Origin of the sequence: Aeromonas popoffii (genome assembly GCF_000820025.1) — a bacterium.
Lineage (GTDB): Bacteria > Pseudomonadota > Gammaproteobacteria > Enterobacterales > Aeromonadaceae > Aeromonas > Aeromonas popoffii.
In genome coordinates this window covers 55,009-112,007 of the sequence record NZ_CDBI01000006.1, presented here as the reverse complement: position 1 = coordinate 112,007, position 56,999 = coordinate 55,009, and the positions used below count along the sequence as shown (strand labels likewise).

The following is a 56,999-nucleotide window of genomic DNA, read 5'->3' as shown; positions in this document are numbered from 1 at the left end:
GCCTGTACTGGCTGGTTTTTTGTTTCAAATGAGCCTCTTCTGGTGTAGCCTGTCAACTGAATTAGACCCGTTCAGACGTGGTCTTTTTTCTTCTTCTTGCTAAAGGGCTGATAATAATGAAAGGCACGGTAATTAACTTTAATGAAACAGATCGCACTGGTTTGATTTCCGGGGATGACAGCAATAGATATCAGTTTGACATTATTGAATGGAAAGGCAGTCAACTGCCGAAAAATGGCTTGAAAGTGGATTTCTCTATTGAAGGTGAGCAGGCACAGGCTATTTACGCCATCGCCTCCACGGTTGGCGCATCCAAAAAAGTGGCAGCAGCGTTGTTTGCGTTTTTCCTGGGCGCCTTCGGTGCACACAAGTTTTATCTTGGTTACACCAAGCAGGGTGTGTTCATGCTGCTGATTTTCTTGTTTGGTTTTATTCTGCTTGGTTTGCCCTCTGTCATTATCGGGCTTATTGCTTTCATCGAGTTTGTTATTTACATCTCTAAGTCCGATGAAGAGTTTGAGCAAACTTACATCATCAATAAAAAGGCATGGTTCTAGCCAAAAACTGGCTCTGCTCATGCACACTGGGCTAAGACGTCTCGCCCATTATGAAATAACCCGCTCTTTGCAACAGAGCGGGTTATTTCTATTGGGTTAGTCGGCCTGGCGGGTATCAGTACACTGGGGCCCGCCAGAAGGGGCTTGCCGGTAGCAAGGAGATCACTCCCGCTCCTTGACGTAAGGGGTACCGAGCGCCTTGGGGGCCACCGCCTTGCCGATGAAGCCGGCCAGCAGGAATACCGTCAGTATGTAGGGCAAGGCCTCGATGGCCTGCACCGGAATGGCGAAGCTACCTATGCTGACACCTTGCAGGCGGATGGCGACAGCATCGAGGAAGCCGAACAGCAGACATGCCGCCAGCGCATTCCAAGGGCGCCACTTGCCGAACACCAGCGCTGCCAGTGCCATAAAGCCCTTGCCTGCACTCATGTTGGGGATGAACTGAGCCGTCTGGGCCACCGCCAGATAGGTGCCACCGATGCCAGCCAGCAGACCACCTATGATGAGCGCGGTATAACGCATCCGCACCACGGAAATACCGGCGGTATCGACCGCCGCTGGTGCCTCGCCCACGGCACGCAGACGCAGACCGAAGCGGGTGCGAAACATCACCCACCAGGCCAGGGGCACGGCGGCAAACGCCACGTATTCCAGCAGGGAGTGGCCGCTGAGCAGCTCGCTGTAGAGCTGGCCGATCACCGGCACATCCCACAGCTCCCTGGCGTAGGGCAGATCGATGGGGGCGAAGCGGGCCGCACCGGAGAGTGCCGGGGTCTGGCCACCCTGATCGAACCAGTAACGGCCCAGGGTGACGGTCAGACCGGCCGCCAGAATGTTGATGGCCATGCCGCTTACCACCTGATCACCCCTGTGGGTGATGGTGGCAAAGCCGTGCATCAGGGCGAACAGTATGGAGACGCCCATACCCGCACCCAGCCCAATCCAGGCAGAACCGGAGACAGCCGCCGCCGCGCCGCTGGCGAACGCCGCCGCCAGCAATTTGCCTTCCAGCGCTATGTTGACCACACCGGAGCGTTCACAAAACATGCCCGCCATGGCGGCCAGGATCAGCGGTGGTGCGGTTCGTATGGTGGCATCCAGCATCAGGATCAGAGTTTCAAACATGATCAGGCTCCCTTGGCTTGCGCGGATGAGCGGTTGGCAAACGCCAGATAGAGCTGCTCGACGCGCGGACGCATCATGTGCTCAAGGGCGCCACAGAACAGGATCACCAGACCCTGCAGCACCACCACTATGTTGCGGTCGACCCCGAACTCGAAGCTGAGCTCGGCGCCCCCCTGATAGAGGAAGCCAAACAGCAGGCTGGCGATGATGACGCCGACCGGGTGGTTGCGCCCCATCAGCGCCACCGCGATACCGGTGAAGCCGAAGCCTTCCACGAAGTTGAGCTTGATCTGGTGCAGTTCACCCTGCAGCACGTTGAGGGCGAAGAAGCCCGACAGCATGCCGGAGATCACCATGGCCAGGATCACCACCTTGGGATAGGAGATGCCTGCGTAGGCGGAGGCGCTTTGGCTGGCTCCGACCGAGCGGATCTCGTAGCCCCAGCGGGTATGCCAGATAAAAACCCACACCAGGGCCGCACAGATCAGCGCCCAGAAGAAGCTGATGTTGAGCGGGCTGTTGGGTATATCCATGCCGACACCGCTCGCCAGCTCGCTGACCTTGGGCAACCAGCTCGCCTCGGCAAACACCTTGCTCTCGGTCGCCATGGAGCCCGCCGGTTTGAACACTTCGACCAGCAGGTAGGCCATCAGGGAGGCGGCGATGAAGTTGAACATGATGGTGGTGATGACGATGTGGCTGCCGCGTTTGGCTTGCAGCCAGGCCGGAATAAAGGCCCAGGCCGCACCGAACAGGCCGCCGGCGATGATGGCCAGCGGCAACAGCAGCGCAAACGGCAGCGAGTCGCCGAGCAGCAGGCAGACCAGGCCGACGCCGAGGCCGCCGATATAGGCCTGACCTTCACCACCGATGTTGAACAGACCGGCGTGGAAGGCGACCGCCACCGACAGACCGGTGAAGATGAAACCGGTCGCGTAGTAGAGGGTGAAACCGACCCCTTCACCGGTGCCGAAGGCGCCGTACCACATGATCTGGGCGGCATCGATCGGGTTGATGTCGAGGTAGTAGAACAGGATGGCCGACACCAGGAAGGCCAGCAGTATGTTGAGCGCGGGCAGCACGCCCACGGAGATCCAGGCAGGGATACGTGTTTGGCTCATGAGCGAGCCTCCTTGGCTACGCCAGACAGAGCAGCAACGTCGTCCGGCACTATGTTCGCCATCATCAGTCCTATGGTGCGTTCATCCGCCTTGGCAGCATCCAGCTCGCCAACGATGCGGCCATCGGCAATCACCAGGATCCGGTCAGACAGACTCATGATCTCATCCAGCTCCACCGACACCAGCAGCACGGCCTTGCCCTTGTCGCGCATGGCGATGATCTGCTGGTGGATGTACTCGATGGCGCCGATATCGACCCCGCGGGTCGGCTGGCCGATCAGCAGCACATCCGGGTTCTGCTCCACTTCCCGGGCGATTACCAGCTTCTGCTGGTTGCCACCGGAGAAGTTGGCCGTCTTGTGGTCGGGATGGGGCGGGCGCACGTCCCACTTGTCCATCTTGGCCTGACAATCCTGCAGGATCGCCTCCCTGTTCTGCAGCCAGCCCTTGTTGTACTGGGGACGGCGGTGATAACCCAGGATGAAGGCCTCTTGCGCCTCGAAGCGGTTGATCAGCCCCATCTTGTGCCTGTCTTCCGGCACATGGCCGAGGCCGTAGTTGCGCACCCGCTCGGGATCAGCCGGATGCGCCACGCTCACCTCGTGCGTCTGACCATTGCCTGTGATGGTAAAGCTGCCCTTGCTGGGCTTGATGATGCCGCCAAGCAGGCTGAGCAGCTCGGACTGGCCGTTGCCTGAGACGCCAGCGATGCCGACCACTTCCCCGGCCCGCACCTCGAAGCTGACGGATTTGACCCGCTCCACCTTGGCATCGTCGAAGTAACTGAGCCCGTTGACCTTGAGCTTGGCCTCGCCCGGCTGGGTCGGGCCCTTGTCGACCTTGAGGCGCACCTTGCGGCCCACCATGAGTTCGGCCAGCTGCTCCTTGTCGGTATCCTTGGTGGCGACGTGGGCCACCATCTCGCCCCGGCGCATGATGGAGACCTGATCGGTAATGGCCAGGATCTCCCGCAGCTTGTGGGTGATGAGGATGATGGTCGCGCCTTGATCCCGCAGCTTTTTCAGCACCTCGAACAGGTGATCCGCCTCTTGCGGGGTCAGTACCCCGGTCGGCTCATCGAGGATCAGGATGCGGGCACCGCGATAGAGCGCCTTGAGGATCTCGACCCGCTGTTGCAGGCCCACCGGCAGGTCTTCGACTTTCTCGTGCAGCGGCACATCGAGACCATAGTCCCGCGCCAGCTCGCCGAGCAGCTTCTCGGCCGCTGCCAGGCTCTGGCCCAAGTGCCAGCCGTTTTCCGCGCCAAGGATGACGTTCTCCAGCACGGTGAAATTGTTCACCAGCATAAAGTGCTGGTGCACCATGCCCACGCCTGCGGCAATCGCATCTTGTGAGCCATGGGGTTTGAACGGTTTCCCGTCGATGAACATCTCGCCGCTGTCGGCGTGGTAGAAACCATAAATGATGCTCATCAGCGTCGACTTGCCGGCACCATTCTCGCCGACGATACCGTGAATACTGCCTTTTTGAACCTTAAGGTCGATCTGCTTGTTGGCGTACACGTCGCCGAACCGCTTATCGATACCCCTTAATTCGATGGCATAGCGATCTGTCTGGTCCATGATGCAGTCCTTGCGGGTCATGAAGAGAGACTAAAAACCGGCCCCTACGGGCCGGTCGTTGGGCTGAGAGTCGTAGCGGTTAATCAGTATTTGCAGCTGTTGTCGCTCATGTAGTCATGAACGTTGATCTTGCCGGAGATGATGTCGGCCTTGATGGCATCCACCTTGGCTTTCATCTCGGGAGTGATCAGCTTCTCGTTGTCTTTGTCGAGAGCCCAATCCACACCGCCCTCGGCCAGGCCCAGGTTCCTGATACCCGGTTGCCAGGTGCCCTTGGCGGCGTCATCCCAGGTCTGATAAGCGGCCAGACCCACGGATTTGACCATGGAGGTCAGCATGGTGCCCGGTTGCAGGTGGTTCTGGTTGGAATCCACGCCGATGGCGAACTTGCCTTCATCCTTGGCTGCCTGGTAAACACCGATACCGGTACCGCCGGCAGCGGCGTAAACCACGTCGACGCCCTTGGCGAACTGGGACTTGGCCAGCTCTGCCCCCTTGGCCGGGTCAGCAAACGCCGACGGGGTGGAGCCGGTCATGTTCTGGAACACTTCGATCTTCGGATTGACGTACTTGGCACCTTGCTCGTAGCCGCACTGGAACTTGCGGATCAGCGGGATATCCATGCCACCCACGAAGCCGACCTTGTCGCTCTTGGAGGCGATGGCTGCCAGCGCACCCACCAGGAAAGAGCCTTCATGCTCCTTGAAGATGAGGGACTGCACGTTTGGCTTGTCGACCACCATGTCGATGATGGTGAACTGGGTGTTCGGGAATTCGGTCGCGACTTTCTCGACGGCCGAGCCCATGTTGAAGCCGACGGCGACGATCGGGCCGTTGCCACGGCTGGCCAGACGACGCAAACCCTGCTCACGCTGTGCTTCGTTCTGGGGTTCGAACTCCTTGACCTTGACCCCTTTGTCCTTGTTATAGATTTCGACGCCGTTACGGAACACGGCTTCGTTGAATGACTTGTCGAATTTGCCAGCGGTGTCGTAGATGACGGCGGGCTGGGAAGCAGCCTGAGCAGAGAGAGCTGCGAGAGTGAGGGTGGCAACGGTGGCCAGCTTGAGCACTTTAGTCACGATCGTATCCTTGATTGTTATTAAGTGAGGGAACTTGCCTACTTTGGCAGGCTATCTAGCACGCAGGGTTACTCTAAGTCAGCCCCGATGCGGGTCAAGCAAATGATAAGGGAAAAACGTTTGCGGTAACGGTTTGAAAGATAAGCGGATAAATTTATAAGTGGTTGTTTTAATACCTATTTTCAGATTTAAATTCTGAAATAACTGGGTGTCAAATGACATTTGTGTTTATATTCATATGGTTATAAGCAATCGTTTTCGTCATGCCGGCCAAGGGGTGGCTTCTATAGGGGCTATTTTGTGTTCTGCGTCCATGTTGGCCCCTCCCGACGCAGGCCTGACATCCAGAGCCGCGCTGCTCGTTCACGCCGATTTGGTCTGTGGCGCCACAGGCCGTATAATCCCCGCCTGTATAAATAAACAGGAGTGGTGATGGACGTTTCAACCCTGCTCGACGGGCTCAACGACAAGCAAAGAGATGCCGTTGCGGCGCCCCGTAGCAATCTGCTGGTGCTGGCCGGTGCCGGTTCGGGCAAGACCCGGGTGCTGGTGCACCGCATTGCCTGGCTGATGCAGGTGGAACGCTGTTCACCCTTCTCCATCATCGCGGTCACCTTTACCAACAAGGCGGCGGCCGAGATGCGCGGCCGGGTCGAGAAGGTGTTAGGCAGCATGCAGCGCGGCATGTGGATTGGCACCTTCCACGGCATCGCCCACCGCCTGCTGCGGGCCCACCATCTGGATGCCGGGCTGCCGCAGGATTTCCAGATCCTCGACTCCGATGACCAGTACCGCCTCATCCGCCGCGTCATCAAGGCGCTCAACCTCGACGAGAAGCACTGGGCCCCGCGCGCCGTGATGGGCTACATCAACGGCAAGAAGGACGAGGGCTTGCGCCCCGGCGACATCGACCTCTACGGCGACCCCGTCACCCGCACCTATCAGCAGATCTACAAGACCTATCAGGAGACCTGCGATCGCTCCGGTCTGGTGGACTTCGCCGAGCTCTTGCTGCGCGCCCACGAACTGTGGCTGAACAAGCCGCATATCCTCGAGCACTACCGCGACCGCTTCCAGAACATACTGGTGGACGAGTTTCAGGATACCAACGGCATCCAGTACGCCTGGCTGCGGATGCTGGCGGGCAACAGCGGCAAGGTGATGATCGTCGGCGACGATGATCAGTCCATCTACGGCTGGCGCGGCGCCAAGATTGAGAACATCCAGCGCTTCCTGACCGACTATGAGGGGGCGCAGACCATTCGCCTGGAGCAGAACTACCGCTCCACCGCCAATATCCTCAAAGCCGCCAACAGCGTCATCGCCAACAACGCCGAGCGCCTTGGCAAGGAGCTGTGGACCGAAGGGGCCGAAGGTGACCCGATTTCGCTGTATGCCGCCTTCAACGAGGTGGACGAAGCGCGCTTCGTGGTCGGCCGCCTCAAGGATTGGAAGGAAAAGGGCGGCCTGCTGGCCGACTGCGCCATCCTCTATCGATCCAACGCCCAATCGCGGGTGCTGGAAGAGGCGCTGATGCAGGACGCCATGCCATATCGCATCTACGGCGGCCTGCGCTTCTTCGAACGGCAAGAGATCAAAGATGCCATGGCCTACCTGCGGCTTATCAACAACCGTGGCGACGACGCCAGCTTCGAGCGGGTGGTCAACACCCCGACCCGTGGCATCGGCGATCGCACCCTCGAGATCCTGCGCGCCAACGCCCGGGATCAAGGGCAGAACCTGTGGCAATCGGCCAAGGGGCTGCTAAACGACAAGGTGCTGACCGGTCGCGCCGGTAACGCGGTGCGCGGCTTTGTCGATCTCATCGATGCGCTAGAGAGCCAAGTTGGCATGCTGCCGCTGCACCAGCAGGCCGATATCGCCATCCAGAATTCCGGCCTCAAGGCGATGTATCTGGCGGAAAAAGGTGAGAAATCCCAGGCGCGGGTAGAAAACCTGGACGAACTGGTCACCGCCTGCCGTCAATACAAGCGCCCGGACGAGCTGGAAGAGATGAGCGATCTCTCCGCCTTCCTCGCCCACGCGGCGCTGGAATCCGGCGAGAGTCAGGCGGACGAATATGCCGATGCTGTGCAGCTGATGACATTGCACAGCGCCAAGGGGCTGGAGTTCCCGCTGGTGCTGCTGGTCGGTGTCGAGGAAGGGATGTTCCCCAGCCCGCAATCCGCCGAGGAGTCGGGCCGGTTGCAGGAAGAGCGGCGCCTCTGTTACGTCGGCATGACCCGCGCCATGGAGAAGCTCTACATCTGTTATGCCGAGAGCCGCCGCATCTATGGCCGCGAAATGCAGCACAGCGTGAGCCGCTTTATCCGCGAGATCCCCGCCGAGTGTCTGGAAGAGATCCGGCTGCGCACTCAGGTGAGCAGACCCACCCAGTACGGCCGCTTTAGCCAGAACGAGGTGCGCGCGATCTTCGACGCTAGCGGCATCAAGCTCGGCCAGCGGGTGCTCCATCCGAAATTCGGCGAAGGGATAGTGCTCAACTTCGAAGGGGTGGGCCAGCAGAGCCGGGTGCAGATCCAGTTCGACGACGTCGGCGCCAAGTGGCTGGTGACGGCGTATGCCAGATTGGAAGCGCTCTGATTTCTTCCGCTTTTTGATGTGACCAACCCGGCTTTAGGCCGGGTTGATTTTTATCTCTGTGATCAAGGCAGCATTAATTACGCGATCGTCCGAATACGCTTCGCTATTCGAACCTACAGCTCTTATTTCTCGGATACATAATGGACAGTACAACTAAACTGATAGATAACATGAAAGAAGATAGTGATCTTAATACAAAAAGAAAGCTATTGGTTATTGTCAGCATTTTATTAATGGCAATGAGTGTGAGTGGAGCCACTTTGCTTGAGGCGAATACATTTATATTTAAAGTTGGCTTTGCAAACTCAAAGGGTCTTGGTTATTTGTTGTTCCTTGGAGTTATTACGCTAACAATCAGGTATTATTCTGCAGCTTATCAATACCATGCGCAACTCTATGAGATGTGGGCCAATGACATGGTTCGTGATTATGATGTTTTTGGTTATTTATATGATGAACACTGGTTTAGTCCATGTGGATTGCTAAGTAATATCAGCATGTTTTCAAAGGGATTCGCTGAATCTCATGATGAGGACGAGAACATGCGCAATAAGTTTGTTTTTAAGTATGAAGTATCGGGAGTTTTTAGACGCGCAGTGTCGTATACATGTGATTATGGTGAACATCTCTCGATCGAGAGAGTATCTCTTAACACCTTTAAGAATGGGTGGAAATTCGCGCATTTAGTGCAATTACTAAAAGTTGAATTAAGATTTCAATCTGCTGCCTTTTTCAGAAGGACTGAGCACTTGGAAATCATATTGCCTTATATAATTTCCGTGTTATCCCTACTTTCATTTATTTTTAAATCGAGAAAATCTGGGACATCCACCTTTCTGGGTAAGCTGTAGCCAGATTGGGGATGTGGTGACGGATGGTTAGCTCGGGAGCCGGATCGGGAGCAACAAGGTGATGGTTCTGGCCTTTAAAGCCCCTTGTTCAGGCAACATCATGCCCGGCATCGGATGACATGCCGGGGTGTGATATGAAGTGGGGACTCGTGATTTAAAGAGGCGGCTGATGACATCGCCGCTGGCCGCAGTGCTGTGCGAACAGTTGGCAATGCTCCTTGTCACCCACAGCTCTGATGCCTTGCCGCCGAAACATCGTCACTTGTCGCAACCATTGCGCGGTATCAAGGCCAAGTCGTTGCAGGATGGGGGCAAGATGAGCCGCAATATGGCCCCGTTTGTCGGTTCTGATGGCTCGCCCTGTCCAGTCGACCAGCGCCAGATAGTCGGTAAAGAGGTAGGGCAGGCCATCTGATGCACTTCTGCTGGAGAACGGCAGCAACAGGGGTGGTAATGGCGCTGCGGGTTTTGTGTCGGTGAGGCGCTGTTTAATGCTGGTGTAATCGCTCTCTTCCGGTCTGTCGGCAATCGCTGCCCGTATCGGATTGAGGTCAACGTAAGCCATGCAGGCCAGCAGAGCTGACTCGGTGAGCAAGGCCTGACTTTTGAAGCGCCCTTCCCAGAAATGGCCCTTGCAACCATCTTCCTGATTGGCCTGGCGGGCCAGGTTTTCATTGAGTAGCCGAACAAACCAGCTGATGGAATGCAGCCGCTCACGCCATTGTGCTATCAGCTGTTGTACGACCATCAGTTCCGGTTCAATCAGGGATTCCCCCTGATACCAGCGCCGCACCAGCAGGGGCCACTGAAACAGTGCCGCCCAACGCTCGGCTATTTCCCGATCGCCCCAGTTGACGGCCGTATCGGGCTCAACCTTGAGCACTAGGTGGTAGTGATTGTTCATCACCGTATAGGCGCAGACGCTGATGGCAAACAGTCGCGATAGTTGGCTCAGTTTGTCGACCACCCACTGGCGCCTGTGTTCGTAACTCTGGCCGGAATGGGCATCTTCACCGCATAAGAAGGCCCGCCGTACGCAGCGACTGACTACATGGTAATAAGGCGTATCTTGCAGACTGATTTGACGGGAACGGGCAATGGTCATGGGCACCTCCTGCGATATCCCTTTCAGTCAAGAACAGAGGTAAGGCGCTGTCAAAAAGGTGGGTGTCCCAATATGACTGTGACTTATATGACTGGCAACCGCCTCGACCTGGCAGCCTCACGAGATCATCTGGTCATTTATCCTGCCCCATACCCACTGGTTACTGCTTACGCTGCTGCCGCCTCTGCTGCTGATCCGGCATCTCGGCAGACAGCTATTTGCTGCCACACCAACAGCACAGCCAGAGATGACTCTCCTTGCTAACAGGCCATCAGGAAATCTGCGACACCTACCTTTCTGAGCAAGGCGTCGCGGGCGATGGCAACATTGAGGCAACAAGCAGTGATCCAATCTCGCCGAACAGCCATATCTCCTTGGCCACCGAACAAAAGGAGATAGAACAGATGAAATGGAATCAGAGTTTGGCCGCCATTGCCATGGGGTTCGCCCTGGCAGCCTGCGGGAGTAGTGATAATGACAACAGCACGAGCAATACCAATACCGCCATCAGGATCAGCCATCTGGCCCCTGATGCCCCCAAGGTCGATGTGACGGTTGACGGCGCCGCTTTCCTGACGGCCGTTGATTATGGCTCCAGCAGCGGGCTAAAACCGCTCAAGGCTGGTAGCTACCGCGTCGCGGTAGATGGCATTTTGCCGGGCGGTACGACAACTGTCATCGGTCCGGTATCGCTTGAGTTGAAACCCGACACTCAATATGACGTGCTGGCCATCGGCAAACTGGCTGGTAGTGGTGATACCGCGTTTGGCCCGCTGGTGATTGAGCGGCCGAGCCAGACGCCAACGGGAGGCGATATTCGTGTGCAGGTGGTGCATGCCGCACCCGGTGCACCGGCAGTCGACATCCATGTCACGGCTCCGGGGGCTGCACTGACCAGCCCGACGCTGGCCAATATTCCCTTCAAGACCTACAGCGACCCCCTTTCCCTGCCCGCAGGTGAATATCAGGTCAGGCTGACCTTGCCTGGCAGTGTTACCGTTGTGTATGACTCCGGCCCACTGACCCTCAGCGCGGGCAGCGACCTGCTGATTGCGGCCATCGATAACCTCGGGGCGGGGCCAAGTCCGGTACAACTGCTCGCTATCGGTAGTGATGGCGCCACGCCCATCTTGTCTGCAGATGAGCAGGCACAGCTGAGAGTGGTTCATGCCGTTGCGGATGCACCTGCCGTCGATATCTGGGTAAATGGCGCGGCGCCGACAGCAGCCCCGCTGCAAGGATTGGCCTATAAGAGCAACACCTCATACCTGGGCCTGGCCGCCGCCGCGTATGACTTTGTGGTCACGCCAACCGGCTCAGCCACCCCGGAGGTGATCAATGCCAGCGATGTATCGCTCAAGGCGGGCGCTCGTTACTCCCTGTTTGCCGTGGGCCAGTTGCTGACCCCATCCGGCGAAACGATAGAGCCTCTGTTACTGACTGATACCGGGCGTTCGGTTGCTACCGAGGCTCAACTGCGGGTGCTTCATGCTGCCCCCACAGCACCGGCCGTCGATATATACCTGACCGCAGGTTCGGATATCACAGGTGCTTCGCCAGCGCTCACCGCAGTGCCTTTCAAGGCATCCAGTGAGTACCTTGCCATTGCTGCCGGGGATTACTATGTGACCATCACGGCGACAGGTGACAAGACGCCGGTCATTGGCCCCTTGCCGGTCACCCTGGCTAATGGTCAGGTGTTAACAGCCGCAGCGCTGTCTGACAGTGTCGGTGGTGTGGAGCCTGAGTTGCTGATCCTGGATGACACCAGTAGCAATTGATGACCCCCAGTCATGCAATGGATTGATAATCAGACCCAAACCGATGCCTTCAGTTTGGGTCTTTTTATGGCTGGAAATCGGCATCCGCACGCTTGAGCGAGCTGAGCCAACAGGAAGGCAACACCGGAAGGGGAGTCAGAAACCCGGCCGCCAGACGGAGCCGGGTGAATTGTAAAGAGTAGGGTGACAGGGGTAGAAGTCAGCCTAGTCTAATCAACTCGATGGGCGCATAACGCTCTTGAGTGTTTGCCAGCAGCACGCACTTCTCATGCTCCGCCTGATAGGGGGTCATGTTGTCGGTGCGGGCCTCTTTCAGGCAATCGACGGCGCCAGTGGCGGCAATCATGACGCGCTGACCCAGGTTCAACACATTTCGGTTCCGGTCATAGATCTTCATTACATTCTCCTTTGCTTGGGTCATGGTGGATACACTGGCTGGTGTCCAGGACAACGTCTTTCAGACTACGCCCCTGAAAAAGGTGATTTATGTCACAGATCAAAAAAGGGGCAAAGAGGGATTCATGGTATGCAAAAGCGGGCATGGCGGGCTGGTCACCTTCTGCCGGTCACCCACTCCCCGGCATGTCTATGACTGGCTTGGGCTACGTTTTCCCCCATTGCTACGGCGCAGTTGCGGTAATAAAGCCTCAAGTAAACAACTCACCACAGTTACAGGATGACAAAAAAGCCCGCAAGAATATCGCAGGCTCCCGATATAAAATAGGTGCTGGATTAATTGAAGTAATATCCAAGATATATGAATTTGCCTTTGGCGTCTTCATTCAGATCCTGAGCAAGTACCACTGCGCTACGGCCAAAATCGCAGAATGCACTCTCTACCGAATCACCATATCCAGATTGCAAGGTTGCGATATAGTCAGCATCAGCATTTTTCTGATAGCACAGATAGATATATTGACCGCCAGCACCGTCGTTAAGATCAACATCCACTTTTTGCCAGCCAGTAGGAGCAGTCGCATCTTTGCCGGTAATAAAGCGCATGGCTGCGACCCCCTTGCCGCTGGTGCCAGTCTGATAATAGATATAAATATATTTACCTTCCGCTCCCTGATTGAAATCCTGGGGGTCATTGTTTTTATTACTGACGACTTGCCAACCACTTCCTGCCGGCATTCCGTGAGTCCAGTCAGCGTTATCAAGTGCCCGTGCTGTCATTTCCACGATATAAGACATGCTTAACCCTCATTGGTATCAACAGGCGCATATAAAAAACTATCTCGCTACTGAATCAGGCAGCTAGATATGGTTGGTTACAAATATATTCTGCGCCTTACTCCTTAAATATATCCGTAGCAAACCCAATAAAACCATATCAGATGGCAAAAAACGCATCGGTCAAATTTAGGCGTAGATCTGACAGGGGCACGCACAATGAAAAGCATGAGACACTCGATCTTTTATGTCGGCCAACTCCTGTCGCAGCAAGATCCAGACTTTATGGGGGAATGAGGGTTATCCGATGGGAAGTTGCGTTATATTGGTGGCCGATTAGCCAGTCTCATTCACTGTGGCCGCGCATCCGGGCCGCTGTTTCAACAAGATGGAGAGTGCTCATGAATCGCGACATTACCGCCCAGTTTATCAAGATGCTGACCAACCTTGACCAGTGCCTGGCCAAGGCCGTAGCGCATGCCGAGGTGAAGCTGTTCAGTGTGGAGAACTTCTTCGGCGATCGGCTGATCGTCGATATGCTGCCCTTCAGCAAGCAGGTGTTGATCTGCTGCGATTCGGCACGGGCCGTGGTGGCCACCGCCAGCCACAGCGAGTTGCCGGTGATGAGGGATGATCCCAAGACCATGGCGGATCTGCGCGCCCATATAGCCAGGACCATCGTCTATCTGCAGAGCAAGCTGGACGCGGACTACAGCCAGTATGCCAGCGCCCGCTACGTGCCCCACTGGGCCGGTGGCAAGGTGATGGATGGCCATACCTGCATTCATGAATACGGCATCCCCAACTTCTACTTCCACCTCACCATGGCCTACGCCCTGCTGCGCCGCGCCGGGGTCGATCTCGGCAAGCGGGACTATCTGGGCGGGTTGAACCTGCAATAAGGCTCAGGGCTGCCGGAATGAAGAGAGCCTGCCATGTGGCAGGCTCTCTTGTTTGGGCGGGCGGACCCGCGCAACCCGCTCGGGCCCGTGCCCGGCTACTCAGCCGAGATCTCGGGTTCGACCAGGGCGGCCAGCTGGGTCAGGGACTCCTGCCAGCCGAGATAGCACATCTCCACCGGGATAAGCTCGGGGATCCCGGCTTGCTCGATGGCAAGCTCGGTACCGCAGAGCACTCCGGTCAGGCTGACGGTGACTCGCATCTCTCCCGGCAGCCGGGGGTCGTCGAAGCTGTCGGTGTAGCGGATGCGCTTACCGGGTTCGAGCTCGAGATACTCGCCGCCGAAGGCGTGGCTGTGACCTGTACCGAAGTTGGTAAACGCCATCCGGAAGTGGCCGCCGACCCTGGCCTCCAACTGCGCCACCCGGCAGGTGAAGCCGTGTGGCGGCAGCCACTTGGCCAGCGCATCAGCCTCGATAAAGGCCCGATAGACCCGCATCGGCGGTGCCTTTAGCACCCGGTGCAGTCGTACTGTTCCCGTCGTCATGGTCAACGCCTCCTGGTTGAGATCCGCATCAAGGATAGTCGTCAGCGCGGGGCCATTCCGGTATGACCGCCAGATCAGAAGGGGCCGTTACTCTCGCGCAGCTTGTCTGGCAAGCCATCGTGATCACCCAGTTCGCGCCCGGGCACATCATTCCAGTGCAGCTTGCCGAGGGTGATATTGCGTTCGGGATGGACAGCGTAGTGGATGCGGTTATCCTCCCGAATCGTGTCGCCGATGCAGAGCAGCCGCACTGGTTGGTCGGTGTTGTTGATAAAGGTATGGGCCAGCCCGTCACCGGCCTTGAAGCCCACCGAGTCACCCGGTTGCAGCCGATGGAGCACGCCATCGAGCCAGACATCGGGCGTGCCTTCCAGGACGTGGACGAACTCATCCTCGGTTTTTTCGGCGTGGGGCCAGCTGGTGCGATGGCCGGGCTCGACGATCTCGTGGTGAATGCCGATGCGGGCAAAACCGAAGTGTTTGCCAAGCGCGCAGCCGCGCGACATCCTCTCCTCGCTGCCGGGGTAACATCCCGGTTCCGCTTCTTGCAGCTCGCGCCAGTGTTTGATGCTGGGGTGACGGTTCATCGTGGGTTTCCTTGTCGCTATGGGGGGCAGTAACGCGAAAGGCCCATCCTACCTGTGCCACCGGAAGCGGGGAAAGGGTAAATCGGGATCTGTGGGGGCATACCTAGTGACGCGTCTCTGTGCCGACAGGTGACGGGGCCATGGAACCCGGCGCTGCCGTCACTTCTGTTCGCTAACACTGTGCTTTTTCAATGTATCGGCAAGGATTTGATCAAGGTTGCGGTTATTTCGGCCATTCGCTCATATAATCGCCGCCATGAAAATGATTCGGAAGGATTCGATGGTCACGCTGATGGCGGCCCTGTGCGGGCTGCTCTGGACCTGCCTGGTATGGGCGGCGCCCACCCCCTTTGTCGCCATCCCGACCGGCCCGTCAGCGGCCAGGGCGACAACGGAACAGGTCAGCATGGAACCGCTGCTATCCTGGTTCTCCGGCGAGTTATCCAGCTGGGAGCAGGCCACTTATGACACCCGTTTCACCAGTGCCGAGCTGCGGTTGGTGGAGATCTGGCCCGGCTACAAGGGCTTTCGCTGGGTCTATGCCGAGCAGTTCCTGACCGAGCGGGCGGTGCGCCCGTTTCGCCAGCGTATCTACCGCTTTTCTCCCGTCCCTGATGGTCGCATCCTGATGGCCGAACTGACCATGCCCAGAGCCGTCGACTTCGCCGGGGCCTGGCGCGATCCCAGTCTGCTGAACTCCCTCACCCCGCAACAGCTCTCCCTGCGTCAGGGCTGCGAGATCTGGCTGACCCGCCAACCCTCGGGGGAGTACGCAGGTCACAGCAAGGTCGGCAGCTGCGCCACCAATTTTGGCGGCGCCAGCACCCTGGTGCAGTACCTCTGGATCGGCCCCGACAGCGTCAGGCTGCTGGACCGGGCTTATGACAACGAGGCCCATCAGCGTTGGGGCAGCCCGGGCGAGGGCTATGTCTATCTGCGCAAGGCGACGCTGCGCGGGGAGTAATCCCGGTCTGGCCTGCCTCTCATACGGGCAGATCCAGCTCATGACAGTGGTTGCTGGGGTAATCGATCAGCAACCGAGGCGCAGCGGCATGGACTCCCTGGCCGGAGAGCGCAGGTTGATCGGGCGCGGCGCGTGCAGGGCATCTACCACCGGGACTTTGGTTGTCCCCTGGTGCGATTGCATCGCCACCGCATCGAGACCATGGCGCCGGACTGACTCCGTATGCAAGGAGGGCAAAATGGCATTATTCCTGTCTTGGGCAGGGGTCGCGAGCCTTTTGCCAACAGTGAAGGGGTCTGAGCGGGGGTTGCCAAGACACGAACGGGGGGCCAGGCCCCCCGTTGTGTATGCGATGCAGGATCAGAGCTTGAACAGCGGCCGCAGGCGAATGCCGATCAGGCTGCCGGCCAGGGCCATCAGCATCCAGACCCAGCCGTGCAGGCTGCCTGACGCCGTACCATCGAAGAAGCCACCCAGGTTGCAGGCGCTGTACATGGCGCCCATCCCCATCAGCAGGCCACCGATGATAGATGCCAGGCTGTTGCCGAGCCGCATCGGGGCGAAGTTGCCGCCCCCGCTGATGCAGCGCGCCAGCATGGCCCCCAGGATGCCGAGCCAGAACATGCCGACCATGGGATTGATAAAGAGCGGTTGGGCCAGTTTCGGGTTTCCCTCGAACAGGCCGAACAGGGAGGCGCCGCGCAGCGCCATGTCATAGACGGCGCCCGTGATGGTCCATGCCGAGCCGTGCAGGGCCACCACGCTGGAGTTGAGCAGGGCGATGAGAATGCCGCCGGTCAGCACGGTGAAGCGGCTGTCGCGCCAAAACAGGTTGCCACCGCTGAAGAGGGGCTTGAGCTCGCCGGTGCGTTTGAGTTCGCTGTTGCGAAACAGCAGGAAGAGCACGGCGACCAGCGCCAGGTTGAGCAGCATGCCGCTCCAGAGATTGCCGGTGAGGTCTTTGGCCAATACCACATGGCTTGTGAAGGTGGCATCCAGCGTGGGGCGGAACTGGTTGCTGATGAGGGTGCCGATGCCGTAGCAGAGCAGCACCAGCCAGAAGCGGGGCTGCCCCTCGCCACAGCCGTAAAGGGTGCCGGTGGCGCAGACGCCCGCCAGCTGCATACCGATGCCGAACAGGAAGGCGCCGACGATAAAGGGAATGCCGATGGCCATCACGTTGCCCACCATGGCATTGCCAAACAGGGCGTGACTAAAGGAGAGGAGGCCGGTGAACAGCAGGATCTCGATGGCGATGGTGAGCAGGTGAACCCGCACATAGTAACTGTTGCGCTTGGTCAGCATTTCGCGCCAACCGAACACGATGCCGAAGCGGCTGAAGGAGAGGGTGAAGCCGAAGCCGAATCCGATCAGGGCCATCAGGGCCCATTTCATACCAAAGGTGTTGCCGAGCCAGAGTAACGCTCCCCCCGCGAGTGCCACGATGGGGAGCGACCATTTTCGATTCATGTTGTTTCCTGTGCGTCATGAGTGAATGGAAGCCGTGCATCCTATTCCCACATTGAGTCCAATGCTATCGGTTTGGTTGATGGTAAGGATTGCGGGACACGGGGGCTAGCCGTGTCCCAGATGGTCAATTGCGGAGGTTGGCGGGGGTATCGAGGTGAAAATGCTGGGTCTGTTGGGTCAGGATTCGTGAATGTCGGGCCACGGTATCGGCTTCTTCCGCAGCCTGACGTGCGTTGTCGTTGACCTTGGTTGCAAGCTGTGACATTTCAATGATGCTGCCGCTGATCCCGTAGATCCGTGTTTTCTCTTCTCCCATCAGGGTGCTGACCTGGGTGATCCGCAGGCAGATTTCGCCACAGCTCTGCTCGATGCGGGTAATGCTCTGTTTGGCATCTGCAACATGCCCTACCGTCTGCTCGACCCGAGTCAGTTCGGTATCCATTTCACTCACAGCTCTCTGGCTGACATCCTGTATCTTGCCGATGATGGTGGTGATTTCAGTCGTTGCCTCGCCGGTGCGATTGGCCAATGAACGTACCTCATCGGCAACCACGGCGAAGCCACGCCCCTGTTCGCCGGCGCGGGCCGCTTCGATGGCCGCGTTGAGCGCCAGCAGGTTGGTCTGTTCGGCGATGCCGTGGATTACCCCCGCCAAGCCGGATATCTGCTGGGATAACCCGGCCAGGTCTGCAATGGTGCCAGAGACCTGTTTCACTCCGTGAGCCTGGGCCTGGATCACTTGCTCCACCCCTTGTATGACCAGCCGGGTGGCACTGGCGTGAGCTTCTGACTGGGAAGTCAGGTTGCTGACCTGCTGCAGCTGTGCATCTCCCTCCTGGATCAGGGCATATAGCTGCTCGATGACCTGCTCAACCTGCTTGGCCGCCCCCACTTGGGTTTGGCTATCATCGACATGCTGGCGAGAGAGGGTGGTCAGGCTGGTGGCCTGGTCGTTCAGCGAGCCGGCGCTCTGCTGCAGTGACGCCACCAGCGTTGAAAGCTGATCCCGCATGCTGCCAATCCGTTGGATCAGATCACCGATCGCATCGTTGCCAGGGTTTGGCATGGGGCAGTTCAGCGCACCGGCGGCAATGGCGGCGGTGGCCTTGCCTGCCTCCAGCAGGCGTTGCTGGGTTGGCCGTCCCAACCAGAAGACCAGAGTACATCCCATCAGGGCGGCGAGCAGCAGTAACCAATAGCTCATCCGGGTGGTCTGGGTGAGTTGTTCCAACTGTGCGGTCGCAAATTGGTTGCCATGGGTGACGGTGGCATCCACCCCGACCCGGTGGGCCCTGTATATAGTGTGCAGTTCAGCCGCTATGGCGGTGGCGCGCTCGAGATTGCCCTGCTTGATGGCCGGAATGAACTGACCATTGAGGAGTTGCCAGAAGTGCTCGCCCTGTGTGCGCTGTTCACCAAGAAGGCTCCGCTTGAGATCTTCATCCAGTGCGCTTTCCTGCCAGAAGCGGTTGCGGGTGTTGAAATCCAGCTCCAGGCGGGCGAGGGATTGCAGCAGATTCTCCTGTTCATCTGCCGTGGCATGCAGCAGGGTGTAGACCAGCAGCTGGGACTCAATAAGATAGAGTGGGGGAGGCAATATGTCGGCGACGACATCTTTCCCTTCCCCCATCTTGTCTGCTGCGTTTTTTACCGAGTGCATTCCAAAAAAACTGATTGATATCAATACGATGAATATCAATATGCCCAGCGCTTGACTGAAAAAAAGCGAGCGGTTGTGAATTGCCTTCAACATGTAACCTCCATTCGAATCCCTATCATGGATAGCATAGCCCTATCCTGAGCCAACGCCCTGAAACCTCAGAGACGGCCCGGTCCGCAGTATTTGATGGCTTTTTCGGTAGTGGGGAAGGGCATGGATGGGAGACCTGGCTCAGTGAGAGGGAGCGTATATGGGGAAAGGAACTGACTGGTTGACCAGCCTGATATTGCAGCCGGTCAGCGGCATCGTAATATTATTACATTGCTATTTTTAATTGATTTTTAAAAAAACGAATTTAAATTTTGCGCCCTCGAATGCTTTTGGGTAGAATCTCGGCGTGTTATCAACAGATGGAAGGATATTATGGAAAGCGACAGTTGTAGCCGATTGCAAATCGCGATGTGGGCTTGCCAGAGCTGAGGTTGATATCCTTTCTTCCCCCTCACTCTGATTGCTCAGAGTGCAGCATAGAGTGCAGCATCTATATGAGTCACCTTCGACTCTCACAACCGCTTAATCCCGGCCTTCATGAGGGATTGTCGTTGTAAATCTGGATTGTTCCGCTCACCTGCGAGCCATGCCGCCTCGCGACCCCTGCAATTGAACGCTTCATCATGCGCCCCTGGCGCTGCCCGTCAGGGCCGCCACAGCGTCGGTTCCGTGCATCGGCGCCGTGGCCGGGAAGTGATCGAGCGTAAAATAACAAGATGGACAATACCATATTGAAAACAGATTCGTTTTCGATAGGACAGGTTGTGAAATTAAATAATTAATGTGATTGCTCAATATATTTCGGTCGTAGCAAGGGTTGCGCCGTAATATTTCCATGGGGTGCGGTTTTATCAGTTGTCTTCCCCCTCCCTGCATCGCTGACATTATTCCCTGCCCGGCATCCAGTTATTTCAAGCTGTCGTTATCCCTATTTCCTTTATGGGTGTATGCCGCCTTGGTGGCGGGATCACCGGACTCGTCCGCCGATAATACAGACCCGCGGGTTGTGCCCGCCTGCGACAGTGTATCTGGCTGTCAGTGGCCGTGCCCTGCTCTCTTTCCACCCCACTCGGAGGATATCGTATGACCGAAGAGCCCAAGCCTCGACCCTCGGGGTCCACGCCTCCCCACGCCTGATCCCCCTGCGGGTAACAGGATGCGGAGTCCTGATCCCTGATAGCCCCTACCTGCTGGCAAGCTTGCCCGACAGACATGCCGTCTGGCGGCGCCATGCTGCGCCTGCGCCAACCGGGGGCCCATTGCCTGTCTCATATTAGAACTGACGCCTGGCCTGGCCCGCGACAGGGCCTTGCTACAAGCGAAAATCAGGATAAAGAGTTATGAAGCAACAACATACCGCCAGCCGGCACAAGCAAAAGGGATTCGTCTCCCCTGGCCGTGCCAATGAGAAGCTCTCCTCACGGGTGCTCGACGAGGCCGACAAGTCCCTCGAATACACCCTCACTGCCGTGCGCGGCAATATCGACGGCCTGACTGCGACCGAGGCGGCCAACCGTCTGATCCAGTTCGGCCCCAACGAGGTGACCCACGACAAGCCGCCCCATCCGCTGCTCCAGCTGATGCAGGCGTTCAAGAACCCCTTCGTGATGGTGCTGATCGTGCTCGGACTGGTCAGCTGCGTGATGGACGTGCTGATGGCCGACCCGGGTGATGAGGATTGGGTCAAGGTGATCATCCTCGGCGTCATGGTCAGCCTGAGCGGCCTGCTCCGCTTCTGGCAGGAGTACCGCTCGGCCAAGGCGGCCGAAACCCTCAAGTCGCTGGTACGCAACACCGGCACTGTGCAGCGCCGACCTTCGCCGGGGGCCCCCTCCTTGCGCAAGGAGGTGGCGATGGTCGAGTTGGTGGTCGGTGACATAGTGCACCTGCAGGCGGGGGATATGATCCCGGCCGACATCAAGCTGATCGAATCCCGCGATCTCTTCATCAGTCAGGCGGTGCTGACCGGCGAAGCCCTGCCGGTGGAGAAGTACGACACCCTGGGGGCGGTTGCCGAGAAGTCGGCAGACGGCAGCAGCTCGGGGGAGGTGGGCCTGCTAGACCTGACCAACATCTGCTTCATGGGCACAAACGTGGTGAGCGGCACCGCCAAGGCGGTGGTGGTAGCGACCGGCAGCGACACCTACTTCGGTTCGCTGGCCCGCAACGTGGTGAGCCACAAGCGCATCGAAACCAGCTTCGATCGCGGCGTGAACAGCGTCACCCGGTTGCTGATCCGCTTCATGCTGGTGATGGTGCCCGTGGTCTTCATGCTGAGCGGCGTCAGCAGCGGTGACTGGATGTCGGCGCTGACCTTCGCGCTGGCGGTGGCGGTGGGGCTGACCCCGGAGATGCTGCCCATGATTGTCTCCGCCAACCTAGCACGGGGCGCCGTGGCCATGGCCAAACGCAAGGTGGTGGTCAAGCGGCTCAACTCGGTGCAGAACTTTGGTGCCATGGATGTGCTCTGCACCGACAAGACCGGCACCCTGACTCAGGACAAGATCATCCTGGAGCACCACTACGACGTCCGTGGCAATCGGGACGACAGGATCCTGCAGCTGGCCTGGCTCAACAGCTTTCACCAGAGCGGCATGAAGAACCTGATGGACATAGCCGTGATCGAACACGCCGATGCGCTGGGACCGGGCTGCAAGCCGGCTGGCTACCGCAAGGTGGATGAGCTGCCGTTCGACTTCGTGCGCCGCCGCCTGTCGGTGATAGTGCAGGATGAGGGTGGCCAGCAGCTGATGGTCTCCAAGGGGGCGGTCGAGGAGATGCTCTCCGTCTCCAGCCACATTGACGACGGCAAGCAGATCCGCGTGCTGGATGAGGTTGAGCGCCGTGCCCTGCTGCGCCAGAGCGAGGAGTACAACGCCGACGGTTATCGGGTGCTGATTGTGGCGACCCGCGAGATCCCGGCAGGCGAGTGCAAGCAGAGCTATCGCACCAGTGACGAGGTCAATCTGGTGGTGCGCGGCTTCCTCACCTTTTTCGATCCGCCCAAGGATTCGGCCGCCCCGGCCATCCGTGCACTGCACGATTACGGCGTGGCGGTCAAGGTGCTGACCGGCGACAATCCGATCATCACCAGCAAGGTGTGTCGCGACGTGGGGCTGAACCCGGGGGTGCCGCTGCTCGGCAAGGACATAGAGATGATGGACGACGTGGCCCTGTGTACAGTCGTCAAACACACCACCATCTTCGCCAAGCTTACCCCGCTGCAGAAGTCGCGGGTGGTGAAGGCGTTGCAGGCCAACGGCAACACGGTCGGTTTCCTCGGTGACGGCATCAACGACGCCCCGGCGCTACGGGATGCGGACGTGGGCATCTCGGTGGACAGCGGCGCCGACATCGCCAAGGAGACGGCCGACATCATCTTGCTGGAGAAGAGCCTGATGGTGCTGGAAGAGGGGGTGGTCAAGGGACGCGAGACCTTCGGCAATATCCTCAAGTACCTCAACATGACTGCCAGCTCCAACTTCGGCAATGTCTTCTCCGTGCTGGTCGCTTCCGCCTGGTTGCCCTGGGCGCCCATGCTGGCGATGCAGATGCTGATCCAGAACCTGGTGTATGACGTCTCCCAGATGCTGCTGCCCTGGGACAAAATGGATCCCGAGTTCCTCAAGCGTCCGCGCAAGTGGGAAGCCAGCAACATCAAGCGCTTCATGCTGTGGCTCGGTCCGACCTCCTCCGTGTTCGACATCAGCACCTTCTGCCTGATGTGGTTCGTGTTCGGTGCCGGTGCCATGTATGCCACTGCCAACGGCAGCATGGATCCCCTGGTCAACGGTCAGGCCATCATGAACTCGGGCTGGTTCATCGAGGGGCTGGTCTCCCAGACGCTGGTGGTGCACATGCTGCGGACCCGCAAGATCCCCTTCCTGCAGAGTACGGCCACCCTGCCGGTGCTGTTGTCGACCTCCATCGCCATCGCTATCGGCTGCTACCTGCCGTTTTCGCCGCTGGCGGAGCACTTCGGCTTTATCACTCTGGAAGCGCCCAAGTACTTCATGTGGCTGGTGATCACCATGCTGGCCTACATGGGGCTGACTCAGGCGATCAAGACCATCTACATCAAGCGCCACGGTCAGTGGTTCTGACGGGATAAGCCTGGTCATCAAGCGCCACCGTCGGTGGTGTTCGGTGTGAGCCAGATTGTGATGCGGGTCTTTATCCGTGTGAATGCAAAGAGGGATGGCTCAGGCCATCCCTCTTTTTCATGAAGCCAGGGGGAGATCAGTGCGGGACCAGAGCATATGCCTCGCCGGCCATACCGGTCAGGATGGAGAGGCTGACGGCGCCGAACAGCAGACCCGTGACCAGATTGAGCGGGCGCTGGATACGACCAAGCAGGCGTTGGGCCCGCGGGGTGGATAGGCTCCAGGCCAGCACACCGAACCAGACCAAAGAGAGCAGGAACAGCTCCAGCACCAGCAGGCCGCGCGTCAGCCCGTCAACCTGCGGCGTCACCATGGCCGCCAGCAATCCCATGAAGAACAGCAGTGCCTTGGGATTGAGCAGATTGGTGGCGAGCCCGTTCCATACCCCCTTGCGCCAGCCCTGTTGCTCACCTCCCGCCTTGAAGGCCCGCGCTGCCGAACTGTGCCAGGCGGCCTTGATTGCCCCCCAACCGAGCCAGCCGAGATAGAGGGCGCCGACCACCTTCACCGCCATGAACAACCAGGGATGTTCGGCGATCAGCAGGCTGATGCCGGTCAGGCTGAGGGTGGCGTGTACCAGGATCGCCAGCGCTATGCCGAACGCGGCCCCCAGGGCCGTGGGTCTGTGCAGACTGGTGCGTAGGATCAGCGCGAAGTCCGGTCCCGGGCTCGCCAGGGCGACAAGATGGATGAGACCTATGGTCAGAAACAGGCTGGTGAACATGGCAAAACCTCAACGACAGTATGAGGGGGAAGCATGGGGGATCAGGGCTGGGGGAGATTGTAAAAGATTGCATCTGCTGACGGTCATCAGCTGGTTTGGGCTGTCATGGTCCTTATCTAGCCGGGCTGGCCCGTAAAAGATTGCATCTGTTGGCGGTAGTCCGCCGGGGTGAGCCCGAATGCCTGTCGAAAACCGTGGTGAAAGTGGCTCTGGTCGAAGAAGCCGACCGCCAGTGCCACGTCGCTCACCGGCAGACCGCTGCCGAGCAGGCGTTTTCCCTGCTCCAGTCGCAGCCGTTTGAGCCAGGCATAGGGGGTCATGCCGGTCTTTTTCTTGAACTGGCGCAAGAAGGCGAAGCGATCCAGCCCGAACAGGGCGGCCAGATCTTCCAGACTGTGGCGTTCATCCAGGCGGGCCAGCAGATAGTCCCGCAGGTATCTGAGCTGTGGATCCGCCAGGGCGTGGCGCTCAGGTGCGATGTGCAGCAGTTCGCCGAGCAGACCGAGCAGCTGACTCTCCGCCAGCAGGCCGTCCGGTTGGGGATTATCCAGATACATGTGCAGCTGGGCGAAGCCCTGATAGAGGTCGGGGCGGCTCTGCAAGCCCTTGTCGAAGAAGGGTTCCGGGCTATCTGGCAGCCAACGTGCCAGCTGTTCGGGATCAATGGCAAACACCCGCACCTCGTACCCTTCTGGCTGCAGGCTGAGGCCGTCGTGCATTTCGTCCGGGTTGACGGTGGAGAGCTGGCCGCGCACCAGATGGTGGCTGCTGCCCTTGTGGATGAATTTCTGGCCGCCCTGCTGCACCAGACCAATGTGATAGTCCAGGTGAACGTGGCGGCCATAGCTGAACTCCCTGTGGTGGGAGTGCGAGAGTTCAACCCCCGGCAACAGCCGGGATTGCCAGTAGTGGATGCGGGATTGGGGAGGGCTCATCGACTATTGATAACCTGAAATCCGAATGTTGGCTTGTAGATTATTGCAGCGTCGATGAGCCATGGCGTCAACTCTGGCTGGCCGCCCTGCGCCGTTTGCCGCTGCGCAACCCGTCCAGACTGAACAGTACAAGCGCACTCCAGATGCAGCCGAAGGTGATCAGCTTGTCCAGCGCCAGCTCTTCCCCGTAGAGAGTGACCGCCAGTATGAACATCAGGCTGGGGCCTATGTACTGGAAGAAACCCAGGGTGGAGAGTTTGAGCCGGGTGGCGGCGGCGGTGAAGCAGAGCAGGGGCGCCGTGGTGACTGCACCGGCGGCGATCAGCAGCAGGTTCAGTTGCCAGCCGTTCTCTGTCATGTGACTGGTGGGGCTGTCGGCGAATCCCCACAGGTAGATGGCGGCCGGCGGCAGCATGATCATGGTCTCGATCAGCAGGCCCGTGAGGGCATCGAGAGCCAGCTTCTTGCGGATGAGGCCGTAGATGGCAAAGCTGGAGGCCAGCACCAGCGCAATCCATGGCAGGGAGCCGAAGGCGATGAGCTGGACGGCGACACCGATCACCGCCAGTCCCACTGCCCACCACTGCAGGCGACGCAGCCGCTCGCTCAGGAACAGCATGCCGAGCAGCACGTTGAATAGCGGATTGATGTAGTAGCCGAGGCTGGCATCCAGCATGTGGCCGTTGTTGATGGCCCAGATAAAGAGCAGCCAGTTGCCGCCGACGGTGACCGAGGTAAAGGCCAGGGTGAGCAGCACTTTTGGCTGGCGCAGCACGGCCTGCACCTTGTGCCACTGGCGGCCTAGCAAGGTCAGCACCATCAGCAGGACGCAGGACCAGATCATGCGATGGGTCAGGATTTCGGGGGCCGGTACGGCTGAGATGGTCTTGAAATAGATGGGGGCGAGGCCCCAAAGGGTATAGGCGCACAAGGCATAGATGATGCCCTGACGCTGAGCTTGTTGCTGCATGCGGATAACCTTCACTGGAGAGTCGGATGCTGGAAAACATCGAAAAAAATCAGTGTAGCGATCCTTTTGGAGGGAAAGAAGTGAATAAATGATAATCAGCGGATTTTAACGACAGGCTTCTCTGCTCAGCGGCCCCCACCGCGACGGATCTTCTCGACGTCCGCCAGCAACCACAGCATGAGTGCGATGGCGGAGATCCATGGACCCCAGGTCACATAGGCCTCACCCTGTCCCAGCAGGTAGAACAGCAGCGGCAGTCCTATCACCAGAAACAGTACACTTCCCAGAAAAAATAACATTTTTATCTTTATATTTAATGGCTTGTCTATTTGATGATTATATCGATTGAGGCGGGCGATGAAAGGGTAAAAATGAAAAAGGAGGATTTCTCCTCCTCTTTCGCGGATGTCCGTCATTTCTGATGTTATTCGAGCTGGATCCAGGTGCTTTTCAGCTCGGTGTATTTCTCCAGCGCATGCAGCGACTTGTCGCGGCCATTGCCTGATTGCTTGAAGCCGCCAAATGGCATCGTCATGTCGCCGCCATCCCAGTTGTTGACGAACACTGTGCCGGCGCGCAGGGCGCGGGAGCCCTTGATCGCCGTGTTGAGATCCGCCGTCCAGATAGCCGCAGCCAGGCCGTAGTCGGTGTCGTTGCCCAGCGCGATCGCCTCTTCCAGGGTATCGAAGCCGGTCACCGCCAGCACGGGTCCGAAGATCTCTTCGCGGAAGATGCGCATCTCGGGTGTCACCTCGTCGAAGATGGTGGGCTCGATATAGAAGCCGCCGCTCTCGGTGTTGGTGCGGTTGCCGCCCAGCAGCAGCTTGGCTCCCTCCTGTTTGCCAATCTCGATATAGCGCAACACCTGCTCCATCTGGATGTGGTCCACCATGGCGCCGATGCGGGTGGCAGGGTCGAGCGGGTCGGCCGAAATCCACTCCTTGGCATGGGCCAGCAGCCGCTCTATGAACTGCGGTTTGATGCTGTTTTGTACCAGCAGGCGAGAGGCGGCGGTGCACACCTCGCCCTGGTTGTAGAAGATGGCGCCAGCGGCACTTTTGGCGGCGGCGTCCAGATCCGGCGCGTCCGCCAGTATGATGTTGGGGCTCTTGCCACCGCACTCCATAAAGGCACGCTTGAGGTTGGACTTGCCGGAGCACTCCACCAGATGTTTGCCGATCTTGGTGGAGCCGGTGAAGGTGATGCAATCCACGTCCATGTGCATGGCCAGTGCCTCGCCCACGGTATGGCCAAAGCCCGGCAGCACGTTGAAGACCCCATCCGGAATGCCCGCCTCTTTCGCGATCCCGGCGATGCGCAGGGCGGTGAGGGGGGACTTCTCTGAGGGTTTGAGGATGACGGAGTTGCCGGTGGCCAGCGCCGGGCCCAACTTCCAGCAGGCCATCACCAGCGGGAAGTTCCAGGGCACTATGGCGGCGACCACCCCGAGCGCTTCACGGGTCACCAGTGCCAGCGCGGACTCTTCCACCGGGGCGACCTGATCGTAGATCTTGTCGATGGCCTCGGCGTTCCAGGCGATGCAGTTGGCAGCGGCGGGGGCGTCATACCCCATGGCATCGCCAATGGGCTTGCCCATGTCCAGTGACTCCAGCAGCGCCAGCTCCACCTTGTTCAGGCGCATCAGCTCGGCGAAGCGTTGCATGATCAGCTTGCGTTGTTTCGGGGCCAGCCCGCTCCAGCGTTTGTCACTGAAGGCGGTGCGGGCGGCTTGCACCGCCAGCTCGGCATCGGCGGCGTCGCAGGCGGCGACCTTGGTCAGCAGCTGGCCATTAGCCGGGTTGATGCAGTCGAAGGTGGCGCCATTGATGGCATCCCGGTAGCTGCCGTCAATGAAGGCTTGCGAGGGCAGGGTCAGATGGACGGCCTTGTGTTGCCACTGGGCCAGGGTCAGGTCACTCATGTTCACTCCTTGAACCAGCAAAGAATTGGTCTTTGCGTATCAATATGCTAAACATCTTGCCGCTTGTAAATCCATCCTGTAACAATTCATTAAACACTTGTCCCTTTCTTCCCGGCAATGACGGCCATCCTTGTCACTCGCCATGAGCGAGAAACCGGCCGGGGCAAGGTGCAGCGATCGGCGTGAACGCCGTTGAATGGCCTTAGAAACTGGCCGGGGTGTTGGCGGAGATCAGCTCGCACTCCTGCTCGCCCACGTTGCGAAAACGGTGCGGGGTGCGGCTGTCGAAGTAGTAGCCATCACCCGCCGCCAGCTGGTGGATCTGCTCGCCGACGGTGATCTCGACCGTGCCGCGGATGACGATGCCGCACTCTTCTCCCTCATGGCTCAGCATGTCGTCACCGGTGTCGGCACCCGGCGGCAGTATCTCCTGCATCATGCCGATGGCACGGTTGGCGCGGCTGTGGCCAATCAGCCGGTAGCTGATGGGATGGGTGCCGAGATCCGGCATGTCGCTGGCGCGGAAGATCACCTCGGTGCCCATCTCGGTCTCCTCGGTGAAGAAGCTGGCGAGCGACATGGGGATACCTTCCAGCACCTTGCGCAGTGAGGATACCGAGGGGCTCACCTGATTTTTCTCGATCTGGGAGATAAAACCGTTGGTCACACCGGAGCGTTTGGCCAGCTCGCGCTGGGAGAGGGCCGCCTTGGTGCGAACCGCCTTGAGGCGGTGACCTATATCCATCAATAGACACTCCTTGACTGTTTACTATTATTAAAATTGTGTTAAATATCTTATACCACCCTGCTCATGTATCAGCCAAGGGTGGCACCGAATGGGGCTATTATGAGCCCCTTTTTAGGAATTTAGGTGTTTAATTTAATAGGCGTTAGCCGACAGTTACTAAACACCTTAAGGATGAGGTGACCATGAAACCGATCAGCGACATCAATACGCCCTCCGATATGTCCGCCTTCTGGATGCCGTTTACCGCCAACCAGCAATTCAAGGCGGCGCCGCGCATCCTGAAGTCGGCAGAGGGGATGTATTATCACTCAGAGGATGGCCGCAAGATACTGGATGGCACAGCCGGGCTCTGGTGTTGCAACGCGGGCCATGGTCGCCGCGAGATTGCCGAGGCGGTCTCCCAGCAGATTTCTCACCTCGACTTTGCCCCCACATTCCAGATGGGGCATCCCCTGCCGTTCGAGCTGGCCAATCGGCTGGTGGAGATAGCCCCCCAGGGGCTGGGCCATGTCTTCTATACCAACTCGGGCTCGGAAGCCGTGGACACGGCGCTCAAAATCGCGCTGGCCTGGCAGCGGGCGCGGGGTCAGGGTACCCGCACCCGGCTGATTGGCCGCGAGCGCGGCTATCACGGGGTCGGCTTCGGCGGCATCTCGGTGGGGGGCATTCCCGGTAACCGCAAGTGGTTCGGCTCCCTGTTGACCGGGGTAGATCATCTGCCTCATACCCTCAACATCGCCAAGAACGCCTTTACCAAGGGGCTGCCCGAAGAGGATGTGGCGCTGGCCGACGAGCTGGAGAGGATCGTCTTCCTGCACGATGCCAGCAACATAGCGGCTGTCATCGTCGAACCCATCGCCGGCAGTACCGGTGTCATCATGCCACCCAAGGGCTACCTCAAGCGACTGCGGGAGATCTGTACCAAACACGGCATCCTGCTGATCTTCGACGAGGTGATCACCGGCTTTGGCCGCCTCGGCTCCCCTTTCGCCGCTCAGGAGTTCGATGTCCTGCCCGACATGATCACCTGTGCCAAGGGGCTCACCAACGGCGCCATCCCCATGGGGGCCGTGCTGGTGAGCAATGGCATCTATGACGACATGATGGCCGCCGGCAAGGGCGCCATCGAACTGTTCCACGGCTACACCTACTCGGGTCACCCGGTGGCCGCCGCCGCCGCGCTGGCGACCCTCGAGATCTATCGCAACGAGAATCTGCTCACCCGCGCCGCCGATCTGGCGGGCTACTGGGAGGAGGCGGCCCATTCCCTCAAGGGCTGCAAGCATGTGAAGGATGTGCGCAACTACGGACTGGTGGCAGGCATAGAGCTCGAATCCCTGCCGGATGCACCGGGCAAGCGTGCCTACGAGGTGTTCGTACGCTGCTTCGAGAAGGGTCTGCTTATCCGGGTGACCGGCGACATCATCGCCCTGTCGCCACCCCTCATCATGGAGCGCAGCCAGATAGACGATCTCTTCACCCTGCTGCAGGACGTGTTGCAGACGCAGGCGTAACCCACTTTCACCTTGCACTGCATGGCGCCCCTGGGCGCCATCTCCCTGTGCCCGGCTCGTGCGAGACGGCGCAGGGAGAGACGGATGAGCCATCACGGAGGATTTATGACATATCGGGTCAGCAACTTTATCAACGGCGAGACGACGGAGAGTCGCAGCGAGCGCTTCGGTGCCATCTTTAACCCGGCCACCGGCCAGCAGCAGGGTCAGGTGGTGCTCAGTACCGCCGCCGAATGCGACGAGGCCATTGCCATGGCAGCGCGCGCCTTCGCTGACTGGTCGCAGACCCCGCCGCTGGTGCGGGCCCGGGTGCTGTTCCGCTTCAAGGAGCTGATGGAGCAGCACAGGGATGATCTGGCCCGGCTCATCAGCCGCGAGCACGGCAAGGTCTTCTCTGACGCCCAGGGCGAGCTGACTCGTGGTCTTGAGGTGGTGGAGTTTGCCTGTGGCATTCCCCACCTGCTCAAGGGGGAGCACTCTCTCAACGTGGGCCGGGGGGTCGACAGCTACTCCATGATGCAGCCGGTGGGGGTGTGCGCCGGCATCACGCCGTTCAACTTCCCGGCCATGGTGCCGCTCTGGATGTTCCCGGTGGCCATCGCCTGCGGCAACACCTTCATTCTCAAGCCTTCCGAGAAGGATCCCTCCCTCTCGCTGCGCATGGCCGAGCTGCTCAAGCAGGCCGGTCTGCCGGACGGCGTGCTCAACGTGGTCAACGGCGACAAGGAGGTGGTGGACGTGCTGCTGACCGACTCGCGGGTCGGCGCCGTCTCCTTTGTCGGCTCTACCCCCATCGCCCAGTACATCTACGCCACCGCCTCGGCCCACGGCAAGCGGGTGCAGGCGCTGGGCGGCGCCAAGAACCACATGCTGGTGATGCCGGATGCGGATCTCGACCAGGCGGTCTCAGCCCTGATGGGGGCGGCCTATGGCGCTGCCGGTGAGCGCTGCATGGCGATCTCGGTGGCCGTGGTGGTGGGGGATGAGACAGCCGATGCGCTGGTGGCAAAACTTTCGCCACTGGTGGTGCAACTCAGGGTCGGCCCGGGGCTGGGCCAGACCCCGGAAAACGAGATGGGGCCCCTCATCAGTCGCGAGCATCTGGCCAAGGTCCGCGATTATGTGGATCAGGGGGTGGCCGAGGGGGCCCTGCTGCGGGTCGATGGTCGCGGCGTGAGTCATGGGGAAGGCTACTTTATCGGCGGCAGTTTGTTTGACGAGGTGACCCCCGACATGCGCATCTACCGGGAGGAGATCTTCGGCCCCGTGCTTGCCATAGTGCGGGCCCCGGATTACGAGACGGCGCTCAAGCTCATCAACGAACACGAGTACGGTAACGGCACCGCCATCTTTACTTGCGACGGTGATACGGCGCGGGACTTCACCGCCAGGGTTCAGGTCGGTATGGTAGGGGTGAACGTCCCTATCCCCGTGCCCATGGCGTTTCACAGCTTCGGTGGCTGGAAGCGGTCTATCTTCGGGCCGCTCAATATGCATGGGCCTGATGGGGTGCGCTTCTACACCCGGATGAAGACGGTGACGGCGCGCTGGCCACGGAGCCTGCGTGCCGGCACGGAGTTCTCCATGCCGACCATGAAGTGACGCGCAGGCACGCTGACATGGCCTAACCTATTGCCCCCGCAGGCCATCGTTCTGCGGGGGTAACCTCTGTAAAGGAGTGACAGATGCGACTGGGAATTCTCGATTGTGACCGGCTGGATCCCGATTTGGCGGGTGATTTCGGCCCCGTTTACTCCGAGATGTTTATCAGGGGCTTTCGGGCCCTGGCCCCCGCGCTGGAGTTTCGGGTCTGGTCGGCGCTCGATGGTGAGCTGCCGGACGACCTGCACGAGTGTGATGCCTGGCTCATCACGGGCTCGCGCCACGATGCTTACAGCGATATCCCCTGGATCCAGGCGCTGCGGGCGTGGATCCGCCAGGCGCACGATGCCGACGTCAAGCTGGCCGGTGTTTGCTTCGGTCATCAGGTGATCGCCCAGGCGCTGGGTGGCGAAGTGGTGAAGTCTACCAAGGGGTGGGGGCTGGGGGTGTCGGTGCATCCCATGCTGGCGAGCGGAGCCTGGATGCAGCCCGGGCTGGATACGATCCGGATCCTGGCCAGTCACCAGGATCAGGTCGAGCAGCTGCCACCGGGCGCGATCCGGCTGGCGGGCAACGATTTTTGTCCCAACTTCATGTTCTTGCAGGGGGATCATATCGTCGCCATTCAGGGGCATCCGGAGTTTTCTGTGGAGTACAACCGGGCGTTGATCGAGCGGCGGCGGGACTGCCTGTCCGATGACCGCTATCAGCGCAGCCTCTCCTCGCTGGAGGGGGAGGTGGACTCGGCTACCATGATGCAGTGGCTGTTGCAATTTTTGGGCATACTGCCCGGTGGCGAAGGAGCGGCCGGCGGGATCACAGCAGGAGAGCGAGCATGATTATTGGCGTACCCAAGGAAATCAAAAACCATGAATACCGGGTCGGCATGACTCCCGCCGGAGTGCAGGAGCTGGCGGCCCGGGGACACAAGGTCCTGGTACAACAGCAGGGCGGTGAGGCGATCGGATTGTCCGATGCCGAGTACCAGGCGGCCGGGGCCGATCTGGTGGCCAGCGCGGCGGAGATCTTCGCCCGGGCCGAGATGATAGTGAAGGTGAAGGAGCCCCAGCCCGAGGAGTGTGAACTGCTGCGCCCGGATCAGCTGCTGTTCACCTATCTGCACCTGGCGCCGGATCCGGTGCAGACCCAGCTGCTGGTGCACTCGGGGGTGGTGGCCATCGCCTACGAGACAGTGACCGACGAGCGCGGCGGCTTGCCGCTGCTGGCGCCCATGTCCGAGGTGGCGGGGAGGATGGCGATCCAGGCCGGGGCCCACAGCCTGGAGAAGGCGCAAGGGGGCAATGGCACCCTGCTCGGTGGCGTACCCGCAGTGGCGCCCGCCAAGGTGGTGGTGCTGGGCGGCGGGGTGGTCGGTGTCAACTCGGCGCGCATGGGGCTGGGGTTGGGGGCCGATGTCACTATCCTGGATCGTTCCCTGCCACGGCTACGGGAGCTGGACAGTCTGTATGGTCCGGCCCTCAAGACCCTCTACTCCACCCGCACCAATATCGAGGCTTGCATCGCCCAGGCGGATCTGGTGATCGGCGCCGTGCTGATCCCGGGGGCGGCGGCGCCCAGGCTGCTGACCCGCGACATGCTCAAGCTGATGCGCAAGGGTTCTGTGCTGGTGGATGTGGCTATCGATCAGGGCGGCTGTTTCGAGACGTCCCACCCGACCACCCACGAGGATCCCACCTATGTGGTGGACGGCATCATTCACTACTGCGTGGCCAACATGCCGGGTGGCGTGGCGCGTACCTCCACCTTCGCCCTGACCAATGCCACTTTGCCGTTCGTGCTGGCACTGGCCGACAAGGGCTATGTCCAGGCGCTCAGGGATGACAAGCACCTGCGGGCCGGTCTCAACGTGTTCAAAGGCAAGGTCACCCAGGCAGCAGTGGCCCAGGCGCTCGGCTACGAGTATGTCAGCGCCGAGTCCGTACTGGGCTGACGCAGCGGCGTAAAGCTGGCTGGCAAACGTCGAGCGGGCTCACAAACCCCGCGATTTCAGGGAGGGCCGTCAGGGCCCTTTCTCATATACTGGGGTCCCTTGTCAGTGAGGTCTCTCCATGTCCCGTATTCTGCTGCTCGCCAATCTCAACTGCGATCATGTGCTCTCCCTCTCCGAACCTCTGGTGGCCGGAGCCCGGCTGCAATACGTGGATCAGGGCCGCCGGTTGGGCGGTGGCGCCGCCAACACCGGCATAGGGCTGGTGTGGGCGGGCCACGAGGTGACCATAGCCTCTCGCATCGGACTGGATGAGGCGGGCGACTGGCTGCTGGAGCAGGCGGCGGGTTACGGGTTGGACTGCTCTCATGTGGAGCGCTTCGGTGGCGAAACAGGCGAGCTGCTGATCCTGGTGGACGCCACCGGCGAGCGCACCATCCTCAGGCGGCCGCGTCGCCCCGATCTGCCCGGCGACTTGCCGGTGGAGGGGGTGGACTGCCTCTACGTGAACTATCCCGGCACCGCCATCATCGGCTACATGCGCCAGATGATCGGCAAGAGCTTCGTGGTGGCCCAGTATCCCAAGGGTGGGCAGGCGCGCCGCCCCTGCCACGTGCTGGTCGCTTCCCGCTCCGATCTCGGCGAGGTGGGCGACCCCTGGCAGCATGCCAGGCAGCTGGCGGGAGATCAGCTGGAGTGGCTGGTGCTGACCGAAGGCAAGGCGGGGGCCGTGGCCATTCACGGCGAGGAGCAGATCCGGGTGGCGGCGCGGCCGGTGTCTGTGGTCGATACCACGGGGGCGGGGGATGCGTTCGCCGGTGGCCTCATTCATGGTCTTGCCCGTGGCATGGCGATCCAGGATGCCTTGCAGTGTGCGGTGGATTGGGGGGCTTTTGCGGTCGCCTCCGAGAGTTCGATTCCCTCCAGTGCCTTGAAAAACTGGCTCAGGCAGCCCCACTGAATCCTGAAGCAAGGTGTCGTATGGAGTGGTCCGATCCACTCGGGTGTTGAGGGAGGACAGGCGAGTTTAGCCGCCAAAAATGCCCCAAACCTTGGACTAAGCCTGCAAGTTTGCGATCAATCAAAGAAAGTGTCGATTTATGTGCATCTTCATCGACACCCGCCTGAGCTGCTCTTAACCTTGTCACTCCACGACTCAGATTAAGATGCGTGCTCCGTGCCAGCGCAAGCGCGGCCCCGCCTCTTAGCTTTAGGTTGTCGTCCTGATTTCTGGCTTGTAGTAAGAGGCAAGTGCGACCATGCAACTGACACGATTTACCGACTATGCCCTGCGTACCCTGACTTTTTTGGCGGTTCAGCCGGGAGATCGCCTGTCGACCATCACAGAGGTGGCCGATACCTTTGCCATCTCCCGCAACCACGTGGTCAAGATAGTGCATCAGCTCGGCATCAAGGGCTACATAGAGACGGTACGTGGCAAGCATGGCGGCATCCGCCTCGGTCGCTCTGCCGTCTCCATCAACTTGCGCGATGTGGTGATGGACATGGAGCACGTGCTCTGCCCGGTTGATTGCAAGCGCGAGAACTGCCGCCTCTCCGGTGGCTGCCGCATTCAGGGCATTCTACGGCGCGCCATGAACGCCTTCCTCGAGGTGCTGGGGGAATATACCCTGGCCGATGCGGTGCGGGATCCGACCCGTCTCTGCCACTTGCTCGGTATCGAACAGGATTCCACTCTGGTCATGGCATAAACGCCGTGCCGGACTGACAAAGGGGCCTTGGTGCCCCTTTGTGCTTTCTGCCGTTTGAGACCTGGGTGGCGGCGCGGGTCAGAGCTGGGGGATCAGGGTGATGGCACCATGGAAGCAGGCGAGACCGCAGGCACCGCAGCCATCGCACGCCGCCATGTTGACGCTGACGCCGTCGGCGGTGGCCTTGATCGCCAGCTGGGGGCAGGCATCTTCGCACAGCAGGCAGTAAAAGCCCTGTTTGGCCTGACAGCTCGCCTCTATCTGCACCCGGGTCTGCACCTGGCGTCCCCACTGCAGGTCGAGGGCTCCGGTCGGACAGGCTCTGGCGCAGCTGCCACAGTAGCTGCACTGGCCGCAGGCGAGATCCAGCACAGGGGTGCCGGCGATGGCAGTGCCCTCGTATTCGGATTGGCTTGCCGGTTTGAGCAGGCGGTTGGGACAGGCCTTGAAGCATTCACCGCAGCGGGTGCAGAGGGAGAGGTACTGGGACTCTTCGATGGCCCAAGGCGGGCGTGCCTCGTGACAAACCACGTCCGGTTTGCGGGAGCCCCCCAATGCGTGCCTCAGCCATCGACAGAAAAAATGAGTCATGCCCACCCCTTATACCCATTAGGGGTTAATTTTATCCAAGTTTTCGCTGGCAAGCCAGAGAATAGCGCGGGGCAGGATCGCAAGCCGGGTTGCCCTTGTGTAAGCTAGGCGAGTCTTTTTGCGGGATTGAATGAACTCATGTGGTTATTTCTGTGGCGTGCGTCTCTGTTGTATATCTTCCCCCTGTTGATGTGGGCCTACTGCCGCATCAAGGATATCGGGTTCGCCGAGCTCGACACCGGGGTTAACAGTCACAAGTGGGTGGTACTGGCTGCCTACCTCCTCTATGTGCTGATCTGGCTATTGCTCAACCGTTACCTCGAGCTCTTCCTGCGTCAGCGGGGCCGTAAATGATCGACCTGGCGAGCTGGGGGCCGGCACTGCTGGTCGCCTTGATCGCCCTCGGGGTTGGCTGGCTGGCGGGGCGACGTGCCGCCAGCGCACAGGCGCAGGCGTTGTTGCTGAGCCAGGAACGTCACCAGGTGTTGCAGGATCGCTTCGATGAGTTGCAGGATGAGCGGATGCAGGGCCAGCAGAAGCTGGATCAGCAGCAGACTCTGCTCATCAAGCTTACCGCCCGCCTCAAGGATGCCGAAGCCACCCTGCGCAGCGAACGGTTGGCCGCCGCCGAGAAGCTGCAATTGCAGCGGGACGCCGAGCTGCGTCTCAGCCAGCAGTTTGAAAACCTCGCCAACCGTATCTTCGAACAAAACTCCGGTAACTTCCGCGAACTGAACCAGAACAGTCTCGATCTGCTGCTGACTCCGCTCAAAGAGCAGCTTGAGGGCTTTCGCCGTCAGGTGGGAGAGACCCACGCCCAGGAGACGGCCCAGCGCCACAGCCTCAAGTTCGAGCTGGAGCGCCTTGCCGAGCTCAATGCCCGTATGACCGAAGAGGCGGCAGCCCTGACCCGCGCCCTCAAGGGCGACAGCAAGCAGCAGGGCAACTGGGGCGAGGTGGTGCTGGCCCGAATTCTCAGCGAGTGCGGCCTGCGCGAGGGCCACGAGTACCATACCCAGGTCAACATAGAAGTGGACAAGGGCAAGCGCTATCAGCCTGACGTGATAGTCCACTTGCCTCAGGAAAAAGACATCATCATCGACGCCAAGGTGTCGCTGACCGCCTACGAGCGCTGGTACAACGCCGACGACGTGCTGGAGAAGGCAGTGGCGCTCAAGGAGCACGTCGCCTCGGTGCGCAACCATATCCGCGAGCTGGGCCGTAAGGATTACCAGCAACTGCCGGGGGTACGCACCCTCGACTATGTGCTGATGTTTGTGGCGGTGGAGCCGGCCTTCCTCACCGCGGTGGAGGCCGATCCCTCCCTGGTACGCTACGGCCTCGACCACAACATACTACTGGTGAGCCCCACCAACCTGATGGTGGCGCTGCGCACCATCGAAAACTTGTGGCGCTACGAGCGGCAGAACCAGAATGCTCGCCAGATTGCCGAGCGGGCCGGGCGCCTCTACGAGAAGCTACGGCTGTTCGTGGAAGAGATGCAGCAGATGGGGGGTAGCCTGCACAAGGCGCAGGAGAGCTACGACAAGGCGATGGGACGGCTGGTCAACGGCCGTGGCAACCTGATCGCCCAGGCCGAGCGCTTTCGCGAGCTGGGGGTCGAGGTGACCAAGACGCTGCCCGAGCCGTTGGTCAACCGCGCACTGGAGCGGGAAGAGTCTGCCGAGTGAGGCAGAGGGTCCCGCACAGCATGAGATGAAGAAGGGCAGCCATTGGCTGCCCTTCTTGCATTTCCTCACCCGAGTCTGGCCGGGCAGCGTCGCAGCCTTGATTGGCGGCGCTACTGCTTCCAGAAGGAGGGGAAGAAGATCACGGCCACAGTCAGGATCTCGAGCCGCCCCAGCAGCATGCCGAACGACAGTATCCACTTGGCCGAGTCCGGCAGGGTGGCAAAGTTTCCACTGGGACCAATGATGGGGCCCATGCCCGGGCCTACGTTGGCCACCGCCGTGATGGAGCCCGAGATGGCCGTCAGGGGATCCAGCCCGATGGCGGCGAGCAGGGCAGCGATAAGCAGTATGACGGCGAAGTAAGCCAGCACGAACGAGATCATGGAGCGGATGATGGCGTCGTTGACCTGGCGACCGTTGTACTTCTGCGGGAAGACGGCGGAGGGGTGCATCAACTGGCGCATTTGCTTCTTGAACAGGGCGAACGCCACCTGTACCCGGAATACCTTGAGGCCGCCGGCGGTGGAGCCGGAACAGGCGCCCAGTGCCAGCAAGATGATAAAGATGATGCTGGTGAGCGGCCCCCAGGTGCCAAAATCGCCGAGGCCATACCCAGTGGTGGTGAGCACCGAGACGATATTGAAGCTGCTGACGCGCAGGGCATCCATAAAGCCGTAAATGTCTCTGATCCACAGGTAGAGGGTGACCACGATCGTGACCCATACCACCAGCCAGAAGAAACCCTGAACCTGGGCGTCCTTGAGCAGGCTGGTGTCACGGTGGCTCAGGCTCTGCACATAGAGCAGGAAGGGCAGGCCGCCGAGGAACATAAAGAGGGTGCCGATCCAGTGTGCCGAGTTGGAGAAGTGCGACATGGATTGATCCGAGGTGGAATAGCCCCCGGTACTGAGAGTGGTCATGGTGTGGTTGACCGCCTCGAACAGCGTCATGCCGCTTACCCAGTAGGCGAGGAAGCAGCACATGGAGAGCACCAGATAGACCACCACTATGTTGTTGGCCACCGTCTTGGCGCGCGGTGCGCTCTTGTCCGACCAATCCGAGCTCTCGGTCTGGAACAGCTTCATGCCGCCCACGTTGAGGTAGGGCAGCACAGCCACCGCCATCACGATGAAGCCCACGCCCCCCAGCCACTGCAGTATTGATCGCCACAGCAAGATGCTGTGGGCCATGTCGTCGAGCCCTGACAGTACGGTGGAACCCGTGGTGGTGACGCCGGACATGGTCTCGAAGTAAGCGTCAGTGAAGTCGATGTGGTTGAAGAAGAAGAAGGGCAGAGCCCCGAAGATGCAGGCGACTACCCAGACAGAGGTGGTGAGCAGGAACATCTCGCGCACGCCGAGGTGAAACTCCGCCTTGCGACCGTGGTGCAGGCAGAGCAGGGCGGCACCGTGGGTGATCAGCACGGATTTGAGGAACTCGACGAAGCCCTCGGAGCCGGTGAGCAGCGCCAGCAGGGTGGGCAGCCACATGAACAGGGCCAACTTGGAGAGCACCAGCCCTAGGGTGAAGATGATGGGACGCAGCTTGATCATGCAGAATAACCTGATCGTTGATTGACAAAAGACCCGGACAATCCGTTTGGGAGGCTGTGCCGGGTCAGGTTTGCGTTGCCTGGGGGCATGGGCAGGTTACAGGAAGAAAGGACTTGGCTGAAACAGCCGTTCCACTTCCGGGATGTACTTCTTGTCCACCAGAAACATCACCACATGGTCATCCTGCTGGATCTGGGTGCGATCGTGGGCGATCAGCACCTCATCACCGCGCACTATGGCGCCTATGGTGGTGCCGGGCGGCAGTTTGAGCTCACCCACCGTCTTGCCCACCACCTTAGAGGTGTTTTCGTCACCGTGGGCGATGGCCTCGATGGCTTCGGCCGCGCCGCGGCGCAGGCTGTAGACGTTGGCGATGTCGGCCCGGCGCACGTGGGTCAGCAGGGCCGAGATGGTGGCCTGCTGCGGCGAAATGGCGATGTCGATGGATCCACCCTGCACCAGATCCACGTAGGCGCTGCGCTGGATCAGCACCATGGTCTTCTTGGCGCCCATCTTCTTGGCGAGCAGGGCCGACATGATGTTGGCCTCATCCTCGTTGGTCACGGCGATGAAGACGTCGATCTGATCGATGTGCTCCTCGGCCAGCAGTTCTTGATCCGCTGCATCGCCGCAGAAGACGATGGTGTTTTCCAGCAGCTCCGACAGCTGTTCCGCCCGCTTCTGGTTACGCTCGATCAACTTGACGCTGTAGCGCTTCTCCAGCTGGTGCGCGAGGCCGGCGCCTATGTTGCCACCGCCGACGATCATGATGCGGCGATAGGGGCTCTCGAGTCGCTGCAGTTCCGACATCACTGCCCGGATATGGCCAGCGGCGGCGACGAAGAAGACCTCGTCATCTGCCTCTATGATGGTGGTGCCTTGCGGACGTATGGAGCGGTTCTGGCGGAAGATAGCGGCCACCCGGGTCTCTATGTTCGGCATGTGATCCCGCAGGGTGGAGAGGGCATTGCCCACCAGAGGGCCGCCGTAGTAGGCCTTGACCGCCACCAGACCCACCTTGCCACCGGCAAAGTCCACCACCTGAAGCGCACCCGGATACTCGATCAACCGGCGAACATAGTCGGTCACCAGCTGCTCGGGGGCGATCAGGTGATCCACCGGCACGGATTCCGGCAGGAACAGGCGATCCCGTTCCACCAGATAGGCCGGCGATCGAATGCGCGCTACCTTGTTCGGGGTGTTGAACAGGGAGTAGGCAACCTGGCAGGCGATCATGTTGGTCTCGTCACTGTTGGTGACCGCGACCAGCATGTCTGCATCCTGGGCACCCGCTTCGCGCAGCACCTTGGGGTGGGCGCCGTGACCGTTCACCACCCGCAGGTCGAACTTGTCCTGCAGCTCCCGCAAGCGGTCGCTGTCGGTATCGACGATGGTGATGTCATTGTTCTCGCCGGCCAGGTTCTCGGCCAGGGTGCCACCGACCTGGCCGGCACCCAGAATGATGATCTTCATAGGAACCCCTCAGGGAACGAGGATGTGTTGCAACGGCTGCCAGTATGGTCAGGGTCAGTCATCAACATGATGATTTTCATAGGGAGAGCGTGCTCGATATTGCGCAGTAATGGGTGCCGTCAACCGGCACCCGTCATCTTCATGGCCACTGCCCTGCTTACCGTTTGATCAGCTTGGCATAGTAGAAGCCATCCATTTCGGCTTCGCCCGGCAGGAACTGGCGGCCCGGACATGCCGGGGTGTCCTGTTCGTGCAGCGGCACCAGGGTGGCATCCGGGGTGGCTGCCAGGAAAGCACGGATCTGTTCGCGGTTCTCTTCCGGCAGCACTGAGCAGGTGGCGTAAAGCAGAGTACCGCCGCTTTTCAGTTTCGACCAGAGGGCGATCAGAATACGGCGTTGCAGCTCGGCCAGCTCACGGATGTCCTGATCCCGGCGCAGCCACTTGATGTCGGGGTGGCGGCGGATGACACCGGTGGCGGAGCAGGGGGCATCCAGCAGGATGCGATCGAACTGACCCTTTGGCCACCAGAGTTCCGGGGTGCTGGCATCACCGTGGATCACCTCGGCCTTGAGGCCGATGCGATCCAGGTTTTCCTGCACCCGCTTGAGGCGGTGTTCGTCGGCATCGACGGCCACCACGCCCGCCAGGGCGGGTTGACGCTCAAGCAGGTGAGCTGTCTTGCCACCGGGGGCGGCGCAGGCATCCAGCACCCACTCGCCCGGTTGCGGGTCGAGCAGTCGAGCGGCCTGTTGCGCCGCGCCATCCTGTACCGAGCAGTCACCTGCCTCGAAGCCGGGCAGTTTGGTTACGTCGCAAGGGCGTTCCAGCAGGATGCAATCTTCCCCTTCCTCACCGGCCACCGCATTGATGCCCACTTCGGCCATGCGGGCCAGCATCTGCTCGCGGCTCTGGCGCTGGCTGTTGTTGCGGATCCACATGGGCGGGCGCTGGTTGTTGGCCTCCATGATGAATTCCCAATCTTCGGGATAGGCCTGGCGCAGGCGCTTGGTGAGCCACTCGGGGTGGCCTAGGCGAATGCTGGGGACGCGGTCGATGCGCAGCAGAATGACTTCGGCGCTGCGCTGGAAGTTGCGCAGCACGCCATTGATGAGGCCGCGCAAGGAGGTACCCTTGAGCAGCTTGACGGCGTTGACAGTTTCGGCCACGGCGGCGTGTGCCGGAATGCGGGTGTAGATGAGCTGATAGAGACCGACCAGGATCAGATAGTGGAAGATGCGGCTCTTGTTCTTGAGCGGCTTGTCCATCATCTCGTTGACCGCTGCATCGAGGCGGGGCAGCCAGCGCAGGGTGCCGTAGCAGAGTTCTTGCAGGAGGGCGCGATCGCGGGGCGCAACCTTCTCCTGGGCAGCAGGCAGAACAGCGGAGAGAGATTGACCCTGATCCAGCACCTGTTGAATAACGAGAGCGGCCTGTGCACGTGTTTTCATAATGTTACCTTAGATGCGCAAGTCGGGGCCTGGGCCCCGCTTGGTTCAATTCAATTGCGTGCCGGGTTCAAACCAGTCGCGGCGAGAGTTGAGCAGATCCGAGACGGACATGGCCTTCTTGCCGGGTGGTTGCAGGGTCAGCAGGCGCAGCACGCCCTTGCCGGTGGCAATGTCGATCCCCTGCTTGTCGGCCTTGAGCAGGGTTCCGACGCTCTGGCCATGGTCGCTGTCGATGACGGCGGCTTGCCACACCTTGATGGTCTGGCCGGCGACCTCGAACCAGCTAATGGGCCAGGGATTGAAGGCGCGGATGCAGCGCTCGATGGCAACGGCCTCCATCGACCAGTCGATGCGGGCCTCTTCCTTGGAGAGCTTCTGGGCATAGTTGGCCAGAGAGTCGTCCTGCTGCTCGGCCGCCGTGTCACCGGTCGCCATTGCATTCAGGGTATCGACCAGCGCCTGCGGGCCCAGCCCGGCCAGCTTGTCGTACAGGCTGGTAGAGGTTTCGTCGGCGGCGATAGGGCAGCTCACCTTGCGGATCATGGCGCCGGTATCCAGCCCCACATCCATCTGCATGATGGTGACGCCGGTCTCGGCATCGCCCGCCCAGATGGCGCGCTGGATCGGTGCCGCGCCGCGCCAGCGCGGCAGCAGGGAGCCGTGCACGTTGATGCAACCGAGACGGGGAGTATCGAGCACCACCTTGGGCAGGATCAGACCATAGGCCACTACCACCATGAGATCGGCACCAAGAGCTGCCAGTTCGGCCTGCGCCTCTTCATTGCGCAGCGAGGCAGGTTGGTAAACCGGCAGATTGTGGGTCAGGGCCAGCTCTTTGACCGGGCTGGCAGTGAGCTTCTGACCACGGCCGGCCGGTTTGTCAGGCTGGGTATAAACGGCAACGACCTCGTGGTCGGAAGACAACAACGCCGCCAGATGACGGGCGGCGAAGTCGGGAGTACCGGCAAAAATCAGTTTCAGCTTATTCAATGGGGCAGATCCTCAGAGGATTTTGCGATCTTCACGGGCCATCTTTTCCAGCTTCTGGCGAATGCGCTGGCGCTTGAGCGGGGACAAGTAGTCCACAAACAGCTTGCCGACCAGATGATCCATCTCATGCTGTATGCAGATAGCGAGCAGATCGTCTGTTGCCAGCTCGAACGGCTTGCCGTTGCGATCCAGCGCGCGGATTTTGACCTGTTCGGCGCGTGGTACCAGAGCGCGGTGCTCGGGCACGGAGAGGCAACCCTCTTCGATGCCGGTGCTGCCGGATTGCTCGAGGATCTCGGGGTTGATCAATACCAGAGGATCTTCCCGGTTTTCAGAGACATCGATCACTATGATGCGCTGATGAATGTCGACCTGAGTGGCGGCAAGGCCTATGCCTTCCTCCGCGTACATGGTTTCGAACATATCATCTACAATGTGTTGTAACTCGGGTGTAAAGGTCTCGACAGGGGCTGCTACAGTGCGCAGACGTTCATCGGGAAAACGCAATACATCTAGAATGGCCATAGTTTTTTCTTTAGTTTCGTATAAATGCAGTCAATATTGGCGTAATTCTAGTCATTTACGCCGACAAAAAACAGCAACACTTTGCGCGCAGAAGTAACAGGGAGTGTTATGTATCTGAAGCAAACCATCCTCGCCTGCCTGCTGGCCACTCTGAGCCAGAGTGCCTTGGCCGATCAGTTGAAATTTAAAGTGGGTTATCCCGAGCGTTATACCGTTCAAAAAGGCGACATACTCTGGGATATTGCGGGCCAGTATCTGGCAGAGGCCGGGCTCTTGCACCGCCTGTGGAACGTCAATCCCCAGATTGCCAATCCGCACTGGAGCTACCCTCGGCTCGGCAAGGCGACAGAGGGGGGCAAGCAGGTAGTCCACCTCTCACCCAAGAGCCGCGTCGAGAATAAGGCCAATCCGGTCCCGATGCTGCCGCTCAGCGAAATAGGTCCCTTCCTGCAAACCGACCACATTCTGGCCGACAACCAGCAAGCGAAACAGCTGCCCTATGTGCTCGGCAACAACGAGGCCCATATCGGTATGCTGGAGGGCGACACCCTCTATGTGCAGGGATCGCTGACGCCAGGTCAGGACTACGGCATCTATCATCCCGGTGTCGTTTATAAGGACAAGCAAACCGGTGAGCTGCTGGGGCAGGAGGCGGTCTTTGTCGGCACGGCCAGAGCCGAGGAGCGGCTGCCGAATGATCGCACCCGGGTTACCCTCAGTCACAATCAGCGAGAGGTGTATCAGGGAGACAAGGTGATGCCTTTGCCGCCACAGGAAACTCTCTCTGCCGTGTTCACCCCGAAGGCGGCGCCCGTGATTTCACCGGGTTACATAGTCGATCTGCCGAGCAAGGCCCGTGGTGGTGGCAAGTTTGATGTCGTGCTCATTAACAGAGGGCTGCGGGATCAGCTTGCCCCCGGCGATGTGCTGGAGGTCCGGCGTCCCGGCGCCACGCTGGTGAGCAAGAACGGCAAGGTGTCGTACAAGGAGTATTCTTCCCTCTACAACAAGGCCTTCTACTCGACCGGCAAACCACCCTTGCCTTCGGAAGCTGTGGCCCGAGTCATGTTGTTCAAGGTGTATGACAAGCTGAGCTACGGTCTCATCATGCAGAGCCAGGACATGGTCAGCTCCGGCTATCAGGTCAGTAACTTCTAACGTGCCACCTCCACTCGAGCGGGTCTCGCTGTGGTTGACGCTGGATGCCGTCACCGGTATCGGCCCAGTCACTGCCGCTCGCCTGCTTGCTCACTTTGGTGGCGATATTGCAGCCCTGTTTGAGAGTGATGATGGCCATTTACGGGCGCTTGGCCTGCACTCGGCCCAGATCCGGCAGCTCAGATGGCCACTACCTTCGGTTGATCAGGGGCTACGTTGGGCCACCGAGCCTGGCAATCACCTGATCTGCCCCGATGACCCCGCCTATCCTGACTTGTTGAAAGAGATCCCTGCCGCCCCTTTGCTGCTCTACTGTCGTGGCAATCTTGCCGCCTTGTCTGTTCCACAGCTGGCGATGGTCGGTACGCGTCACCCCACCTATGCCGGCAAGGACAATGCCGCCCGCCTGTGTGCGGAACTGGTGGCGTGCGGTCTGGCGATCACCTCGGGACTCGCGCTCGGTATCGATGGTGTCTGTCATCAGCAGGCCCTGGCGACCGGTGGTGTTACACTCGCCGTACTGGGTTCCGGTCTCGACTGCCTCTACCCCAAGCGTCATCAGGGGCTGGCTGGCCAGATCCTGGCGAACGCGGGTGCGCTCATCTCCGAGCTGGCGCCGGACAAGGGGCCGCTGGCCGAACATTTCCCTCGTCGCAATCGCATCATCAGCGGACTGGCGCGAGGGACGCTAGTGGTGGAGGCGGCCGAACAGAGTGGCTCACTCATCACGGCCCGTTACGCGCTGGAGCAGGGGCGCGAGGTATTTGCCGTTCCCGGTGCGCCGCAGAATGTGCAGGCGCTGGGCTGCAACAAATTAATCCAGCAGGGGGCCAAACTTGTGTTGAGCGCGGCCGATATAGTGGAAGAGTTTCCCGGATTGGTCAGCCTGGCACGGCAACCGGCTGAATTGCCTGAGCAACGGTATAATAGCGAATTGCCTTATGCCGATTTGTTGGATAACGTAGATTATGAGACCACGAGCGTGGATACCGTCGCCGAACGGGCCCAGCTTCCTGTCGAGGTGGTATTGGGCAGGTTGGTAGAGCTGGAGCTTTCCGGCGCAGTGATGGCGGTAGCCGGTGGATACGTCAGAGCGAGGAGGGCGAATCATGTTTGATGTATTGATGTACCTTTTCGAGACCTACATCCACAGTGATGCAGATGTGATGGTCGAGCAGGATGAGCTCACCGACGAGTTGAGCCGGGCCGGTTTCGATAAAGAAGAAATCGACAAGGCACTCGACTGGCTGGAGCGGCTGGCCAATCTGCACGATAGCGAGCGGGAGGTGTACGTCACCGCCAGCGCGCAAGGCTCGATGCGTATCTATGCCCCGCAAGAGCTGACTCGCCTCAGCACCGAATGCCGTGGCTTCCTGCTCTTCCTGGAGCAGGCTCAGGTACTGAATGCCGAAACCCGCGAGATCTGCATCGAGCGCCTGCTCGAGCTGGACAAGCCGGATATCGAGCTGGATGATTTGAAGTGGGTCGTCATGATGGTGCTGTTCAACGTACCGGGCAGTGAAAATGCCTACCAGCAGATGGAAGAGCTGGTGTTTGATGAGTCAGACGGCGTCATTCACTGACAGTCCGGTGCCGCGCTGGTAGAATTCAGGCCATCTGGATTTCAAGGCGCGGCCCATGTCAAAAATCGATCATCATCTCTTTTCTGTCCACGAGCAGGCATTTGAGCGAGAGCCGTGCCCGCAGTGTGGTGCCGAGTTGCTGATCCGACAGGGCAAGCATGGCCTCTTCCTGGGCTGCTCTGCCTATCCTGCCTGTGACTATATCCGTTCCCTGACGCCATCCGGCCGCGACATCGAGAAAGTGCTTGAGGGCTCGGCCTGCCCGGATTGCGGCCAGCCGCTGGCGATCAAAAAGGGGCGTTATGGCCTGTTTGTGGGGTGCACCCAGTACCCGGCCTGCCAGCACATCGAATCCTTGCAGGAAAGCGACGATACCCAGATCCTCTGTCCTGATTGTGGCAAGGGTCATCTGGTGAGTCGCACGTCACGCTACGGCAAGCAGTTTTACTCCTGCGATGGGTATCCACATTGTAAATATGTGGTTAACGACAAGCCTATCTCTATGCCTTGTCCCGAATGTGGCTGGGGCATCATGGTGGAGAAGAAAGTAAGGGGAAATCTGAGGTGGATCTGCCCGCAAAAGAAATGCGGCCATCAAAGTGAGCAGGTATAATCCCGCCGCCGTAACCAGATTGAAACGTTTTCGGCGAACTTCAACCCCATTTGGAGTAAGGAAATTCCCACCATGAATAAACCCTTTGTTGCCGTATTGATGGGCTCTGATTCTGATTTTCCCGTGATGCAATCTACCCTTGAGATCCTCAAGTCGTTTGATATCACAGTGGAAGTTAAGGTTACCTCTGCGCACCGTACCCCGGCTGCGACTCATCAGTATGTGACCGATGCCGAAGCCCGTGGCTGCAAGGTCTTTATCTGTGCTGCCGGTCTGGCGGCTCACTTGGCCGGTGCTGTTGCCGGTATCACCACCCGTCCCGTGATTGGGGTGCCCATTGATGGAGGCCCGCTCAAGGGACTGGATGCGCTGCTCTCTACCGTGCAGATGCCGGGTGGCGTGCCAGTGGCAACCGTAGCAATCGGCAAGGCCGGTGCCAAGAACGCGGGCTATCTGGCAGCCCAGATGCTGGCAGTAGCCGATGATGAACTGGCGGCCAAGGTTCGGGCCGAACGCCAGAAGAATGCCGAAGAGGTGATGGCCAAGGATGCCGCCCTGCAGGCTCAACTCAAGTAAGTGAACGGGTGGTGCTCCGGAAGTGTCGTATTTTCTGTGCTACAGCAAAAACGTCACTTCGCCATGATCGCCGCCATATCGGTTCAACTTGCTTCCAAGTGACGAGGCGGCAGCCTGGCTGCCGCATTTTTCCTATGCCAAATGAATTTGAACAGGCGGTTGCTGCTCTCCAACAGGAAGGGGTGATCGCTTATGCGACCGAGGCCGTGTTTGGTCTGGGTTGTGATCCCGACTCCGAAGTTGCGGTGCAGCGACTGCTTACCATCAAGCAGCGTCCGGTGGAGAAGGGGTTGATCCTGATCGCTGCCGATCTGGCGCAGCTGCAAGAATATATCAATGTGAGCCAGCTCAGCGCCGAGCAGCTGGCACGGGTTGAAGCCAGCTGGCCCGGTCCCTTTACCTGGGTCATGCCTGCGAAGCCTGATACGCCCTCATGGCTGACCGGGCAGTTCGAGACCCTGGCGGTGCGCGTGACGGCTCATCCTCAGGTGCAGGCGTTGTGCCGCGCCTTTGGCAAGCCGCTGGTCTCTACCAGCGCCAACCTGACCGGCGAGGAGCCTGCTCGTCGGGTGGCCGATATCGGTGAGCGGCTGGCCAGCAAGTTGGCCTATATCCTGCCCGGTGAAGTGGGTGGTCAAGCCAACCCATCCGAGATCAAGGACGCCCGTACCGGCGCCATTATTCGCCCCTCCTGAGCGGGCGGATGCGTCATGATTTGCCATCAATTCGCTGAGCGGTGAGCTCACCGAATTGATTCAACTATAAAAATGGACAGGGCGTTCAAGATCCTGCCTGACTGGAGACAAGATGAGCAAACCGGACGTGGCCCAGGTCAAGGCCTTCCTGTTGCAGTTGCAGGACGAGATCTGCCGTGGCCTGGAGCAGGCCGATGGTACCGGGCACTTTGTGGAAGATGCCTGGTGTCGTGAGGGCGGCGGTGGTGGTCGTACCCGCGTGTTGCGCCATGGCGCCGTGATCGAACAGGGGGGCGTCAATTTTTCCCATGTCTATGGCGATGCCATGCCTGCCTCTGCGACGGCCCATAGGCCCGAGCTGGCGGGTCGCAAGTTCGAAGCCATGGGGGTGTCGCTGGTGATCCATCCACACAACCCCTATGTGCCGACCAGCCACGCCAACGTCCGTTTCTTCATTGCCGAGAAGGAAGGCGAAGAGCCCATCTGGTGGTTTGGTGGTGGTTTCGATTTGACGCCCTTCTACCCGTTTGCCGAAGATGTACAGCACTGGCACCGGGTATCGCACGACCTCTGCCAACCCTTTGGCGAGCAGGTCTACCCCGAGTTCAAATCCTGGTGCGATCGCTACTTTTTCCTCAAGCATCGCAACGAGACACGCGGCGTGGGTGGCCTCTTCTTCGATGACCTGAATCGCTGGCCGTTTGCGGATTGTTTTGCCTTCATGCAGGCGGTCGGCAAGGGCTATCTCGATGCCTACCTGCCGATTGTCGAGCGGCGCAAGGCACTGCCCTATGGCGAGCGGGAGCGGGAGTTCCAGCTCTATCGTCGCGGTCGTTATGTGGAGTTCAATCTGGTGTATGACCGGGGCACCCTGTTCGGGTTGCAGACCGGTGGACGTACCGAGTCGATCCTGATGTCGATGCCACCGCTGGCACGCTGGGAGTATGACTGGCAGCCGAAGGCGGGCAGTCCTGAGACCTTGCTCTACACCGATTACCTCACGCCGCGAGAGTGGCTGTGACCCGAGGGGCCATGACGGCCCCTTTTTATTGGCCGATATTCGGCTTGTTCCTGAGTGCGAAAACCCGTTAAATCGAAATATTGCCCTCTGATGGAACTCTTTGATGGATCGTTATCTGGTTTTTGGCCACCCGGTGCGCCACAGCAAGTCACCCTTCATTCATACCCTGTTTGCCAGGCAGACCCAGCAAGAGTTGGAATATGGGCTGGCCGAGCCCGCCGTCGACGAGTTTGCTGACACCTTGCACAGCTTCTTTGCTCAGGGTGGCAAGGGGTGCAATGTCACAGTGCCCTTCAAGGAGCAGGCGTTTGCGCTGGTTGACCGCTTGAGCCCGAGGGCCAAGCGGGCGGGGGCCGTCAATACCATCAAGCTGACCGATGATGGCGTGTTGCTGGGGGACAATACAGATGGTGCCGGTCTGGTGGCTGATCTCAAGGCCCACGGCGTGATCCTGACGGGCTGCCGGATCCTGCTGCTAGGTGCAGGAGGGGCGGCTCGTGGTGCGCTGGCACCGCTGCTGGCCGAGCTGCCGAGCGAATTGGTGATAGCCAACCGCACCCACGCCAAGGCGGAGCAACTGGCGGCCGAGTTTCACGATCTGGGGGGGGTCATGGCCCAGCGCTATGAGCTGCTGGAGGGAGTATTCGACCTCATCATCAATTCCACTTCTGCCAGCCTTCAAGGAGAGCTACCACCCCTCGCCCCCGCGCTGATCCACGCCGATATTGCCATCTACGACATGATGTATGGTGCCTCGGATACCCCCTTCATCGGCTGGGCTAGACAGCAGGGGGCTTGCCAAGTCATGGATGGGCTGGGCATGCTGGTCGAGCAGGCGGCTGAGGCCTTTACCGTGTGGCGCGGCATCCGGCCAGGGACTAAACAGGTATTGAGAGAACTCAAACGAAATCTGGGGACCCTATGAACCAAGGCATACTGTTTCCCGAACTGGCGGACTGGCAACCGCACGAACAGAGGATCCATTTTCCGGCCCAGCAGAGAGGGGCTCTGGTCGATTGCTACATCAGTCGCCGGCGTCTGGAAAAGATGACTGGCCTCTCCCTCGTCAGGGAGGAGGACATACTACGCGCCTTCGAGAGTGTGCGCTTCGACATTGAAGACTTGGCTGAGAAACTCATTGAAGAACAAGAATTTGCAGAAGATGGGGCCATCTATCTCTAAGTTTTTTAGAGTTTTTTCTCAAAGCAGCGGAACTTGTGTGGAATACCGCTGACTAACTAGATAGTTGAGGAAGTGCTAGCTAGTCACCTTTATAACGCCCCGGTATTCGTACTGGGGATTTTTTTATCTATATGAAAAACAGAGTGTTTTTTGTAATTTATTTTACGTGAAACTAAATTACATAAATTACTTTCACTTTCTGCTGCTTTGCTATACAGTTAGCAACGTAGGGTACAGAGGTTAGATGTTCTATCTTTCAGACCTTTTATTTCACGTAATTGAATGTGGCTGAATAGCGACCCCGATGAGTATTCGTCGGGGTGTTTTTTTACGTGTGACAATTAGAGTAAAAGCTTTAGGTTTGCCACGTATTTGTTAGAATGAAGGGGATTCTTGAGGAAAACCAGTTGTCTTGGTTCTCAAGATTTAGCTTCTTCCCCATTTTTGAGCTGATTGTTGCAGGCCGATACCGCACCAGTGGTGCCGGTCTCATTTTTATACCCCCTCTCCCTACCGTCATGTAATAAAATTTCATTTCTGTACTTATTGAGTGATGCGCCTTCTGCTCAATGGCTGGAATATGAAAACGTTGCCATGAGGATGACAAGTTGATTTCTAATGGAAATTAACTTGTCATCCCATTGTTAACAAGGGCTTTTATCAAATTTCTTGGGGGAGTGCATAGGCGGGTATTGAGGGGTGGCGGGACGTCATCCAACTGAAAGTTTTTCAATCAGCGGAGGGTCAACTCCGCCAATTGCAAGGAGGGAATAGCAGAATGATGAAGGAATGCATTATTCCTCTATCTGCTCTTGTTCATCACCTTCGGCGATCTCGTCTGCCCCGGCCAGATACCAGCCAGACAGGGTCTGGGCCAGTTTTTCCACCCCGATATTGTTGAGGGAGGAGAAGGCTTCTACCTGTATCTGCGGGCCCAGGTCGGCAATGGCCTGACGAACCTTGATGACCTGATTGTTGCGGGGACCCGGGCTTAGCTTGTCCGCTTTGGTCAGCAGCAGCATAACCGGCAGTTCACGGTGGGAGCTCCACTCCAGCATGTTCATGTCGGTATCTTTGAGCGGGTGACGTATGTCCATCAGGATCACCAGGCCTTTCAATGACTCACGACGCTGCAGGTATTCTGCCAGTGACTTTTGCCACTTGAGCTTCATTTCCAGCGGTACTTGTGCATAACCATAGCCCGGCAGATCGACCAGACGCTTGCCCGGTTCCAGTTCAAACAGGTTGATCAGCTGGGTGCGACCCGGGGTCTTACTGGTGCGAGCCAGGTTCTTGTGCTTGGTTAAGGTGTTCAATGCAGATGACTTACCGGCATTGGAACGGCCGGCAAACGCAATCTCGACACCCCCATCATTTGGCAGGTGACGGATGTCGGGTGCGCTGGTCACAAAATGCACCTTATTGAAATTTAGAGTTTGTGTATCCAACGTAAATTCCCCATAGAGATAGAGGGTTATAGAGTTACTTTTTTGTGAAATCGTGTAAAATGGCGTCGCTTAAACGCGTTTATTTTAACATGCCTTCAGCGGCATGGGATCTGGAAGCCTAATAACGAGAAGTTGGAACGCCATGAAGAACCTAGTCATTACTCTTGCTCTGATGGTTGGCGTAACGGGGATGGCACAAGCCAAGGGCGATGCCGCTGCGGGACAATCCAAGGCTGCCGTGTGTGCGGCTTGTCATGGACCGGACGGAAACAGCCTTGTCGATATGTACCCCAAGATTGCTGGTCAGCACGCATCATATATCAAAAAGCAATTAGTTGAACTGAAGGCTGCAGCTTCTGGCCAAATTGGTCGGGTTGCGCCCATTATGGGGCCTATGGCTCTCCCCCTGTCCGATCAGGACATGGAAGACCTCGCTGCCTACTTTTCCAGCCAGAAGGTAACACCGATTGCGGTGCCTGATGACGCTGTAGCAGCGGGTAAAGCGCTCTATATGGGTGGTGACATGAGCCGTGGTCTGGCTGCTTGTACCGCTTGTCATGGTCCACGGGGTTCGGGTGTCGAGCAGGCCAAATATCCGAGTCTGTCCGGCCAACATCCTGCTTATATCAAGGCCCAGCTCACCGCGTTTCGTGCAGCTGCCCGCGATAACGACCCGAACAGCATGATGCGGGACGTTGCCAAGAAGCTGACCGATCAGGATATAGAGGCCTTGTCCATATACGTGGCAGGTTTGCACTGATAGCGCATTATGATGCCCCCATTGATATTAACGAGGAGCTACCGGCTCCTCGTTTCTTTTTGGCCTTTAACTCCATTTGGCCAATTATTTCTCGCATTGTTGTAAGAGATCCCCCATTCATTGGTCTGGCCAGGGCTTAAACATTTTTCAATAATGTTGAGTAATTCATTAATTTCAATATGTTAAATGACAACAAGCGATTTATCTCCGTTTGAAAACGTTCTTGGTGGATTGAGTCATTTTATTAAGTTGATACAGTGGATGCATGGAGTGACCCACGGGGCGATTCACGACCGGGATGTTGTGAAGACAGGATGTCGATACGGCGGGATGCCACAGGAACAGGCTAGTGACAGGCAAGGGATTGAAATACCAGGATGGTGACTGCTCAGGAAGAGCGGGGCTGCGGGATGCAACCACCCCAGAGTGATGGCCGGAGGCCGTCTCCATGGGTTAAGCAAGCACACGCACATTCAGGAACGACCATTAAGGTCAGGACGACCATATACAAAGATATGATGCGCAGAGGTATTGCCACGGACAGGGTGATTTGCAGCCAGGGATGGGACTCGCATAAACATATCGAGGCAGCTTCGGCTGCCTTTTTTCTTTTGGGTCATTAACCCGATTAGCCATTCTGTGTCAAAATACCAGCAACATGCCCAGAGGATGCCGATCCTGCGGTGTTCAGACGCCAGAAATGGTCGGGTTGGTGCAGGATCCCGCTCTTGTTTCTGCTCCACTGTCCCCCGTGTCAGTATCCTCCCCGGATGGTTTCATCCCGGGAGCGGCTTCAATCCAGTTATTTGTCGGAGTCAGTCATTCATGTCGGCTAAACAACCCAATCGCAAGCCTACCGGTAAGCGCAAAGAATCAGATGCCAGTGCCCTGGAAGGCCGTGAGCGCAAACGCGCCGCCAAGCGTAAGGGCTTGAAGGCGGGTTCCCGCCAGCAGGCAGAACAGTCCAGCAACAAAAATGGCAAGCAGGCCAAGGATCCGCGTATCGGCTCCCGCAAGCCGGTCGCCCTGATAGTGGAAGAGAAGAGCGGCAAGCCTGTTGCGCCCAAGCCGGTGAAAGAGAAGAAGCTGGTGATGACGCCTGAGCAGGAGCTGGCCGCCATCGAGAATGATGATCGCCTGAACGATCTGCTGGATCGTCTCGATGCCGGCGAGACCCTGGAAGCGGCCGAGCAGACCTGGGTTGACCAGCGTGTCGATCGCTATCAGGAGCTGATGGATGAGCTTGGCATCATAGACAACGATGATGACGAAGACGACGACGATGGCTCCTTCGACGATGCCAGCTATGACGAGCCGAGCCAGCCAGCCTCCGAAGAGGAGCTGTGGGATCGTTTCACCCAGGTTGACTATCAGCCTGAGCCCAAGCCTGAGCCGAAGAAAAAGTGATGAGTGGATGGATGCTGGCCGCCCTGTTGGGCGGCCTGATTTTGCTGGGGCTGGCCGTGTATGCCGGTACCCTGCTGGCCCGACTCAAGCGCCAGCGTGATACGCAACGGCAGGCCATTGCGGCCCGCAATGAGCGCATTCTCGACAGCGTGCGAGTGATTGCCCATGCGGTGCGGGACGGTCAGTGCGACTATTCCGAAGGCGCCATCCGGCTGACCAATTTGCTGGATGCTTTGCAGATCAAGGGCGGCCGCGCCTTTGCCAGCGAATTTCCGGGTTTGTACGCTCTCTATGAGAAGGTGAAAGAGATGCCGACTCATGAGGCGAGACGTGCCCTCAAGCGTAATGAAGTGATGAAGATGGATCTCGAACGCAGTGGCTATGAGGCCGAGCTGGAGGCGCAGATCCTCAAGGATGTGGCCCAACTGAAGGATTTTCAGTTAAGCCGCTGAGCCGATAACAAAAAAGAGGAAGCAAGCGTGCAAGCAGAACAGATTGTGTGGGATCAGGCCCTGATCGAAAAATATAACTACAGCGGCCCGCGCTACACCTCCTATCCCACTGCGCTGGAGTTCAACGAGCGCTTCGGCTATCCGGACTTCGTCCACGCCGCAGGCCAGTATCCGGCGCGCAACCTGTCCCTCTACGTGCACATCCCCTTCTGTCACAAGCTCTGCTATTACTGCGGCTGCAACAAGGTGATCACCCGTCATCAGCACAAGGCCGATCAGTACCTCGACTATCTCGAGCAGGAGATCAAAGCGCAGGCCCCCCTGTTCAAACACCGGCTGGTGACCCAGTTGCACTGGGGCGGTGGCACGCCTACCTATCTGAACGAAGCCCAGACTCGCCGCTTGATGGCCATGTTGCGTGAGCACTTCCAGTTCGCGGATGAAGGCGAGATAAGCATCGAAGTTGACCCGCGCGAGATCGAACTCACCATGCTGGATGTGCTGCGCGAAGTGGGGTTTAACCGCATCAGCCTCGGCGTGCAGGACTTCAACAAGGCGGTGCAGGTCGCGGTCAATCGCGAGCAGGATAACGACTTCATCCGTGCGATGCTGGAGCGTGCTCGCGAACTGGGCTTTCGCTCGACCAACCTGGATCTCATCTACGGCCTGCCACACCAGAATCGCGATAGCTTCCACCACACCCTGGAAGAAGTACTCAAGACGGATCCGGCCCGCCTTTCCATCTTCAACTATGCCCATCTGCCGAGCCGTTTCGCCGCCCAGCACAAGCTGAAAGAGGAAGACATGCCAGCCCCCCGGGAGAAGCTGGCCATGCTGCAGGACACCATCGGCTTCCTCACCGGTCAGGGTTACCAGTTCATTGGCATGGATCACTTCGCCAAGCCTGATGACGAGCTGGCGGTGGCGCAGCGGGAAGGCAAGTTGCACCGCAACTTCCAGGGCTACACCACCCAGGGGGATTGTGATCTGCTGGGGCTGGGGGTCTCCTCCATCAGCATGATCGGCGATGCCTATTCCCAGAACCAAAAAGAGCTCAAAGCTTACTACGCTCAGGTTGAAGAGCTGGGCCATGCCCAGTGGAAGGGGTGCTCCCTCAATCAGGACGATCTGATCCGCCGCGAGGTGATCAAGCGCCTCATCTGTGACTTTCGCTTGAACTTCGCCGCCGTCGAGCAGGCCCATGGTCTGGTCTTCAAGGAGTACTTCGCCGACGATCTCAAGCTGTTGCAGACCTTTATCGACGACGGTCTGGTACGCATGACTGACGATGGGCTGGAAGTGGTCTCCACTGGTCAGCTGCTCATTCGCAACATCTGCATGTGTTTCGATGTCTACCTGCGCAACAAGGCGCGCCAGCAGCAGTTCTCCCGCGTGATCTGAACCGGCAGCCCTGCACTGAAGATAAAAAAACCGCCGTTTCAGGCTAATGCCGATCAGTTAAGGATCCATTGACCGATCCTTCTGATGTGTGAAAATCCGAAACCTGTTGATTGGTTTCGGATTTTTTATGCGTATCGCTCAAGCTCTCGACTTCCTACACGCCAGCAAGGCCGCTCAGTTTGAGTCACTCTCCGACCTCATTCCCAACGAGCTCATCACCACTCTGCTCGGCGAAGAGGGCGTTGCTACCCTGCGCCGTCGCCGTATGCCCATGGAGCCATCATCGGCATGGCCATCTTCCGCAACGTCCCCATGACTCAGCTGGTCAATCAGCTCGATATCCTCTTGCCCGGTGAGCGACCCTTTGTCGCCCCCAGCGCCTTCCTGCAAGCTCGCCAGAAGCTTGGCCACAAGAGCATCGAACGCCTGTTTCACGAGACCGCCTCGCGTTGGCGCTAGCAGGCCAATCACCCCGGCTGGGCCGGGCTGCAGTTGCTCGCCGTCGATGGCGTGATGTGGCGCACGCCTGATACCCCGGACAATGCCGCCGCGTTTGCCAAGCCCGGTACCCAGCATGGGGAGACCGCCTATCCACAGGTGCGCATGCTCTGCCAGATGGAGCTCACCAGTCACCTGCTTGTTCAGGCCGTCATGGAGAGCTGCGCCGTCAACGAGATGGTGTTGGCCGAACAGCTTGTCGCGCGCACGCCGGACCACTCGCTGACCCTGTTCGACAAGGGGTTTTACTCCCTCGGCCTGCTCCACGCTTGGCAGACCACTGGCAGCGAGCGCCACTGGCTGCTGCCACTCAAAAAGGGCACGCACGCAAGCTGGGGCGTCAGGATGCCCTGGTGCGTCTCAACACCAGTCCACAGGCGAGGAAGAAGTGGCCGCAACTGCCGGACACGCTAGAAGCCCGCTTGCTGACTCGCACTATCAACGGCAAAGAGCGGCAGGTGCTGACCTCGATGGTCGACCCGATGCGTTTCCCTGGCGCCGACATCGTCGAGCTCTACGGCCATCGCTGGG

Annotated in this window: 53 protein-coding genes and 2 pseudogenes (1 of these 55 running past the window's edge); 31 read left to right on the top strand and 24 right to left on the bottom strand. The window is 59.1% G+C overall.

Annotation, left to right across the window (positions count from 1 at the left end; genetic code table 11):
• Positions 1-116 precede the first annotated feature (116 nt).
• Positions 117-557 (top strand): TM2 domain-containing protein, encoded by a 441-nt coding sequence (locus BN1129_RS01265; protein ID WP_042033978.1) that lies wholly within the window; start codon positions 117-119, stop codon positions 555-557.
• Between the two features lie 162 nt (positions 558-719).
• On the opposite strand, the gene BN1129_RS01260 is transcribed toward BN1129_RS01265, so the two are convergent.
• The 4 genes from BN1129_RS01260 to BN1129_RS01245 all read right to left on the bottom strand — a co-directional run bounded on the left by BN1129_RS01260 (position 720) and on the right by BN1129_RS01245 (position 5,471).
• Entirely contained in the window at positions 720-1,685 is a 966-nt protein-coding gene (locus tag BN1129_RS01260) for an ABC transporter permease (protein ID WP_042033977.1), read from the bottom strand.
• A 2-nt stretch (positions 1,686-1,687) separates the two neighbouring features.
• On the bottom strand, positions 1,688-2,806 hold the full coding sequence (locus BN1129_RS01255; protein ID WP_042033975.1) for an ABC transporter permease: 1,119 nt from the start codon (positions 2,804-2,806) through the stop codon (positions 1,688-1,690).
• Positions 2,803-4,389, bottom strand: coding sequence for an ABC transporter ATP-binding protein (locus tag BN1129_RS01250; protein WP_042033973.1), 1,587 nt, complete (start codon positions 4,387-4,389; stop codon positions 2,803-2,805). The genes BN1129_RS01255 and BN1129_RS01250 overlap by 4 nt, the downstream gene beginning before the upstream one ends.
• Positions 4,390-4,472: 83 nt before the next feature.
• Positions 4,473-5,471 carry a BMP family lipoprotein gene (locus BN1129_RS01245; RefSeq protein WP_042033972.1) on the bottom strand — a complete coding sequence of 333 codons (999 nt, stop codon included), beginning with the start codon at positions 5,469-5,471 and terminating at the stop codon, positions 4,473-4,475.
• A 432-nt stretch (positions 5,472-5,903) separates the two neighbouring features.
• On the opposite strand from BN1129_RS01245, the gene uvrD reads away from it, so the two are divergent.
• Both uvrD and BN1129_RS01235 read left to right on the top strand, forming a co-directional pair.
• Positions 5,904-8,075 (top strand): DNA helicase II, encoded by a 2,172-nt coding sequence (gene uvrD / locus BN1129_RS01240; RefSeq protein WP_042033971.1) that lies wholly within the window; start codon positions 5,904-5,906, stop codon positions 8,073-8,075.
• Between the two features lie 170 nt (positions 8,076-8,245).
• On the top strand, positions 8,246-8,926 hold the full coding sequence (locus tag BN1129_RS01235) for a hypothetical protein (RefSeq protein WP_157013215.1): 681 nt from the start codon (positions 8,246-8,248) through the stop codon (positions 8,924-8,926).
• 154 nt (positions 8,927-9,080) lie between these two features.
• On the opposite strand, the gene BN1129_RS01230 is transcribed toward BN1129_RS01235, so the two are convergent.
• On the bottom strand, positions 9,081-10,031 hold the full coding sequence (locus BN1129_RS01230) for a transposase (protein WP_042033968.1): 951 nt from the start codon (positions 10,029-10,031) through the stop codon (positions 9,081-9,083).
• A 94-nt stretch (positions 10,032-10,125) separates the two neighbouring features.
• Between BN1129_RS01230 and BN1129_RS24450 the strand changes: the two are divergent.
• Together BN1129_RS24450 and BN1129_RS01225 are read left to right on the top strand one after the other, a co-directional pair.
• Positions 10,126-10,332: pseudogene (locus BN1129_RS24450) on the top strand (hypothetical protein); the annotation flags it as partial.
• A 103-nt stretch (positions 10,333-10,435) separates the two neighbouring features.
• A complete protein-coding gene (locus tag BN1129_RS01225; RefSeq protein WP_042033967.1) occupies positions 10,436-11,812 on the top strand; it encodes a DUF4397 domain-containing protein in 1,377 nt (458 codons plus the stop codon).
• Between the two features lie 199 nt (positions 11,813-12,011).
• Here the strand turns inward: BN1129_RS01225 and ydfZ are convergent, their stop codons facing one another.
• Together ydfZ and BN1129_RS21730 are read right to left on the bottom strand one after the other, a co-directional pair.
• On the bottom strand, positions 12,012-12,209 hold the full coding sequence (gene ydfZ / locus BN1129_RS01220; RefSeq protein WP_042033966.1) for a putative selenium delivery protein YdfZ: 198 nt from the start codon (positions 12,207-12,209) through the stop codon (positions 12,012-12,014).
• Between the two features lie 335 nt (positions 12,210-12,544).
• On the bottom strand, positions 12,545-13,006 hold the full coding sequence (locus BN1129_RS21730; protein ID WP_052449290.1) for a hypothetical protein: 462 nt from the start codon (positions 13,004-13,006) through the stop codon (positions 12,545-12,547).
• A gap of 380 nt (positions 13,007-13,386) precedes the next feature.
• Between BN1129_RS21730 and BN1129_RS01210 the strand changes: the two genes are divergently transcribed.
• Positions 13,387-13,887, top strand: a complete 501-nt coding sequence (locus tag BN1129_RS01210; protein WP_042033965.1) for a DUF1993 domain-containing protein — start codon at positions 13,387-13,389, stop codon at positions 13,885-13,887.
• A gap of 95 nt (positions 13,888-13,982) precedes the next feature.
• On the opposite strand, the gene BN1129_RS01205 is transcribed toward BN1129_RS01210, so the two are convergent.
• Both BN1129_RS01205 and BN1129_RS01200 read right to left on the bottom strand, forming a co-directional pair.
• Complete coding sequence (locus BN1129_RS01205) at positions 13,983-14,432, bottom strand: SRPBCC family protein (protein ID WP_042033964.1); 450 nt, start codon at positions 14,430-14,432, stop codon at positions 13,983-13,985.
• Positions 14,433-14,506: 74 nt separating this feature from the next.
• The gene (locus BN1129_RS01200; protein WP_042033963.1) at positions 14,507-15,019 is read right to left on the bottom strand and encodes a cupin domain-containing protein; all 513 of its coding nucleotides are present in this window, start codon (positions 15,017-15,019) and stop codon (positions 14,507-14,509) included.
• A gap of 280 nt (positions 15,020-15,299) precedes the next feature.
• Between BN1129_RS01200 and BN1129_RS01195 the strand changes: the two genes are divergently transcribed.
• On the top strand, positions 15,300-15,983 hold the full coding sequence (locus tag BN1129_RS01195) for a chromophore lyase CpcT/CpeT (protein WP_181364842.1): 684 nt from the start codon (positions 15,300-15,302) through the stop codon (positions 15,981-15,983).
• 360 nt (positions 15,984-16,343) lie between these two features.
• Here BN1129_RS01195 and BN1129_RS01190 read toward each other — a convergent pair whose 3' ends face one another.
• Both BN1129_RS01190 and BN1129_RS01185 read right to left on the bottom strand, forming a co-directional pair.
• A complete protein-coding gene (locus BN1129_RS01190; RefSeq protein ID WP_244462995.1) occupies positions 16,344-17,453 on the bottom strand; it encodes a YeeE/YedE thiosulfate transporter family protein in 1,110 nt (369 codons plus the stop codon).
• 124 nt (positions 17,454-17,577) lie between these two features.
• Entirely contained in the window at positions 17,578-19,113 is a 1,536-nt protein-coding gene (locus BN1129_RS01185) for a methyl-accepting chemotaxis protein (RefSeq protein WP_244462994.1), read from the bottom strand.
• A gap of 1,391 nt (positions 19,114-20,504) precedes the next feature.
• On the opposite strand from BN1129_RS01185, the gene mgtA reads away from it, so the two are divergent.
• Entirely contained in the window at positions 20,505-23,267 is a 2,763-nt protein-coding gene (gene mgtA, locus BN1129_RS01180; RefSeq protein ID WP_042033961.1) for a magnesium-translocating P-type ATPase, read from the top strand.
• Between the two features lie 136 nt (positions 23,268-23,403).
• Here the strand turns inward: mgtA and BN1129_RS01175 are convergent, their stop codons facing one another.
• From BN1129_RS01175 to BN1129_RS01150, 6 genes are all read right to left on the bottom strand, one after another.
• Positions 23,404-24,051 (bottom strand): LysE family translocator, encoded by a 648-nt coding sequence (locus tag BN1129_RS01175; RefSeq protein ID WP_042033960.1) that lies wholly within the window; start codon positions 24,049-24,051, stop codon positions 23,404-23,406.
• Positions 24,052-24,167: 116 nt separating this feature from the next.
• Positions 24,168-24,986 (bottom strand): AraC family transcriptional regulator, encoded by an 819-nt coding sequence (locus BN1129_RS01170; RefSeq protein WP_042033959.1) that lies wholly within the window; start codon positions 24,984-24,986, stop codon positions 24,168-24,170.
• A gap of 67 nt (positions 24,987-25,053) precedes the next feature.
• Positions 25,054-25,956 carry an EamA family transporter RarD gene (gene rarD / locus BN1129_RS01165; RefSeq protein ID WP_042033958.1) on the bottom strand — a complete coding sequence of 301 codons (903 nt, stop codon included), beginning with the start codon at positions 25,954-25,956 and terminating at the stop codon, positions 25,054-25,056.
• Positions 25,957-26,081: 125 nt separating this feature from the next.
• Entirely contained in the window at positions 26,082-26,255 is a 174-nt protein-coding gene (locus BN1129_RS23935) for a hypothetical protein (protein WP_209418464.1), read from the bottom strand.
• A gap of 125 nt (positions 26,256-26,380) precedes the next feature.
• Positions 26,381-27,877, bottom strand: coding sequence for an aldehyde dehydrogenase (locus BN1129_RS01155; RefSeq protein WP_042033955.1), 1,497 nt, complete (start codon positions 27,875-27,877; stop codon positions 26,381-26,383).
• A gap of 202 nt (positions 27,878-28,079) precedes the next feature.
• A complete protein-coding gene (locus BN1129_RS01150; RefSeq protein WP_042033953.1) occupies positions 28,080-28,622 on the bottom strand; it encodes a cupin domain-containing protein in 543 nt (180 codons plus the stop codon).
• Positions 28,623-28,807: 185 nt separating this feature from the next.
• Here BN1129_RS01150 and aptA point away from each other — a divergent pair, with 185 nt between their 5' ends.
• The 6 genes from aptA to BN1129_RS01120 all read left to right on the top strand — a co-directional run bounded on the left by aptA (position 28,808) and on the right by BN1129_RS01120 (position 35,401).
• Positions 28,808-30,139: an omega-aminotransferase AptA gene (gene aptA, locus BN1129_RS01145; RefSeq protein ID WP_042033952.1), complete on the top strand. Its 1,332-nt coding sequence runs from the start codon at positions 28,808-28,810 to the stop codon at positions 30,137-30,139.
• Positions 30,140-30,244: 105 nt separating this feature from the next.
• Positions 30,245-31,741 carry a CoA-acylating methylmalonate-semialdehyde dehydrogenase gene (locus BN1129_RS01140; RefSeq protein ID WP_042033948.1) on the top strand — a complete coding sequence of 499 codons (1,497 nt, stop codon included), beginning with the start codon at positions 30,245-30,247 and terminating at the stop codon, positions 31,739-31,741.
• Positions 31,742-31,824: 83 nt separating this feature from the next.
• Positions 31,825-32,580, top strand: coding sequence for a glutamine amidotransferase-related protein (locus BN1129_RS01135; RefSeq protein ID WP_042033945.1), 756 nt, complete (start codon positions 31,825-31,827; stop codon positions 32,578-32,580).
• Positions 32,577-33,692, top strand: coding sequence for an alanine dehydrogenase (ald, locus tag BN1129_RS01130; RefSeq protein WP_042033943.1), 1,116 nt, complete (start codon positions 32,577-32,579; stop codon positions 33,690-33,692). The genes BN1129_RS01135 and ald overlap by 4 nt, the downstream gene beginning before the upstream one ends.
• A 118-nt stretch (positions 33,693-33,810) precedes the next feature.
• Positions 33,811-34,650: a PfkB family carbohydrate kinase gene (locus BN1129_RS01125; RefSeq protein WP_042033942.1), complete on the top strand. Its 840-nt coding sequence runs from the start codon at positions 33,811-33,813 to the stop codon at positions 34,648-34,650.
• A 298-nt stretch (positions 34,651-34,948) separates the two neighbouring features.
• Positions 34,949-35,401, top strand: a complete 453-nt coding sequence (locus tag BN1129_RS01120) for an Rrf2 family transcriptional regulator (protein WP_042033941.1) — start codon at positions 34,949-34,951, stop codon at positions 35,399-35,401.
• 78 nt (positions 35,402-35,479) lie between these two features.
• Here BN1129_RS01120 and BN1129_RS01115 read toward each other — a convergent pair whose 3' ends face one another.
• Complete coding sequence (locus BN1129_RS01115; protein WP_042033939.1) at positions 35,480-35,992, bottom strand: ferredoxin-type protein NapF; 513 nt, start codon at positions 35,990-35,992, stop codon at positions 35,480-35,482.
• A gap of 138 nt (positions 35,993-36,130) precedes the next feature.
• Between BN1129_RS01115 and BN1129_RS01110 the strand changes: the two genes are divergently transcribed.
• Positions 36,131-36,346, top strand: coding sequence for a hypothetical protein (locus BN1129_RS01110; RefSeq protein WP_042033938.1), 216 nt, complete (start codon positions 36,131-36,133; stop codon positions 36,344-36,346).
• Positions 36,343-37,683, top strand: a complete 1,341-nt coding sequence (gene rmuC / locus BN1129_RS01105; protein WP_042033937.1) for a DNA recombination protein RmuC — start codon at positions 36,343-36,345, stop codon at positions 37,681-37,683. The genes BN1129_RS01110 and rmuC overlap by 4 nt, the downstream gene beginning before the upstream one ends.
• A gap of 110 nt (positions 37,684-37,793) precedes the next feature.
• On the opposite strand, the gene BN1129_RS01100 is transcribed toward rmuC, so the two are convergent.
• From BN1129_RS01100 to def, 5 genes are all read right to left on the bottom strand, one after another.
• A complete protein-coding gene (locus BN1129_RS01100; RefSeq protein WP_042033936.1) occupies positions 37,794-39,236 on the bottom strand; it encodes a TrkH family potassium uptake protein in 1,443 nt (480 codons plus the stop codon).
• Positions 39,237-39,332: 96 nt separating this feature from the next.
• Positions 39,333-40,709 (bottom strand): Trk system potassium transporter TrkA, encoded by a 1,377-nt coding sequence (trkA, locus tag BN1129_RS01095; protein WP_042033934.1) that lies wholly within the window; start codon positions 40,707-40,709, stop codon positions 39,333-39,335.
• Positions 40,710-40,866: 157 nt separating this feature from the next.
• Entirely contained in the window at positions 40,867-42,159 is a 1,293-nt protein-coding gene (gene rsmB, locus BN1129_RS01090) for a 16S rRNA (cytosine(967)-C(5))-methyltransferase RsmB (protein ID WP_042033933.1), read from the bottom strand.
• A 45-nt stretch (positions 42,160-42,204) separates the two neighbouring features.
• Positions 42,205-43,149, bottom strand: a complete 945-nt coding sequence (gene fmt / locus BN1129_RS01085) for a methionyl-tRNA formyltransferase (protein ID WP_042033931.1) — start codon at positions 43,147-43,149, stop codon at positions 42,205-42,207.
• A 12-nt stretch (positions 43,150-43,161) separates the two neighbouring features.
• Complete coding sequence (gene def / locus BN1129_RS01080) at positions 43,162-43,674, bottom strand: peptide deformylase (RefSeq protein WP_042033930.1); 513 nt, start codon at positions 43,672-43,674, stop codon at positions 43,162-43,164.
• A gap of 108 nt (positions 43,675-43,782) precedes the next feature.
• Here def and BN1129_RS01075 point away from each other — a divergent pair, with 108 nt between their 5' ends.
• From BN1129_RS01075 to spfP, 10 genes are all read left to right on the top strand, one after another.
• Positions 43,783-44,832: a LysM peptidoglycan-binding domain-containing protein gene (locus BN1129_RS01075; protein WP_042033929.1), complete on the top strand. Its 1,050-nt coding sequence runs from the start codon at positions 43,783-43,785 to the stop codon at positions 44,830-44,832.
• A 1-nt stretch (position 44,833) separates the two neighbouring features.
• Positions 44,834-45,949: a DNA-processing protein DprA gene (gene dprA / locus BN1129_RS01070; RefSeq protein ID WP_042033928.1), complete on the top strand. Its 1,116-nt coding sequence runs from the start codon at positions 44,834-44,836 to the stop codon at positions 45,947-45,949.
• The gene (locus BN1129_RS01065; RefSeq protein WP_040070089.1) at positions 45,942-46,415 is read left to right on the top strand and encodes a DUF494 family protein; all 474 of its coding nucleotides are present in this window, start codon (positions 45,942-45,944) and stop codon (positions 46,413-46,415) included. Before dprA ends, BN1129_RS01065 begins: the two co-directional genes overlap by 8 nt.
• A gap of 55 nt (positions 46,416-46,470) precedes the next feature.
• Positions 46,471-47,028 carry a DNA topoisomerase family protein gene (locus BN1129_RS01060; RefSeq protein WP_042033927.1) on the top strand — a complete coding sequence of 186 codons (558 nt, stop codon included), beginning with the start codon at positions 46,471-46,473 and terminating at the stop codon, positions 47,026-47,028.
• Between the two features lie 72 nt (positions 47,029-47,100).
• Entirely contained in the window at positions 47,101-47,604 is a 504-nt protein-coding gene (gene purE / locus BN1129_RS01055; protein WP_042033925.1) for a 5-(carboxyamino)imidazole ribonucleotide mutase, read from the top strand.
• Between the two features lie 134 nt (positions 47,605-47,738).
• Positions 47,739-48,299, top strand: coding sequence for an L-threonylcarbamoyladenylate synthase type 1 TsaC (tsaC, locus tag BN1129_RS01050; protein WP_042033923.1), 561 nt, complete (start codon positions 47,739-47,741; stop codon positions 48,297-48,299).
• Positions 48,300-48,411: 112 nt separating this feature from the next.
• Positions 48,412-49,320 carry an oxygen-dependent coproporphyrinogen oxidase gene (gene hemF / locus BN1129_RS01045; protein WP_042033922.1) on the top strand — a complete coding sequence of 303 codons (909 nt, stop codon included), beginning with the start codon at positions 48,412-48,414 and terminating at the stop codon, positions 49,318-49,320.
• Between the two features lie 103 nt (positions 49,321-49,423).
• Positions 49,424-50,245, top strand: coding sequence for a shikimate dehydrogenase (aroE, locus tag BN1129_RS01040; RefSeq protein WP_042033921.1), 822 nt, complete (start codon positions 49,424-49,426; stop codon positions 50,243-50,245).
• Positions 50,242-50,502: a DUF1488 family protein gene (locus BN1129_RS01035; RefSeq protein WP_042033920.1), complete on the top strand. Its 261-nt coding sequence runs from the start codon at positions 50,242-50,244 to the stop codon at positions 50,500-50,502. The genes aroE and BN1129_RS01035 overlap by 4 nt, the downstream gene beginning before the upstream one ends.
• A gap of 244 nt (positions 50,503-50,746) precedes the next feature.
• Positions 50,747-50,794 (top strand): small protein SpfP, encoded by a 48-nt coding sequence (spfP, locus tag BN1129_RS24635; protein WP_462101308.1) that lies wholly within the window; start codon positions 50,747-50,749, stop codon positions 50,792-50,794.
• Positions 50,795-51,296: 502 nt separating this feature from the next.
• Here spfP and yihA read toward each other — a convergent pair.
• Entirely contained in the window at positions 51,297-51,950 is a 654-nt protein-coding gene (gene yihA / locus BN1129_RS01030) for a ribosome biogenesis GTP-binding protein YihA/YsxC (protein ID WP_042033919.1), read from the bottom strand.
• Positions 51,951-52,092: 142 nt separating this feature from the next.
• On the opposite strand from yihA, the gene BN1129_RS01025 reads away from it, so the two are divergent.
• The 5 genes and pseudogenes from BN1129_RS01025 to BN1129_RS01005 all read left to right on the top strand — a co-directional run.
• Positions 52,093-52,710, top strand: coding sequence for a c-type cytochrome (locus BN1129_RS01025; protein ID WP_042033918.1), 618 nt, complete (start codon positions 52,093-52,095; stop codon positions 52,708-52,710).
• A gap of 825 nt (positions 52,711-53,535) precedes the next feature.
• Positions 53,536-54,117 carry a Der GTPase-activating protein YihI gene (yihI, locus tag BN1129_RS01020; protein WP_042033917.1) on the top strand — a complete coding sequence of 194 codons (582 nt, stop codon included), beginning with the start codon at positions 53,536-53,538 and terminating at the stop codon, positions 54,115-54,117.
• 11 nt (positions 54,118-54,128) lie between these two features.
• Complete coding sequence (locus BN1129_RS01015) at positions 54,129-54,569, top strand: DUF2489 domain-containing protein (RefSeq protein ID WP_042033916.1); 441 nt, start codon at positions 54,129-54,131, stop codon at positions 54,567-54,569.
• A 27-nt stretch (positions 54,570-54,596) separates the two neighbouring features.
• Positions 54,597-55,970, top strand: coding sequence for an oxygen-independent coproporphyrinogen III oxidase (hemN, locus tag BN1129_RS01010; protein WP_042033915.1), 1,374 nt, complete (start codon positions 54,597-54,599; stop codon positions 55,968-55,970).
• Between the two features lie 127 nt (positions 55,971-56,097).
• Positions 56,098-56,999, top strand: a pseudogene (locus tag BN1129_RS01005) (IS4 family transposase) (it continues 400 nt past the right edge of the window).

Excerpts from the sequence above, each read along its gene's own strand:
- BN1129_RS01265 (WP_042033978.1), top strand. The coding sequence starts at position 117 with ATGAAAGGCACGGTAATTAACTTTAATGAAACAGATCGCACTGGTTTG.
- BN1129_RS01260 (WP_042033977.1), bottom strand. The coding sequence starts at position 1,685 with ATGTTTGAAACTCTGATCCTGATGCTGGATGCCACCATACGAACCGCA.
- BN1129_RS01255 (WP_042033975.1), bottom strand. The coding sequence starts at position 2,806 with ATGAGCCAAACACGTATCCCTGCCTGGATCTCCGTGGGCGTGCTGCCC.
- BN1129_RS01250 (WP_042033973.1), bottom strand. The coding sequence starts at position 4,389 with ATGGACCAGACAGATCGCTATGCCATCGAATTAAGGGGTATCGATAAG.
- uvrD (WP_042033971.1), top strand. The coding sequence starts at position 5,904 with ATGGACGTTTCAACCCTGCTCGACGGGCTCAACGACAAGCAAAGAGAT.
- BN1129_RS01235 (WP_157013215.1), top strand. The coding sequence starts at position 8,246 with ATGAAAGAAGATAGTGATCTTAATACAAAAAGAAAGCTATTGGTTATT.
- BN1129_RS01230 (WP_042033968.1), bottom strand. The coding sequence starts at position 10,031 with ATGACCATTGCCCGTTCCCGTCAAATCAGTCTGCAAGATACGCCTTAT.
- BN1129_RS01225 (WP_042033967.1), top strand. The coding sequence starts at position 10,436 with ATGAAATGGAATCAGAGTTTGGCCGCCATTGCCATGGGGTTCGCCCTG.
- ydfZ (WP_042033966.1), bottom strand. The coding sequence starts at position 12,209 with ATGAAGATCTATGACCGGAACCGAAATGTGTTGAACCTGGGTCAGCGC.
- BN1129_RS21730 (WP_052449290.1), bottom strand. The coding sequence starts at position 13,006 with ATGTCTTATATCGTGGAAATGACAGCACGGGCACTTGATAACGCTGAC.
- BN1129_RS01210 (WP_042033965.1), top strand. The coding sequence starts at position 13,387 with ATGAATCGCGACATTACCGCCCAGTTTATCAAGATGCTGACCAACCTT.
- BN1129_RS01205 (WP_042033964.1), bottom strand. The coding sequence starts at position 14,432 with ATGACGACGGGAACAGTACGACTGCACCGGGTGCTAAAGGCACCGCCG.
- BN1129_RS01200 (WP_042033963.1), bottom strand. The coding sequence starts at position 15,019 with ATGAACCGTCACCCCAGCATCAAACACTGGCGCGAGCTGCAAGAAGCG.
- BN1129_RS01195 (WP_181364842.1), top strand. The coding sequence starts at position 15,300 with ATGGTCACGCTGATGGCGGCCCTGTGCGGGCTGCTCTGGACCTGCCTG.
- BN1129_RS01190 (WP_244462995.1), bottom strand. The coding sequence starts at position 17,453 with ATGAATCGAAAATGGTCGCTCCCCATCGTGGCACTCGCGGGGGGAGCG.
- BN1129_RS01185 (WP_244462994.1), bottom strand. The coding sequence starts at position 19,113 with ATGCACTCGGTAAAAAACGCAGCAGACAAGATGGGGGAAGGGAAAGAT.
- mgtA (WP_042033961.1), top strand. The coding sequence starts at position 20,505 with ATGAAGCAACAACATACCGCCAGCCGGCACAAGCAAAAGGGATTCGTC.
- BN1129_RS01175 (WP_042033960.1), bottom strand. The coding sequence starts at position 24,051 with ATGTTCACCAGCCTGTTTCTGACCATAGGTCTCATCCATCTTGTCGCC.
- BN1129_RS01170 (WP_042033959.1), bottom strand. The coding sequence starts at position 24,986 with ATGAGCCCTCCCCAATCCCGCATCCACTACTGGCAATCCCGGCTGTTG.
- rarD (WP_042033958.1), bottom strand. The coding sequence starts at position 25,956 with ATGCAGCAACAAGCTCAGCGTCAGGGCATCATCTATGCCTTGTGCGCC.
- BN1129_RS23935 (WP_209418464.1), bottom strand. The coding sequence starts at position 26,255 with ATGTTATTTTTTCTGGGAAGTGTACTGTTTCTGGTGATAGGACTGCCG.
- BN1129_RS01155 (WP_042033955.1), bottom strand. The coding sequence starts at position 27,877 with ATGAGTGACCTGACCCTGGCCCAGTGGCAACACAAGGCCGTCCATCTG.
- BN1129_RS01150 (WP_042033953.1), bottom strand. The coding sequence starts at position 28,622 with ATGGATATAGGTCACCGCCTCAAGGCGGTTCGCACCAAGGCGGCCCTC.
- aptA (WP_042033952.1), top strand. The coding sequence starts at position 28,808 with ATGAAACCGATCAGCGACATCAATACGCCCTCCGATATGTCCGCCTTC.
- BN1129_RS01140 (WP_042033948.1), top strand. The coding sequence starts at position 30,245 with ATGACATATCGGGTCAGCAACTTTATCAACGGCGAGACGACGGAGAGT.
- BN1129_RS01135 (WP_042033945.1), top strand. The coding sequence starts at position 31,825 with ATGCGACTGGGAATTCTCGATTGTGACCGGCTGGATCCCGATTTGGCG.
- ald (WP_042033943.1), top strand. The coding sequence starts at position 32,577 with ATGATTATTGGCGTACCCAAGGAAATCAAAAACCATGAATACCGGGTC.
- BN1129_RS01125 (WP_042033942.1), top strand. The coding sequence starts at position 33,811 with ATGTCCCGTATTCTGCTGCTCGCCAATCTCAACTGCGATCATGTGCTC.
- BN1129_RS01120 (WP_042033941.1), top strand. The coding sequence starts at position 34,949 with ATGCAACTGACACGATTTACCGACTATGCCCTGCGTACCCTGACTTTT.
- BN1129_RS01115 (WP_042033939.1), bottom strand. The coding sequence starts at position 35,992 with ATGACTCATTTTTTCTGTCGATGGCTGAGGCACGCATTGGGGGGCTCC.
- BN1129_RS01110 (WP_042033938.1), top strand. The coding sequence starts at position 36,131 with ATGTGGTTATTTCTGTGGCGTGCGTCTCTGTTGTATATCTTCCCCCTG.
- rmuC (WP_042033937.1), top strand. The coding sequence starts at position 36,343 with ATGATCGACCTGGCGAGCTGGGGGCCGGCACTGCTGGTCGCCTTGATC.
- BN1129_RS01100 (WP_042033936.1), bottom strand. The coding sequence starts at position 39,236 with ATGATCAAGCTGCGTCCCATCATCTTCACCCTAGGGCTGGTGCTCTCC.
- trkA (WP_042033934.1), bottom strand. The coding sequence starts at position 40,709 with ATGAAGATCATCATTCTGGGTGCCGGCCAGGTCGGTGGCACCCTGGCC.
- rsmB (WP_042033933.1), bottom strand. The coding sequence starts at position 42,159 with ATGAAAACACGTGCACAGGCCGCTCTCGTTATTCAACAGGTGCTGGAT.
- def (WP_042033930.1), bottom strand. The coding sequence starts at position 43,674 with ATGGCCATTCTAGATGTATTGCGTTTTCCCGATGAACGTCTGCGCACT.
- BN1129_RS01075 (WP_042033929.1), top strand. The coding sequence starts at position 43,783 with ATGTATCTGAAGCAAACCATCCTCGCCTGCCTGCTGGCCACTCTGAGC.
- BN1129_RS01065 (WP_040070089.1), top strand. The coding sequence starts at position 45,942 with ATGTTTGATGTATTGATGTACCTTTTCGAGACCTACATCCACAGTGAT.
- BN1129_RS01060 (WP_042033927.1), top strand. The coding sequence starts at position 46,471 with ATGTCAAAAATCGATCATCATCTCTTTTCTGTCCACGAGCAGGCATTT.
- purE (WP_042033925.1), top strand. The coding sequence starts at position 47,101 with ATGAATAAACCCTTTGTTGCCGTATTGATGGGCTCTGATTCTGATTTT.
- tsaC (WP_042033923.1), top strand. The coding sequence starts at position 47,739 with ATGCCAAATGAATTTGAACAGGCGGTTGCTGCTCTCCAACAGGAAGGG.
- hemF (WP_042033922.1), top strand. The coding sequence starts at position 48,412 with ATGAGCAAACCGGACGTGGCCCAGGTCAAGGCCTTCCTGTTGCAGTTG.
- aroE (WP_042033921.1), top strand. The coding sequence starts at position 49,424 with ATGGATCGTTATCTGGTTTTTGGCCACCCGGTGCGCCACAGCAAGTCA.
- BN1129_RS01035 (WP_042033920.1), top strand. The coding sequence starts at position 50,242 with ATGAACCAAGGCATACTGTTTCCCGAACTGGCGGACTGGCAACCGCAC.
- BN1129_RS01025 (WP_042033918.1), top strand. The coding sequence starts at position 52,093 with ATGAAGAACCTAGTCATTACTCTTGCTCTGATGGTTGGCGTAACGGGG.
- yihI (WP_042033917.1), top strand. The coding sequence starts at position 53,536 with ATGTCGGCTAAACAACCCAATCGCAAGCCTACCGGTAAGCGCAAAGAA.
- BN1129_RS01015 (WP_042033916.1), top strand. The coding sequence starts at position 54,129 with ATGCTGGCCGCCCTGTTGGGCGGCCTGATTTTGCTGGGGCTGGCCGTG.